Genomic DNA, 57,222 nt, shown 5'->3' on the forward strand with positions numbered 1-57,222 from the left:
GGTGTTCCTGATCGGTCTGGTTACTCAAAAGGAAGGCAATATCGCGGTGCAGTTGACCCGCAGCATCGCCGGCGTGCGCCAGGTCATGACCATGTTTGAATACGTGCAGGCGGCGCCCTGAGGCGTGACACATAATAAAAAACGCAGCCAGATGGCTGCGTTTTTTATTACTTGATGACCTTGAGGTTGGGTCTGCCCTTTTTGGGCTGAGGCGATTCCATCTCGGGTGGCGAGGCCGGCTGATCTTCCTCACTGGCCGCTTCCAGCCAGGCCTCATAGGCCGGCTCCGGCGGAAAGAAGGTGCCGGCACCGTTTTCACGGGCCTGAATGGCCACCACTGCCGCCATGGGAATATAGACCTGCAGCGGCTGACCGCCAAAACGGGCATTAAAGCTGACCGCTTCGTTGTCCATGTGCAGGCCCACCACGGCACTGGGTGAGATATTCAGCACAATCTGACCGTCATTCACATACTGGTGTGGCACCTCGGTATGAGGAACCTCGGCGTTTACCAGCAGGTGCGGGGTCAGTTCATTGTCCAGCAGCCAGTCGTAGAAGGCCCGCAGCACATAGGGACGACTGGGGGTCATCTCTTCCATGGTCAAACCTTGCCGCCCATATCGCGCTCGGCTTCGGTGAGCGAGGCCTGGAAGGAATCACGCTCAAACAGGCGAACCATGTAGGCCTTGATCTCCTTGGCACCACGACCGGACAGCTCGATCCCCAGAGAAGGCAGCCGCCACAGCAGCGGAGCCATGTAGCAGTCGACCAGGCTGAATTCTTCACTCATGAAGAAGGGATACTCGGCAAATACCGGCGCAATGGCCAGCAGCGCCTCACGCAGCTCCTTGCGGGCCTCATCGGCCTTGTCACCACGCTGAATGCGGGCCACCAGCGAATACCAGTCCTGATCGATGCGGTGCATCATCAGCCGGCTGTTGCCCCGGGCCACCGGATACACCGGCATCAGCGGCGGATGAGGAAAACGCTCATCCAGGTATTCCATAATGATGCGAGACTCATAAAGCACCAACTCACGGTCAACCAGGGTCGGTACGGTACCGTAGGGGTTCAGCTCCAGCATGTCCTCGGGCAGGCTGTCAGGCTCAACCTGACTGATCTCTACACTGACGCCTTTTTCCGCCAGCACAATACGAGCCTGATGGCTGTAGATGTCATCGGCGCCCGAAAACAGCGTCATAATGGAACGTTTGTTGGCCGCAACTGCCATTGAATCCTCCAGAAATCAAAAATGGGAACGGCAATGGAAGCATTATACCCCCATTGCCGTTCACCTGCTCAGCTCAGACGACGTCTGTTCAGTGAACGTCCCGCCAGTATTCCTTCTTCAGCAAATAGGCAATGACGAAGAAGATGGCCAGGAAGCCCAGTACCCAGTAGCCGAGGCGCTGGCGCTCCAGCTTGACCGGCTCACCTGAATACACCAGGAAGTTGACGATATCCAGTACCGCCTGGTCATATTCGCCGGCGGTCAGTTCGCCGTTGCCATCAGATTTGATGCCTACCGGAGTCACCACTTCCACACCGTCAACGGTACGGGTCTCGGTTTCCAGCCGGGCACTGCCCTGCAGCGGCTCCAGCACGTGAGGCATGCCCACAGACGGGAACACCAGGTTGTTCACACCAAACGGGCGGCTGTCGTCCTTGTAGAAGGAACGCAGGTAGGTGTACAGCCAGTCGGCACCACGAACCCGGGCCACCAGAGTCAGATCCGGCGGCGCGGCGCCAAACCAGTTGGCGGCATCCTTCTCGGGAATGGCATTCTCCATCAGGTCGCCGATGGCCACGCCGGTGAAGTTCAGGTTGGCCTGCATCACGTCTTCCGGAATGCCCAGATCCTCGGCCACGCGGTTGTAGCGCTGATACTGAGTGCTGTGACAGCCTGAACAGTAGTTCATGAACAACTTGGCGCCGTTTTGCAGCGAAGCCTTGTCGGTCAGGTCATAGTCCGCCTCGTCGAGGTGAACATTGCTGCCAGCGGCAAAGGTCAGGGCCGGCAACAGCGCAAATAATGCAACAACTATCCTTTTCATTTGAACGTTACCCTCTCTGGCAGCGGCTTGGTTTTTTCGTTTTTGCTGTAGAAGAACAACAGCACGAAGAAGGCGAAATAGCCGAACGAAGTCACCTGGGCCAGCAGCGTCAGTACCGGCGTGGACGGCAGTGCGCCCAGAATACCCAGAATGATAAAGCAGATCACAAACTGAACGATGTTCAGCAGGTGCAGCTTGCTGCGGTAGCGGAAGGAACGCACCTTGCAGCGATCCAGCCAGGGCAGTACGAACAGCACGGCAATGGACAGGCCCATCAGGATAACACCCATCAGCTTGTCGGGTACCGCACGCAGAATGGCGTAGAACGGAGTGAAGTACCATACCGGCGCAATATGCTCGGGGGTCTTCAGGCCGTTGGCTGCCTCAAAGTTCGGCGCTTCCAGGAAGTAGCCGCCGCCTTCGGGCATAAAGAAGATCACAAAGGCGAAGAAGAACAGGAATCCGGCCACACCCACTATGTCTTTTACGGTGTAGTAGGGATGGAAGGGAATGGCGTCTTTCGGCCAGCCGTTCTCGTCCTTGTTTTTCTTGATGTCGATACCGTCGGGGTTGTTGGAGCCCACTTCGTGCAGCGCGACGATGTGCAGGAACACCAGGATCACCAGCACCAGCGGCAGGGCAATCACGTGCAGCGCGAAGAAGCGGGTCAGGGTGGCACCGGAGATAACATAGTCACCACGGATCCACAGGGTCAGATCGTCTCCGATCACCGGAATGGCGCCGAACAGCGAGATAATGACCTGAGCACCCCAGAACGACATCTGACCCCAGGGCAGCAGGTAGCCCATAAAGGCTTCCGCCATCAGCACCAGGAAGATCAGCATGCCGAACAACCACAGCAGTTCGCGGGGCTTCTGGTAGGAGCCGTAGATAAGACCGCGGAACATGTGCAGGTAGACCACCACGAAGAAGGCGGAGGCACCGGTACTGTGCATGTAGCGCAGCAGCCAGCCGTATTCCACGTCCCGCATGATGTATTCGATAGAGGCAAAGGCGCCCTCACCGGACGGGTTGTAGTTCATGGTCAGCCAGATACCGGTGAGGATCTGGTTCACCAGTACCAGCATGGCCAGGGAGCCAAAAAAGTACCAGAAGTTGAAGTTCTTGGGCGCGGGATACTGACCTACGTGCTTGTTGTAGGTCGCTGTCATCGGAATGCGCTCGTCGATCCAGCTTACGAGTTTACCCAGCATGGTGTTAGGCTCCTTCCTTGTCTTCACCCACCAGAATGGTGGTGTCGTTGACATAGTAATAAGGGGGGATGACCAGGTTCAGCGGAGCGGGAACCCCCTGGAACACGCGGCCGGCCATGTCAAACTTGGAGCCGTGACAGGGGCAGAAAAAGCCGGCGCTTACGCCCTGCACCTGCTCGCCAAAGCTGTCTGGCAGATAGGTGGGCGAACAGCCCAGGTGAGTACACAGACCCACGGCCACAAACACCTCGGGCTTGATGGAACGGTAGGCGTTCTGGGCATAACCCGGCTGTTGCGGCTGCTCGGAGGCAGGATCCCGCAGCTGGTTGTCATGCTTGGGCAGGCCGTCCAGGATCTCCTGACTGCGGCGCACGACCCACACCGGCTTGCCCCGCCACTCTACCCGGATCAACTGACCGGGTTCCATTTTGCTGATATCAACTTCTACCGGGGCGCCGGCGGCTTTCGCCTTGGCGCTGGGGTTCCACGATGCGATAAAGGGCACAGCGGCAAAAGCAGCTCCGACCCCACCCACAACTGTGGTTGACCAGGTCAGAAACCTGCGGCGACCGGTATCAACTGGCGCATTGCTCATCCAAAAACTCTCCCATTTGGTCTCCGCACATTTATTTTTTCATTCCATGCATTGATACTGCGATGTGACAATCGCGGCGGATATTCTGGTTTCAATTGCCACAAAAAACCCGGAAATTCTAATGAAAAGCGCGCTCTTTTACAAGGACGCGCACTGTGTCACAGCTCTCGAATATCGGGCCTAAAGTTGTTTCAAATCAACACATAAACAACAAACTTTCATACTGCCCAAACAACGTCAGACAATAAAAAAGCCCGGATAAACCGGGCTTTGAAATACAAGACTGCTGTCCCAATTAACGCTTGGAGAACTGGGGACGCTTGCGCGCCTTGTGCAGACCAACTTTCTTACGCTCAACGCGACGGGCGTCACGGGTCACGAAGCCGGCCTTGCGCAGGGCACCGCGCAGGGTTTCGTCATACTGCATCAGCGCACGGGTAATGCCGTGGCGGATGGCGCCAGCCTGACCGGAGATACCACCACCGGATACAGTGATGTACAGGTCCAGCTTCTCGCTCAGCTCGGTCAGTTCCAGCGGCTGACGAACCACCATGCGGGCGGTTTCACGACCGAAATACTGATCCAGTGAACGCTGGTTGATAACGATGTTACCGCTGCCCGCTTTTACGAATACGCGCGCAGTGGAGCTTTTGCGACGGCCGGTACCGTAGTATTGAGTTTCTGCCATTTGCCTAATCCCGCCTTAGATGTCCAGTACTTGAGGTTGTTGCGCAGCATGGTTGTGCTGGCTGCCCGCATAGACTTTCATCTTGCGGTACATGGCACGACCCAGGGGGCCGCGGGGCAGCATGCCGCGTACGGCAGACTCGATTACCATCTCGGGCTTGCGGTCGATCAGCTTTTCAAAGCTGATGGACTTGATGCCACCCGGAAAACCGGAGTGGGAGTAGTAAATCTTGTCAGAGGCCTTGTTACCGGTAACCTGTACCTTCTCGGCATTGATTACGATGATGTAGTCACCGCAGTCAACGTGAGGAGTAAATTCCGGCTTGTGCTTACCGCGCAGGCGGCGGGCGATCTCGGTGGCCAGACGACCCAGAGTTTTGCCCTCTGCATCAACAACATACCAGTCACGCTTGACGGTTTCTGGCTTAGCAACAAAAGTTTTCATGGATGAACCCAAATTACTGAAAATGAATCCTACACTTGCGCACATGCGCAAAACACGACCAGACCCCCTACCCCTTCGAGTAGTTGTCTGCTTACTGTGATGCCACCTTATCGGCGGCTGTGTAACGTGGGCCGGGCGATTATAGGTAAAGTTGCCTTAAAAATCACCTGCTAATTTCAATGCCCGTTGAAACCGGCCGGCTCGCCCGCCCTTCCCCCGGTCATGCCTCGGATCGGGGGCGCATATTGTGACTAAGGAAGGTGCTCTCTGGCAAGATATTCGTGGGACTGCATTTCGGTCAGCCGCGACAGGCAGCGCCGGAATTCAAAATTGAGCCGCCCTTCTCCGTACAATTGCTCCATGGGCACCGCCGCCGAGATGATCAGCTTGACGTGGCGCTCATAGAACTCATCCACCATGGCGATAAAGCGCCGGGCGGCATCGTCGGTGTCCAGCCCCATGGGCTGCACGTCCGCCAGTAATACCGTGTGATAGCAGCGGGCCAGCTCGATGTAGTCAAGCTGGGAGCGGGCGGTGCAGCACAGCTCCTCAAACCCGATATAAAGCACGCCGTCCCCCTCGGCAATGGTGGACAACCGGCGGTGATTGACTTCAATGACGCCCCCCCAGCGCCCCGGCTCGTTACTCAGGCGGGCAAAATACTGCTCCAGATTGGCACTGGCCTGAGCGTCGAGGGGGTAATGATAAATTTCCGCCTGTTGCAGGGTGCGCAGCCGGTAATCGGTACCCGAGTCCACGTTGACCACCTCGCAGTTGGCCTTGATCAGGGCAATGGCCGGCAAAAAGCGGGCCCGCTGCAGGCCGTTGCGATACAGCTCGTCCGGGGGAATATTGGAGGTGGCCACCAGGATCACGCCGTGGCCGAACAGATATTCAAACAGAGTGCCGAGGATCATGGCATCGGTGATATCCGACACGAAAAACTCGTCAAAGCAGATCACCCGGGCGTCCCGGGCCAGCCGCTCGGCCACGGTTTTAAGGGGATCCGGCTGTCCCTTCAGGCTTTGCAGCTCGTCATGCACCCGCACCATAAAACGGTGAAAGTGCACCCTGAGCTTGCGATCAAAGGGCAGACAGTCGTAAAAGGTATCCATCAGATAGGTCTTGCCCCGCCCTACGCCGCCCCAGAAATAGAGGCCGCGAATGGACTGGGCCGGCGCTTCGCCGCGGCCGGTGAGCCGCTGCCACAGGCTGGGCCGGGGCATTGCGGCCGGAGGCGCGGTCAGTTCATCATAGAGGCGCTGCAGATGGGACACCGCTTCGGCCTGAGCCGGGTCGTGAACAAAATCGGAGCGGGCCAGATCCGCCTGGTATTTGCTGCTCGGAGTCATGCCTGTCAGTAAAAGGATGCGTGTGGTCACCAGTGTATGGTCAGCTTGATAGCCGGGCAAGAAGTGGGCGGCAGAGGCTTGATCTTCCACACAAAAAGCACAATTAATGAAAACAGCGCCGTTTGACACGCCGGCACGGAACTCTGCTCACGGCGGTGAGTCTGAACACTCAATTTACGGCATTTATCTTTTTGAATATTGAGGAGCATGTGCATGAAAGGTCGACTCCCCCTGGTTTCCGCCCTGGCCCTGAGCATGGGTCTGGCCATCCTTCCCTCGGCTCAGGCCGCCCTGCCCTTTGGCGCCGGCAGCGAGATCAACAGCCTGGCGCCGGTGGTGGAAAAGGTCAGCCCCGGTGTGGTCAATATTTCGGTATCCGGCAGCAAGGTCAGCCGCCAGGTACTGCCCGAGCCGTTCCGCTTTTTCTTTGGCCCCAATGTGCCCGGCGAACAGGTGCGGGAGCGACCCTTTCAGGCTCTGGGCTCGGGGGTGATCATCGATGCCGACAAGGGCTATGTGATCACCAACAATCACGTCATTGAAGACGCCGACAAGATACTCATCACCCTGATCGATGGTCAGGAATACGAAGCCGAACTGATCGGTGCCGACAAGGAATCCGACATCGCCCTGCTCAAAGTGGATGCAAAAGATCTGGTGGAAATCGGCTTTGCCGACTCCGACAAGCTCAGGGTGGGTGATTTCGCCATCGCCATCGGCAATCCCTTTGGTCTGGGCCAGACCGTGACCACGGGCGTCATCAGTGCGCTGGGTCGCACCGGCCTGAACGTGGAAAACCTGGAAAACTTTATTCAGACCGACGCCGCCATCAACTCCGGTAACTCCGGCGGCGCCCTGCTGGATATGGAAGGGAATCTGGTCGGTATCAACACCGCCATTCTCGGTCCGGGCGGCGGCAACATTGGTATCGGCTTTGCCATTCCCGCCAACATGGTAAAAAACCTGGCGGATCAGATCCTGGAATACGGTGAAGTTCGCCGGGGCGTACTGGGTGTGATGGGCGGTGAACTCACTTCCGAGCTGGCCCGCACCTTTGGCTACCGCAGCCAGCACGGTGCCTTTGTCAGCCAGGTGCTGGAAGACTCCGCCGCTGACAAGGCCGGACTCAAGGCCGGTGATATCATCATCAGCCTGGACGGCAAACCAATACGCTCCTTTGGCGAGCTGCGCGCCAAGGTGGCCACCATGGGGGCAGACCGCACCGTCAAGCTGGGCCTGTTCCGGGACGGCAAGGAAAAAACCGTCGAGGTCACCCTGGATCATGCCAGTGAACAGAAAGTCGCGGCCAACACCCTGCACCGGGCACTGGAAGGCGCATCCCTGGCCAACAGTGACAGCAAGGATGGCGTACGTGGCGTCAAGGTCACCGAGGTCACGCCACGCACGCCCGCGGCAATGGCCGGCCTGGAAGAAGGCGACATCATTATCGGCGTTAACCGCCAGCGGGTGAAAGAGCTGGGCGAACTGCGCCAGATCATCGACGCCAAGCCGGAGGTGCTGGCCCTGAATATTCAGCGCGGCAACTCTTCCATCTATCTGGTTCTGAGATAACTTACTGACTGTAAAGGGAGTCTGCCGCCGGCTGACTCCCATCTCCGGCCGGTTATGTTATGCTTGGTGGACCCAGAAACCACCACGTCATGCCATGCGGCCAGCCACCCTTTTCAAATACAGTCTTCAGGGCGTGTTCTACGGCGTGCTGATGGCCGTGCTGCTGTTATTACTGTTTCCCCAGCTGCGTACCCAGTCCCTTGAGCACTGGTTGCGCAACCCCCAGAGCAGTGTCACCAGTTTTGCCTATGCCGCCGCCCGGGCCGGGCCCGCCGTGGTCAATATCTATACCCGCAGCTTTCAGCATCAAGGGTCCAGCCCGGAGCTGAGCGCCACCGGCCTGGGCTCAGGGGTGATCATGTCGCCCAAAGGTTACGTTCTCACCAATTTTCATGTGATCGCCGAGGCCGATCAGGTCATAGTGGCACTGCAGGATGGCCGCATTATCGCCGCCAAGGTGATCGGTTTTGATGTGCCCACGGATCTGGCGGTGCTGAAGATCGATGCCGACCGGCTGCCGGCCATTCCCCAGAGTCAGGATCTCAACCCTCAGGTAGGCGATATTGTGCTGGCCATCGGCAACCCCTATAACGTGGGCCAGACCATTACTCAGGGCATCATCAGCGCCACCGGCCGCACCGGCCTGTCAAGCATGGGCCCCGACAGCAACGGCCGTCAGGATCTGCTGCAGACCGACGCCGCCATCAACGCCGGTAATTCCGGCGGTGCCCTGGTCAATGTGTATGGTGAGCTGGTGGGCATCAATACCGCTTCATTTCAGAGCGTGGCCCATCAGGAAAGCTACGGCATCAGCTTTGCCATTCCCTACGCCCTGGCGACCCGCATTATGGAGGAGCTGATCGCCAACGGCCGGGTCATTCGGGGCTATCTGGGCATCGGTGGCGCCGATATTCCGCCGGTCATGGCCCGGCTGCTGAATCTGGAGCAGCAGGCCGGTATCTATGTCGACAATGTCAGCCCGGATGCGCCGGCAGATCGGGCCGGCATCATCAGCGGCGATGTGCTGCTGGCCATAGACGGCAAGGAGATCGTCAATACCCGGCACGCCATGGACATGGTGGCGGAAACCCGCCCGGGCACGGAAGTCAGTATTACCCTGCTGCGCGAGGGAAAAATGCTGACCCTGCCGGTGCAGATCGAGGAAGATCGCCGCTTTCAGCGCCTGAGGTAAGTGAGATGAGAGGAGTGAGGGGTGAGGCAGAGATGGTTTGGCACCTGTCTCCTTACGCCTCACTCCTCACGATAGATTACGCCTTGATACGCTCGATTTGTCCGCCCAGGGCGGACAGCTTGTCTTCGATAACCTCGTAACCGCGGTCGATATGGTAGATGCGATCCACGATAGTGGTGCCTTCCGCCACAAAACCGGCCAGCACCAGGCTGGCAGAGGCGCGCAGATCCGTGGCCATCACGGTGGCGCCGGTGAGTTGCTCGGTATCGCCGCAAATGGCCAGGTTGCCATTCAGCTCAATGTTGGCGCCCATGCGGTTAAGTTCGGGCACGTGCATAAAGCGGTTTTCAAAAATGGTCTCGGTGACCCGGCCCACCCCCTTGGCCACGGCATTGAGCACGGTGAACTGGGCCTGCATGTCGGTAGGAAAGGCCGGATAGGGCGCGGTCTTGATGTCCACCGGCTTGAGAGTACGGCCGGTCATATCGAGGCGAATCCAGTCTTCTCCGGTTTCCACCAAGGCACCCGCTTCCCTGAGCTTGACCAGCACGGCTTCCAGCAGGTGCGGATCCGTGTTGCGGCAGGTGATGTCACCGCCGGTGACCGCAGCCCCCACCAGAAAGGTGCCGGTTTCAATGCGATCCGGCTGCACGCTGTAACTGCCGCCGTGCAAGGCCTCGACGCCGTCGATAATCAGGGTGTCCTGACCAATGCCCTGAATGTTGGCGCCCAAGGCATTGAGGAAGTGAGCCAGATCCACCACTTCCGGCTCCCGGGCCGCGTTTTCGATAATGGTCCGGCCTTCCGCCAGCACCGCCGCCATCATCAGGTTTTCGGTGCCGGTCACGCTGACCATATCCATCAGAATGTGAGCGCCTTTCAGCCGGCCATCAACCCGGGCCTTGATATAACCGTCTTCAACACGGATCTTCGCGCCCATTTGCTCCAGGCCGTGAATATGCAGGTTGACCGGGCGGGCGCCGATGGCGCAACCGCCGGGCAGGGACACATCGGCCTTGCCGAATTTGGCCACCAGCGGCCCCAGCGCCAGAATGGAGGCGCGCATGGTGCGCACCAGCTCATAAGGGGCAATGTGGCTGTTGACCGCGCCGGCAAGCACGGTGACATCACCATTGACCTTCACGTCCACGCCCATGGAGGCCAGCAGCTGAAGCGTGGTGTCCACGTCTTTCAGCCGGGGCACGTTGGCGAGATGTACCGCCTCATCACACAGCAGGGTGCCGAACAATATGGGCAGGGCGGCGTTCTTGGCGCCGGAGATGGTCACTTCACCGGCGAGCCGGCAGGGGCCCTGAATTCTGAACTTGTCCATTCGCGCTCCTGTCAGGACGGCATGATAAATTTACGCTCCCGGGCCCACCGCTCGGGAGTAAAGGTCTTGATGCTGAGGGCATGAATGGCGTTCTGGGCAATCAGATCCGCCAGCGGGCCATTGATGGCCTGCTGACACTTGACCCGGCTCATGTCGGCGAATATTTCGGACACGGCAATCACCTGAAAGTGGTCACCTTCGCTTTTGACATACAGCTCGTCCAGCTCCAGGGCTTCGCGCAGCCGGCGTTCTACTTCGTTATTCAGATCCATGTTGGCTCCGGGAATCGTTCTTGGGCAGGTCAAACAAGGAGCCTACCCCATACAAATCGGCAAGGGGATAAAAACTGTCGGGAGGTGAGCTCAGCGCCAGCCGCTTGTCGCGGCTTGCCAGCGCCTGGCTCCACTGTACCAGCAACGCCAGCCCGACCGAGTCGATGCGTTCGACGCCACTCAGATCGGCCGTGGTGTCGGCAAACAGGGTATCACGCTCCGCCCACCAGGCGGGCAATTGCTCACGGGTCAGGGATCGGGTGAGTTTCATTGCACTGTTTCCAGCGGGGTCACCGGCTTGCTGGTCAGCTCACGCAGCTGACCACTGACCGCATCAATGCCCTTCTGGCGGATAAGACCACTGAGCTCCGACTGCTTGGCGGAGAGCAGGCTGATGCCTTCGGCGATCATGTCGAACACCTTCCATTCGCCGGTGCGCTTGTTCTTGCGCAACTTGAACTCCAGCTTGATCTCGGGCTTGTTCGGTTCCAGCACAGTAACCGGTACCGTGGCCTGCTCATCCTTGGGACCAACCTGCCCCTTGCCGATGCTCACTGTCTGCTGCTTGTAGGCAGCCAGGGCATCGGCGTAGGTCACCACCAGATAGTCGCTGAAAGCCTCGACAAAACGCTCACGCTGTTCGGAAGTGGTCTGTTTCAGCTGGCTGCCAATCACACGAAAGGCGGAATAGCGCACGTCCACCGCCGGCAGCATTTCTTCCCGCACTATGGTGCGCAGGTGCTCGGGATTGGCCGAAATCTCACTCTGTTCCTGCTCGAGCCGGTCAAAGGTACGCTGGGCCACCTGATCCACCAGCACATAGGGATCGCTGCCGGCCATGGCCGGCAGCGCAAACAGGCCGGTCAGCACCAGCAGCCAGGACATCAGTTGTCTTTTCATGATTCCTCCTCGGGAATACGCCGGTTCAGTCTTTACCGATGGAATAAATAAACTTGCCGATCAACTCTTCCAGCACCAGAGCGGACTGGGTATCGGCGATCATGTCACCATCCTTGAGCATGCCGATGCCCATGTCCTCATCGGCAAAGCCGGGGGTAATACCCAGATACTGCTCGCCCAGCAGGCCGGAAGTCAGAATGGCGGCGGTACTGCTCTCGGCAAACTCGCCGGCGTCCCTGTTCACCGCCAGGGTCACCACCGGCACCTGGCTTTCTGCATCCAGGCTGATGCCGGCCACCCGGCCCACCACCACACCGCCCACCTTGACGGGAGAGCGTACCTTGAGGCCACCGATATTGTCGAAACGGGCATACAGGGTATAGGTTTCGCCCTGGCCGTTGACACTGACACCGGCCACCTTGAACGCCAGCAGCAGCAGAGCCCCGATGCCGGCCAGCATAAAGCAGCCGACGCTGAATTCCAGTTTGCTGTATTTCATTATCCCTTACCCGAACATGATGGCGGTGAGCACGAAGTCGAGCCCCAGCACCGCCAGAGAAGAATGAACCACGGTGCGCGTGGTCGCCTGACTGATGCCCGCCGCCGTGGGTCTGGCATCAAAGCCATTGAACAGGGCAATCCAGGTCACCACCAGGGCAAACACCAGGCTCTTGATAAAGCCCTGCATAATGTCTTCCTGCCAGTCCACCGCCGCCTGCATGGCAGACCAGAAACCGCCCTCGTCCACCCCCAGCCAGTCTACCCCCACCAGCTTGGCACCCCAGATACCAATCATATTAAAGAGAAAGGCCAGCAGGGGCATACTGATAAAACCGGCCCAGAACCGGGGGGCCACCACCCGCCGCAGTGGATCCACTCCCATCATTTCCAGACTGGAGAGCTGCTCGGTGGCCTTCATCAGACCCAGTTCGGCAGTCAGTGCCGAACCGGCCCGGCCGGCAAACAGCAGGGCGGTAACCACAGGTCCCAGCTCCCGCAGCAACGACAGCGAGACCAGCGGCCCCAGACTGCCTTCGGCACCGAAGTCCACCAGTACGTTGTAGCCCTGCAGGGCCAGCACCATGCCGATAAACATGCCCGATACCAGAATGATCAGCACCGATTGTACGCCGACCACATGCAACTGCTGCACCAGCAGCGGAAAGTGCTTTTTCGGCTCGGGCCGCCCTACCAGAGCATGCATCAGCATGATGGCGGCCCGTCCCAGCGCGGTGAGGCCGGACACCCCCTGCCGGCCCAGCCGGCCAATTCCGTCAATCAGCATATGCCAGTGACTCCCTGTAGTCCGGTGCGGGATAATGAAAGGCCACGGGGCCATCGGCGTTTCCACGCAGAAACTGGATCACCTGAGGGTCCTGATGGGCTTTCAGCTCTTCAGGGGTGCCGGCCGCAATCACCTTTTTATTGGCGATGATGTAGGCATAGTCGGCGATGGTCATTACCTCGTCCACATCGTGGGTCACCACGATGGAGGTCAGCTGCTGGGCCCGGTTGAGTTCGGAAATCAGCTTCACCAGCACCCCCATGCTGATGGGATCCTGACCGGCAAAGGGCTCGTCATACATGATCAGCTCCGGATCCAGCGCGATGCTGCGGGCCAGGGCCGCACGCCGGGCCATGCCGCCGGACAGTTCGGACGGGAACAGCTGCGCCGCGCCCCGCAGCCCTACCGCTTCCAGCTTCATCATCACCAGGGTGTGAATGATGGCTTCCGGCAGGCCGCTGTGCTCACGCAACGGAAAGGCCACATTGTCGAACACCGACAGGCCGGTAAAGAGGGCACCGCTCTGAAACAGCATGCCCATGCGCCGGCGCACTTCATAGAGCCGGTTGCGCCCCAGAGAAGGGATGGACTCGCCGTCAAACAGCACCTCGCCGCTGTCGGGCTTTATCTGGCCACCGATCAGGCGCAGCAGCGTGGTTTTGCCGATGCCACTGGGCCCCATAATGGCGGTGATCTTTCCGCGCGGAATGGCCATGCTGATGCCCTCATAAAGAGTGCGATCACCATGGCTGAAGCAAAGATCCCTTATCTCGACAAGGCTTTGGCTCACATTGTGTCCCCGCAAAAAAGAAAAGATTGTATGGGTTCGGCCGAATATCGGCAACCGCATGATACCGAATTTGCGCCACCCGCTGACCCGCCGCGACAGTCGCGGTCTCAGGGCATTGTGCCGGTCGCTTCTCGGCCCGGGCTTTTCTATAATGGCGCGGCCTTAGTGTGGAGAAAGCCATGTCAGCAGAATTTGATTATCGTACCACCGCCCAACGCGTCCTCGATATTGAAAAGGCGGCCCTGGACGGCCTTTATCAATATTTGGATGAGTCTTTTAACCGTGCCTGCCGGTTGATGTTTGAATGTCACGGCAAGGTGATAGTGACCGGCATGGGCAAGTCAGGCCACATCGCCAACAAGATCGCCGCCACTCTGGCCAGCACCGGTACGCCGGCCTTTTATGTGCACCCGGGGGAAGCCAGCCACGGTGATCTGGGCATGATCGACAGCAAGGACGTGGTGCTGGCCCTGTCCAATTCGGGCGAAAGTGAAGAGATCATCGCCCTACTGCCGGTGCTCAAGCGCCGTGGCCTTCGGCTGATTTGCATGACCGGCAAGCCCGAGTCCACCATGGCCCGGGAAGCGGACGTGCACCTGTGCACCCGGGTCGAGCAGGAAGCATGCCCGCTGGGGCTGGCGCCCACCGCCAGCACCACCGCCACCCTGGCCATGGGCGACGCCCTGGCGGTGGCGCTGCTGGAAGCCCGCGGCTTTACCGCCGATGACTTTGCCCTCAGCCATCCCGGTGGCGCCCTGGGCAAACGGCTGCTGCTGCGGGTGGCAGATATCATGCACAAGGAAGAGCGGGTTCCCAGAGTGGGCCTGGACACCCTGATCATAGAGGCACTGCTGGAAATCGGTCGCAGCGGCATGGGCTTTACCGCCGTGGTCGACGCCGAAGGCCGGCTGGCCGGCATCTATACTGACGGTGATCTGCGCCGCACTCTGGATCACAAGATAGATGTGCACAACACTCGCATCGCTCAGGTAATGACCCGCAGCTGCACCACAGTGCCTGCCGGCATGCTGGCGGCAGAGGCGGTCAAACTGATGGAAGAGAAAAAAATCAGCGGCCTGCTGGTGCTGGATGACGAACAGCGCCCGATCGGCGCCTTTAACATGCACGATTTGCTGCGCGCGGGAGTAATCTGATGACAGTACAAACCCTGTACGGTGCCGTGACCAGGGAGGTCTGGCGGCAACTGAAAGACATTCGCCTGCTGATCTGCGATGTGGACGGCGTGCTCTCCGACGGCATGATCTACCTGGGCAACGAAGGCGAGGAATACAAGAGCTTTTGCACCCGGGACGGCTTTGGCATCAAGGCCATTCTTAACGCCGGCATCGAGGTGGCGGTGATCACCGGGCGCAGTTCACGCATCGTCAATGACCGTATGACCGCCCTGGGCGTGCACCATATTTATCAGGGTCAGAGTGACAAGATGCAAAGCTATGGTGAACTGCTCGCACAGCTCGATCTCGTGCCTGCTCAGGTAGCCTATATCGGTGATGACGTGGTGGACCTGCCGGTGATGCAGGACTGCGGCCTGGGGGTGGCGGTGGCCGATGCGCACCCGCTGGTACTGCAACGGGCCGGCTACACCACCCGCACCATTGGTGGCCGGGGTGCAGTGCGCGAATTTTGTGATCTGTTACTGGACGCCAGGGGACTGCTGGAGCGAGCCGAGGGCATGAGCGTATGAACCGCCAGACCTGGCTGTTTGGCGCCCTGTTTGTGGCGGCCCTGGCCACCTGGCAATGGTTTCGCGACAGCAGTGATACGCCGGCCAGAGAACAGGACTTTCAGCCCGATTTTGTGGCCACCAACCTGACCAGCGTACAGTACAACCGGCTGGGACTGCCCTACAGAGGCATGCAGGCGGCGCATGCCGAGTACTACGAGCCCCTGTCCATGACCCTGATGAAAAAACCTGTTATCTTGCTTTATTCCCCCGACGGCCAGCCCCAGTGGCGGCTGAGCGGGGACGACGGCACCATCAATACCGGCGATAATGCCGTGCTCACCGGCAATGTGGTGGGCAAGGGGCTGCAACCGGATGCCCTGGTGGAAACCCTGACCACCGAATATCTGGAAATGGACTTTATCAACAATCGGCTGCGCTCCAACCAGAGAGTGCGGCTGGAAAGCCCGCAATACCAGGCGGAAGGCATGGGCCTGCGGGGCAGGCTTGATCAACAAACGGTGGAATTACTGAATGAAACCCGGGCAACTTATTTCAATCCTTAGCCTTGGCGGCCTGCTCGGCCTGGGTCAGGTGCAGGCCAAAGACAGCGATTTTCGTCAGCCGGTGACCATAGATGCCGGACGTCAACTGGTGGAGCTGGCCGACAACAAGGTGACCTTCAGTGAACGGGTGGTGGTCAAGCAGGGCAGCATAGACGTGCGCGCCGACGAACTGGTGGTGATCCGCAATGAGCAGGGGCTGCAGTCGATGACTGCCAAAGGCAATCCGGCCACCTACCGGCAGATCCTGAACAACGGCAAGCCGGTGCAGGCCGAAGCGCGGGAAATTCACTACGATATGCGCGCCCGCACCATTACCCTGATTCGGGACGCCGAGCTCAAACAAAACGACAATATCGTGACCGGCTACCGCATTCGCTACTTTATCGACAAGGAGCAGATGGAAGCCGAAAGCCAGGGCGGCAAGGACAGGGTCACCACCATATTCCTGCCCGAACAGGTGCAGGACTTCGACAAGCAGGACAACAACTGAGCATGGCGATACTGAAAGCACGCGGGCTGCAGAAAAGCTACAAGGGCCGCAAGGTGGTGGCCGATGTCAGCCTGACCGTGAACACCGGCCAGATCGTGGGGCTGCTTGGTCCGAACGGCGCCGGCAAGACCACGTCCTTTTACATGATTGTAGGCCTGGTGCAGCGGGATGCCGGCAGCATTACCATAGATGACAAGGACATCAGCCATGAGCCCATGCATGTGCGCGCCCGGGCCGGCATCGGTTATCTGCCTCAGGAGGCGTCCATTTTCCGCCGTCTGAGTGTGGCCGACAACCTGATGGCGGTATTGCAGACCCGCAAGGATCTGAATGCCGACGGCCGTAACGAGAAGATGGAACAGCTGCTGGAAGAGTTCAATATCACCCATATTCGCGACAGCCTGGGCATGAGCCTGTCCGGCGGGGAACGGCGACGGGTGGAGATCGCCCGGGCACTGGCGGCGGATCCGCGTTTTATTCTGCTGGATGAACCCTTTGCCGGTGTGGATCCCATCTCGGTGATCGACATCAAAAAAATTATTCTGCACCTGAAAGATCGGGGACTGGGCGTGCTGATCACCGATCACAATGTGCGCGAAACCCTGGACGTGTGCGAAAAGGCCTATATTGTCAGTCATGGCCATCGCATTGCCGCCGGCACCCCGGCAGAGATACTGGCCAACGAGCAGGTCAAAAAGGTCTATCTCGGCGAACAATTCAGCCTTTGACGGCACCGCTGCGTGCGGTTGATATGGAAGGACGTTTGCACACATGAAGCCTACTCTTCAGTTACGCCTTGGCCAGCAGCTGACCATGACCCCCCAGCTGCAGCAGGCCATTCGTCTGCTGCAGCTGTCCGGCATGGAACTGCAGCAGGAAATCCAGCAGGCGCTGGACAGCAACCCTCTGCTGGAGCAGGAAGAAACCGGCAGCATCAAGGTCGACGACAACCGCAATCAGGAGCAGATGGCCTCGGATACCGCCATGGAGCGCAACCAGCTGTCGGAAGAGCTGCCCATGGACACCAGCTGGGAAGAGGTATACACCGCCTCGCCCGTCAATGGTGGCGCCGGTCTGCCGGAAGGAGTGGAAGATACCGTCTATCAGGGCGAGACCACCGAGAGCCTGCAGGACTATCTGACCTGGCAGATGCACCTGACTCCTTTCAGCGACACCGACCAGGCCATCGCCATGGCCATTATCGATGCCGTGGACGATGCCGGTTACCTCACCGCCGGTATCGATGACCTGCTGTTGGCGGTGTCGGCGGAAGAGCTGGGCATTGATGCCGACGAAGTGGAGGCGGTGCTCAAGCGCATTCAGCATTTCGATCCCATCGGCGTGGCCGCCCGCAGCGTGCAGGAGTGCCTGTGCATTCAGCTGGATCAATTCCCGCCCGAGACTCCCTGGCTGAGTGAGGCCCGTATGGTACTGGGGCAGCATATGGATCTGCTCGGTAACCGGGATTATCGCAGCCTGCAGCGCAAAACCAGACTGAAGGAAGACGAACTCAGGGAAGTGCTGGCGCTGATCCAGCAGCTGGAACCCCGCCCCGGCAGCAGCATCATTCAGGGCAACTCCGAATACGTGATCCCCGATGTGGTGGTCAGCAAGCGTCAGGGGGTCTGGGTGGTAGAGCTCAACCCCGAAGCCATGCCCAGGGTACGGCTCAACCAGACCTATGCCGCACTGGCCAGCAAGCCGAGAAACAGCGAGGACGGCCAGTTTATCCGTAACCATCTGCAGGATGCCAAGTGGTTCCTCAAGAGCCTCGAAAGTCGAAATGAGACCCTGCTCAAGGTTGCCAATTGTATTGTTGAACAACAACAGGCATTCTTTGAGTATGGAGAAGAGGCCATGAAGCCCATGGTGCTGAACCATGTGGCCGAAGCGGTGGAAATGCACGAGTCCACCATTTCGCGGGTGACCACCCAGAAGTTCATGCACACTCCCAGAGGCGTGTTTGAACTCAAGTATTTCTTCTCCAGCCATGTGGGCACCGACGATGGCGGTGAGTGTTCTTCCACGGCAATTCGTGCCCTGATCAAGAAACTGGTCGGGGCGGAAAACCCGGCCAAGCCGCTGAGCGACAGCAAAATCGCCCAGTTGCTGGCCGACCAGGGGATAAAGGTGGCCAGGCGAACCATCGCCAAGTACAGGGAGTCACTGGCCATTCCCCCCTCCAATCAGCGCAAACGCCTGGTTTAAAGGCAACGACAGAAGGAAGACGTTTATGCAAATCAACCTGACCGGACATCATGTCGAAATCACCGATGCACTCCGTGATTATGTAAACAGCAAGTTTTCCCGGCTGGAACGCCACTTTGATCACATCACCAATGCGCACGTCATCCTGAATGTGGAAAAAATGCAGCAGATTGCCGAAGCCAAGCTGCATGTCAGCGGCGGCGAGCTGTTTGCCAACTCCCAGCATGAAAACATGTATGCGGCCATCGACAGCCTCATCGACAAGCTGGATCGTCAGATCATCAAACACAAAGAAAAGCTCAAGCAAAAATAACCATGGAAGTCGCCGACATACTCAGCAGGGACTGCACCCGCAGTGCAGTTCCCTGCACGAGCAAGAAACGTGCTCTGGAAATTATCAGCGAGCTGGCTGCCGAACACCTCGATATCGGCAGCCAGCCGCTTTTTGACTGCCTGCTGGCCCGGGAAAAAATGGGAACGACCGGCATAGGCAACGGCATTGCCATTCCCCATGGCCGCATCGGCAATGACAACAAGGCGACGGCCGTATTGCTGACTTTTGCCGAACCGGTGGAGTTCGACGCCATCGACAACCAGCCGGTCGGCCTGGTGTTTGCCCTGCTGGTGCCGGAGCAGGAGTGCAAACAACACCTTAAAACCCTGTCGCTGATCGCCGAAAAGCTGAGTAATAAACAGGTATGCCGGCAATTGCGCCAGGCGGGCAGCGACGACGAACTCTATCAAATCATGATTTCAGCCTGAGGAAACCAAAATGCAGCTGGTAATCGTCAGTGGTCGTTCCGGATCGGGCAAGACAGTGGCGTTGCGGGTGCTGGAAGATCTCGGCCACTACTGTGTCGACAACCTGCCGGTAGAACTGCTGCCGGAGCTGGTGCGCCTGCGCCGGCACAAGCCCGGTGCCGTGGCGGTGAGCATAGATGTGCGCAACCTGCCCGACAGTCCCGACAAACTGGAAGCCTTTCTGGCCGAGGTCCGGGCCATGGACGACGTTCAGGTTTCCAGCATTTTTATCGATGCCGACAATGCTGTACTCATTCGCCGCTTTGGCGATACCCGCCGGCTGCATCCCCTGTCCCGCCACAGCCTGACCCTGGACGAAGCCATTCGCGAAGAAACCCATCTGCTGGCACCGCTGTCGTCCGATGCGGATCTGCGTATCGACACCTCAAGCTTGAGCATTCACGATCTCAGCGAGATCATTCGCGAGCGCATTCTCGGCAAAAAGGAAAAAGAGCTGAACTGGGTGTTTGAGTCCTTTGGCTACAAGTACGGTGTATCCAAGGACGCCGATTTTGTGTTTGACGCCCGCTTTCTGCCCAACCCTCACTGGGTTGCCGAGCTGCGGCCCTATACCGGCCAGGATCAGCCGGTGGCCGACTATCTGAGCAGCCAGCCCGAGGTGATGAAATATCTGTGGCAGCTGGAGAACCTGCTGATCACCTGGATGCCTCATCTGGAGCGCAACAACCGCAGCTATGTGACCGTGGCCGTTGGCTGCACCGGCGGCCAGCACAGATCCGTGTTTATCGCCGAACAGCTGGCCCGGGTCTTTGCCCAGATGGGCAAGAGTGTGCAACTGCGTCATCGCACCCTGGAAAAACGCCATGCCCAAAATTGAACGCAACCTGAAAATCGTCAACAAGCTGGGCCTGCATGCCCGGGCTGCCATTCAGCTGGTGCAACTGACCCAGCGCTTTGATGCAGAGCTGACCGTCTGCAACCAGCAAAAGGAAGCGCCCGCCAACAGCGTGATGGGCCTGCTGATGCTGGAAACCGCCCAGGGACAGGCCATTCGCGTGGTGGCGGAAGGGCCGGAGGCGGAAGCCGCCATGAACGCCGTGGCCCGGCTGGTGGCGGATCGCTTCAACGAGTCGGAATAATCTTGCGGTAAACACTGAATGACAGAGCCAGCAGAACACACAGGCACCCCGGATCATCTGGAGACCATTACCCAGGCACTGAACAGCGGCATGTTTGTACATGTACGCCGCATGTTGCAGCAAATGCGCTCGGGGGATGTGGCCTGGCTGCTCGAGTCCTCTCCCGCCCCCAGCCGCAAGGTGCTGTGGCAGCTGATCGATCCCGACGATTACGGCGAGATCCTGGAAGAGCTGTCGGAAGAGGTGCGCGACGGCATCATACGGCTGATGGAGCCGGAAAAGCTGGCCAGTGCCCTGGAAGACATGGAGTCGGACGACCTGGCCTATGTGCTGCGGGATCTGCCGGAGCAGCTGTTCAACCAGGTGCTTACCGAAATGGACGAGCAGGACAGGCACAGGGCCGAGCTGGCCCTGTCCTATCCGGAAGACACCGCCGGCTCTCTGATGAACACCGAGTTCATCTCTCTGCGCCCCGACGTCACCATAGACGTGGTGCTGCGCTATTTGCGCCTGCACAACGAGCTGCCGGAGGGCACCGACACCCTCTATGTGGTGGATCAGCACAATCACCTGCTGGGGGACATTTCCCTCGCCAGTCTGGTGGTGCAGTCCCCCACCACCACGGTAGCGGAGGCCATGGACACCACGGTGGAAGCCATTCCCCTGACCATGGCCGATACCGATGTGGCCAACCTGTTTGAACGCCACGACTGGCTGTCGGCGCCGGTCGTCGACGAAAACAACCAGCTGCTGGGACGCATCACCATCGACGACGTGGTCGACATCATTCGCGAGGAAGGCGAGCACTCCATGATGGGCATGGCCAAGATGGATGACGACGAGGACACCTTTGCCCCCGTGCTCACCAGTGCCCGCCGCCGCTCCTTCTGGCTGACCATCAACCTGGGTTCGGCCCTGGTGGCTGCCAGCGTGTCCAATATGTTTGAGGAAACCCTGTCCCAGCTGGCCACCCTGGCGATTCTGATGACCATAGTGCCCTCCATGGGCGGCATTGCCGGCAACCAGACCCTGGCGCTGGTGATCCGCGGCATGGCGGTGGGCCATATCGGCGACAGCAACGCCCGCTGGCTGCTCACCAAGGAGGCCCTGGTGGGTCTGCTCAACGGCATGCTGTGGGCGGTGGCGATATCCGTGGTGGTGGCGTTATGGAAGGGCAGCTGGGAGATTGGTCTGGTGATCGCCGCCGCCATGTTTATCAACCTGTCGGTGGCGGGCCTGGCCGGCGCCAGCATTCCGCTGATCATGAAACGCTTTAATATCGATCCGGCCCTGGCCGGCTCCATGGCCCTGACCACCATTACCGACACCGTCGGCCTGCTGTCGTTTCTGGGGCTGGCCACGCTGATCCTGCTGCACTAAAGCGGAAAGTAGGTTGGCGATGAGCGCAGCGAATCCCAACATCTTGCGGCCTGCTGAATTGTTGGGATTCGTTCCTCATCCCAACCTACGCACTGAATAAGAAAAAGGGGGGGACTGGGGACTGGTGATTAGGGACTTGCTCCCAAACCTCCATTCCCCAGTCCCTAATCCCAAGTCCCCTGCCGTTATTGTCCTGCAATCTTCATATTGTCGATCAGCACGGAGCCGGTATGCAGGCTGGAGCGGGTTTCCACATCGGTGCCAATGGCCTGAATGCCGGCGAACATGGTTTTCAGATTGCCGGCAATGGTGATCTCTTCCACCGGATAGGCAATTTCGCCGTTTTCCACCCAGAAACCGGCGGCGCCGCGGGAATAGTCGCCGGTGACGATATTCACTCCCTGGCCCATCATTTCGGTCACCAGCAGACCGGTACCCATTTGCTTGAGCAGTTCGTCGTGACTCTGGCCGCTGCTGGACACCGTCCAGTTGTGAATGCCGCCGGCATGGCCGGTCACCGGCAGCCCCAGCTTGCGGGCCGAGTAACTGGTCAGCAGGTAGGTCTGCAGCACACCGTTTTCGATAATATTGCGTTCAAGGGTGCGCACGCCTTCGTTGTCAAAGGGCGCACTGGCCAGCCCCTTGTGAAGATGGGGCTGCTCGTGAATGGTGAGCCAGCCGGGAAAAATCTGCTCGCCGCAGGCATCGAGCAGAAAGGACGACTGGCGATACAGGTTGCCGCCGCTGATGGCCATCACCAGATGGCCGAACAGGCCCGCCGCCACATCCGGGTGAAACAGCACCGGGGCCTGGGTGGTGCCAATTTTGCGCCCGCCCAGCCGCCCCAGCGTGCGGCTGACGGCCTCGTCGGCCACCTTTTCAGGCGTCCACAAGTCGTCAAAGCTGCGGGCCGAGGTATAGCCGTATTCCCGCTGCATGTCGCCGTTTTGCTCACCGATAAGCACACAACTCATGCCGTAGCGAGAGCCGGCAAAGCCCTTGATAAAGCCGTGACTGTTGCCGTAGACCCGAATGCCCACATTGGCAGAAAAGCTGGCGCCGTCGGACTGCTTGATACGCTTGTCCCGGCCCAGCGCCGAGCGCTCGCACTGCAGCGCCAGCTCAATGCCTTCTGCCGGCTCCATGGCCCGGGGAAAACACAGCTCAAGTTCGGGGGATTCCCAGGCCAGCTGGTCGGCGTCGGCCAGGCCGGCGTGAGGATCGGCGGTGGTATAGCGGGAAATATCCAGCGCCGCCGCCACGGTGCGGGCAATGGCATCGGGGCGCAGATCCGAGGTGGAGGCCGAACCCTTGCGGCCGTCCCGGTAGACGGCAATGCCGAGAGCACCGTCCTTGTTGAACTCGATGTTCTCCAGCTCGGCATTGCGGGTGTTGACCGACAGTCCGGTCTGCTTGCTGATGGACACCTCTGCCGCGTCGGCACCCAGGCGCTTGGCGCTTTCCAGCGCCTGCTCTACCGCCAGCTCAAGCTGACGCTGTTCGTTGTGAATCTCTTCGGGAGTCATAGTGAATTCGCTGGTTCCGTTTGCCGTTAGCATAACAGACCCCTGCGCCCCTTGGGAGAAGCTGGTAATATATTCACCATCACCGATTTGCAAGAGAAATACCATGCGCCATCACGACGACCAGCCCGATCACGACGACGACATCGAATGGGTCAGTAAAAGCGAAATGAAACGGGAAAGCCAGGCCCTGCAGCAGCTTGGCATGGATCTGGTCAAGCTGAATCCGAGCGAGCTGGCCAAGGTGCCGCTGGATGAGGAGCTGAAGGACGCCATCGCCCTGGCCCACAAGCTGGCCAACAAGCGGGAAGCCCAGCGCCGCCATCTGCAGTTTATCGGCAAGCTGATGCGCAGCCGGGACGTCACCGCCATTCGCGAGGCCCTCAACGCCTTTGATCAGAAAAGCGCCGTGGCCAATGCCCACTTTCACAAACTGGAGCAGTGGCGGGACCGGCTGATCAAGGAAGGCGACAAGGCGGTCAACGATCTGGTGGCCCAGCACCGCCAGCTCGACCGTCAGAAGCTGCGCCAGCTGGCCCGCACCGGCCGCAAGGAGCTGGCTGCCGGCCTGCCCCCCAAGGCCTACCGGGAACTGTTTCAGTACCTGAAGCAAAACCTGGCACCGTAAGCAGACCCATACTACGAAACTACAGCAGGGTTGCACTCCGCCGACACGCTTCGAGCCCATCCTTGGGACGCTCGTCAAATGCCATCCATGGCATTTGACGGTCGGCTCCGGCAATCCCTGCTGCAGCTTCGTGAAACATCGGCGTTGCCTGCCAGTGACTGTCTGACAACTCTGTATCGAAATACGCAGGACAAAGGGTGTCTGCTTCGCCGCGCCCTTCGCGCCAGGGATGGCGCGACGGAGCCTACAGGGAGGTATTCACGGCGTGCCGGCGAAGTAGTGCCCTTTGGCCGGCGATATGCACAGCTCAGCAGACATTACTGACCAAACAACAACGCCGGCAGCATGCCGGCGTTTTTTGCTTTCAGGGGAGGCTTACTGAGTGCCGCCGACCGTCATGCGGTCCAGCTTGAGGGTAGGCTGGCCCACACCGACCGGCACGCTCTGGCCGTCCTTGCCGCACACGCCCACACCGGCGTCCAGACTCAGATCATTGCCCACCATGGACACCTGACTCATGGCTTCGGGGCCGTTGCCGATCAAAGTTGCGCCCTTGATCGGCGCGGTCAGTTTGCCGTCCTCGATGAAGTAGGCTTCCGAGGCGGAGAACACGAACCGGCCCGAGGTGATGTCCACCTGACCGCCGCCGAAGTTGGGGGCGTAAATACCCTTTTTTACACTCTTGATGATCTCTTCCGGCGGCGTCTCACCGGGCAACATATAGGTGTTGGTCATGCGCGGCATCGGCAGGTGGGCATAGGACTCACGCCGGCCGTTGCCGGTGGGCGCCATGCCCATCAGCCGGGCATTGAGCTTGTCCTGCATATAGCCCTTGAGCACGCCGTTTTCGATCAGCACGTTATAGCCGCTGGGGGTGCCTTCGTCGTCGATGGTCAACGAGCCGCGGCGATCCGCCAGGGTGCCGTCGTCCACTATGGTGCACAGGGAGGAAGCCACCTTTTCACCAATACGGCCGGAGTAGGCGGACGAGCCCTTGCGGTTAAAGTCCCCTTCCAGGCCGTGGCCCACGGCCTCGTGCAACAGCACCCCGGGCCAGCCGGCACCCAGCACCACCGGCATGGTGCCGGCTGGGGCGTCTACCGCTTCCAGGTTGACCAGGGCCTGTCGCACCGCTTCCCTGGCGTAGCCCATGGCTCTGGGCTGACCATCAATCTCTTCCAGAAAATAGTCATAGCCGATGCGGCCGCCACCGCCGCTGCTGCCGCGCTCACGGCGACCGTTGCGCTCGGCCAGCACAGAGCAGTTCAGCCGCACCAGGGGGCGCAGATCCGTGGCCAGGGTGCCGTCGGTGGCCAGCACCAGCACCTCTTCATACACGCCGGAAATGGAGGCGATCACCTGAGTAACAGATGGATCCAGGCTGCGGGCAAAGGCATCCATTTGCTGCAACAGGGCAATTTTCTGCTCACGGCTCAGGCTGTCGAGGGGATTCACGCCCATATAACGGGCGGTTACCGGCTGTTGCTGGCCCACCTTGAAACGGCCGTCACCGCCGTGGGCGGCAATGCCCCGGGCGGCGCTCACCGCCTGGTCCAGGGCGGTGGCGGTGAGCTCGTCGGAATAGGCGAAGCCGGTCTTCTCGCCGCTCACCGCGCGCACGCCCACCCCCTGCTCTATGTTGTAGCTGCCGTCCTTGACGATACCGTCTTCCAGCACCCAGGACTCGTGCACACTGTTCTGAAAATACAGATCGGCAAAGTCGATCTGGTGGCGGCTCAGCCGCGCCAGCTGGGCGTCAAGCAGAGCCATGTCCAGCTCGTTGGGCACCAGCAGGCTCTGGTTGATCTGTTCAATACTCATTTTTTGTCTCTCCATACCGCCCGCAGGCGGGCATGTTGGGCCACTGGCATCTGGCGGCGTATACTGTCGAGGCGTTGCCGGTCGAGGGAAGCGACAATCAGGCCCTCACCATTGGGCAGACAGGCACAAATTTCGCCCCAGGGATCCAGGATCACCGAATGTCCCCAGGTCTGACGTCCGCCGGCATGCTCACCCACCTGGCCGGCGGCCAGTACATAACACTGGTTTTCAATGGCCCGGGCCTGTAACAGGGGCAGCCAGTGGGCCTGTCCCGTTACCCGGGTGAACGCCGCCGGCACCATTAATATGTCGGCCCCCTGCTCGCGCAGAGCGCGATACAGCTCGGGAAAACGCAGATCATAACAGATCGACAGGCCCAGACGACCAAAGGGGCTGTCCACCACACAAAGTTCATTACCCGGGGCAAAGGTATCGGACTCCCGGTAACGGCCATGGCCATCGGCCACGTCCACATCAAACAGGTGCAGCTTGTGATAGCAGGCGATCCGCTCCCCTTGCTCATCATACACCAGGCAGCTGGTGTGCAGTTTGTCACTGCCTTCAATGCGGGTAGGCATGGAGCCAACCACCAGCCAGATCCCCAGGCGTTTCGCCCAGTGGGCAAAACAGTCCTGCACCGGACCTTCCCCCAGCGGTTCGGCCACACTCAGTACCGCCTTGCGACCGCCAAACACCACGGCATTTTCCGGCAGCTGCACCAGCAGGGGGCGGCTGACGGGCAGCCGCTCCAGCAGGGATTCAATCCGCTGCCGGTTAGCATTCCAGTCGGCGCCAGCGTTCAGTTGCAGGGCTACCAGTTCCATTTATTGCTCCTTGTTGGTTTGCAGCAGGCGAATTTGATCCCGCTCCCGGCCCAGCTCGCTGACTTTCGGGTTGGCAAGCGGACCGCTCACGCGATATCGAATACGGGTGAATACATCTACCACAGGCCCCAGCACCTTGGACAGGGCCAGCACATAAAGGCCGGTCACCGGTGTAACGGCAAAGGCGGCCAGCACCGGCAGATTACCGGTGAGGTTGGGAGTGAATTCAAAGCGGTAATCAAGCTGCTCCGTCGCCATATTCACCCGGCCCCGTCCGGTCAGATTGCCGGCCGCCCCTTTCAGCAGAAAATCGTCATTGTGCAACGCGCCATTTTGAAACTCACCGGTGGCACGAATGCTGTCAAAATAGAACCCTTCCTCAAACACATCGCGAAAGTCCAGCCGCAGCCGGCGCAATACCGAATCCATACTCAGCACCGACAGCAATCCCGCTCCCCGATCGCTGAGCTCGGTGAGCACGCCGGCACCGGTTTCCACGCTCACGGTGCCGTTCAGGGTAGCAGGCTCAGGCTGCCAGGGCAGCCCGGGCCAGCTCAGCTCGCCTTCCAATAACGCCTGGGTATCCCGGAACGGCGAGGTTTCCCCCATGGCCTGCCACAATGCCTGCAGGGACTGCGCGCCGCCCTGCCACTGCAGCCGGCTGATATCACCGCTCTCGTGCTGCAGCCAGCGCCCTTGCGCCCGTCCCTGCAGCTGCGGGCCGTCCAGCCAGAGGTCATCCAGCTGCACGCCGTTTTCCGCGGTTAGCGGCGACAGCTGAAAACCGGCCTTGCCCAGAGCCAGATCGCGCCAGCGGCAGTCATCGCAACGAAACACCAGCGCCGGTATGCTGGATGGCTCGATCCGCCCGCTGGCAGCCCCCCCTTCGGCAGGTCCGGGAGCCAACCACAAGCGCTCAAAGCGGGCCGTTACCGGCTCATGGTTACCCCAGGCAAGCTCTCCTTTCACCTGCCGCGCATTGACCGCCAGCCGGTGCCGGCCGGCCTCGGCCGGCGTCAGCGTCAGGCTCAGATCACTGAGCGGCTGACGCCACAGTTCACCGCGATCGGCACGTATGGCCACCCGGTAACGCTCAGGCCAGTGCAGCGCCACTGCCGGCGTCTGATCATGGTGCCCCGGGCGCAGCGCCAGCCAGTCATCCAGTCTGAGCTCGGCCAGATGGGCCGCCACATCCAGGGTTGCCCGGGGAGGTCTGGCTTCGGCACCGCCACTATTCACCCAGAGCCGCTTGATTTGTACACCGCCGGCGTCAAAGCCCAGCCGCAGCTCGGCGTCGATGTCCGGTGCCATATCCAGTCGCGCCTGAGCCTGAGCCGTATCACCGGACAGGGTCAGGCGCAGTGGCCGCTCCCGCTGCGCATCCTTGCCCAGAGGCGGCGGCAGACGGCTGGCCAGCCCGGCCAGCTCCGAGCCCAGCTCGGCGGTGTAATTCACCCGTCCTTCGGCCATGTTCAACTGCACTCGGCCCTGCCAGCCGGCCTCGCCCTGCAGCCCTCCCAGCCAGGGCTGTGCCCGGCCCAGGGCATCGCCCTGCAAGCGCCCGGCCAGGCCGATATCGGCGCGGTAGCCGGCCTCGGTCACCCTGCCCTGATAATCCACCGTCAGCGGCTGGTCCAGCCAGCGGGCCTGCAGCCCCTGCAGGCGGGTGTTTTTTTCATCAAAAACCAGTTTTCCGTTCACTTCGCTCAGCGGCATGGCCAGGGGAGCAACCCATACCTCGTTGCCGGCAAAGTCCACCTCCCCATGCACACCCACGGGACCACCGGTCAGGGGAATATCAAGGGCCAGTTTGCCACTAAGTGGGCCGGAGACCTGCACCTGCTCCAGGGTGGTACCTACCGAGCCGGCCAGAGGTGATTGTTGCAGATAAGTGGTCACCGCTTCTCCGGCCCCCTGAATGCCGGCATTCAGCGCCAGCCGGGCGCTGCGGTCGAGGGGAGCAATGCGGGCATCGATGTCGCTGGCCTGCACCTTGCCCAGCCGGCCGCTCGGTCCGCTCATGTACAGACCGTCATTCTCAAACAACAGGTTCAGGCCGAGATCGGTCAGGGGCTGCCAGTGGGGATCAAAGCGGAACTCGGCGTCACGCAGGGGAACCCGCGCCTGAAAGATGCCGCTGCCGTCGTGATAGGGAAATCGGTTGAGGCGACCGTACCAGAGCACCTCGGCGTGCTCTGCATGACCATCGCGAATGGCCCCCTGCAGATAATCCACCAGCCGGGATCCCATCACCGGCTCGGGCAGATAGCTGCCGGCGCGCCCGGCCCGGTGCAGATCCACCCGGGCAGAAGCGCTGAGCAGGGGCGACTGTTCCGGCGCCAGCTGCAGGCTGAACCAGGCGTCGAGGCTCAGGTCATCCCCTTCCACCTCCAGCCGGTCACTCCACAGCCACCAGCCATGAGCGCGTTTTTGCCATTGCAGGGCAGCGTTGAGCCGCCGTATGGGCCAGGTACCGCGAAAGGCCTGGTCCCATTGCCAGCCAACCGGCTCGGACTGCTGAAATGTCAGCCTTCCATGGTCGGCGGCAAAAGAAAAACGGCCATTGAGCCCCTGTGTTTGCGGCGCCCAGCCAAAGGCCCGGGTACTGACATCATCAAACTCACCATCCAGATGCCAGTCGCTGCCATCGACACCGGCGTCAAAACGCAGCCCCGACAGCCGGCCCCTGGGCGCAATGCCCGCCAGCTGGTGAGCGGCGGCAGGCCAGTAGTATTCTCCCCACTGGGCCAGCAACGCCAGATCGGTAAAGCTGAGCCGGTCCAGATAACCACTGAGCCGATCGTCATGGCGATCAAGCTGTACCCGCCAGCTGGGCCAGGCTTCACCGTCGACGCTGATGTCGATATTGCTGCTGGCCAGCTGCCAGCCCTGAGCGGTGGGTTGCCACTGAATACGACCGCCATTTACCGCTATGGTGTGGCTGTCTCCCCAGCCGGCGCGGTTTGCTCCCAGGGTCAGCAGGGCCGCCTGCGGCTCGCCCTGTTGCCATTCCAGCCAGGCTTCAAAAGAAACCTCAGCAGACACCCGCTCATCCCCGGGGCGGATTCGGGCCAGCGCCGGACCGGCATCGACGCCGTCGGCCTGCAGGTAGATACCCCCACTCAGCTCGTCAATATCCCCCTCTAGACGGCCTTTAAACACAAATTGCTGACCATCACCGGTGCCAAAGCCCAGGCGGCCTTCGCCCTGGTGCAGACCGGGCCGGTTGTGCCAGCTCAGGGCGGGAATATACAGCTCCAGCAGGGGGCTGCCCGGGCTGGCCAGCACCAGCTGCGCGTCCACCAGGGTCAGCCGCTCCACCCCCTGCAGCGCTAGGGTTCTCAGAGTCTCCAGATCGGTGCCACCGCCCTGCGGATTCTCCTTCGGCCTCAGGGGAAGACGCAGTCCGTCGAGGGTGACCTCGTTGAGCACCGGCCGCCACTGGCGCAGGCTCTGCCACAGCTGAACGTCGATCAGTGCCCGCCGCAGGGTCAGATCCGGCTGTGACGGACGCTGCAGGCGCACCTCTTCCAGCACCAGCACGGGGCCATAATCCTGCCAGTCCAGGCCCAGACCGCCGATGTTCAGGGTCAGGCTGTGTTCGCTGAGCAGATGGTCGAGCCACTGCTGTTGCAGGGTAGCGAGCCAGGGAGAGCCAAAGCGCAGCAGGGTGACCAGCAGGGCCACCACCACGGCGGCGCCGGCCAGACCAAACCAGGCCCAGCTCAGGCTGCGTTTTATCACTACATCATTACCACGTCGAATTGCTCCTGATTGTACAGGGGCTCGTTGTTGACCCTGACCTGCTTGCCGATAAAGACTTCCAGCTCGGCCAGCATATGGGATTCGTCTTCCTGCAGCGCGTTGGCCACGGCGGTGGAGGCATAAACCACAAATTTGTCGGCGTCGTAGGCCTTGTTGACCCTGAGTATTTCCCGCAGTATTTCGTAGCTGACGGTTTCCACAGTTTTCACCCGGGCCCGGCCATTGCACTCGGGGCAGGCATCACACAACACATGCTCCAGGCTCTCCCGGGTGCGCTTGCGGGTCATCTCCACCAGTCCCAGCTGGGAAAAACCGTTAACGTTGGTCTTGGCCCTGTCCCGGGACAACGCCAGCTCCAGACTGTGCAGCACCCGGCGCTTGTGATCCTCATCGTACATGTCGATAAAGTCGATAATGATGATGCCCCCCAGGTTGCGCAGCCGCAACTGGCGGGCAATGGCCTGAGTCGCCTCGATATTGGTGTTGAAGATGGTTTCTTCCAGATTGCGGTGGCCGACAAAGGCGCCGGTGTTGATGTCGATGGTGGTCATGGCTTCGGTCTGATCGATGATCAGGTAACCGCCGGACTTGAGCTCGACCTTGCGATCCAGCGCCCGCTGGATCTCGTTTTCCACATCGTAAAGATCGAAAATGGGCGAGTTGCCATGGTAGTACTCGATGCGTCCGGACAGCTCGGGCACGAATTCGTCCACAAAGGTACGCAGGCTGTCGCAGGTTTCCCGGGAGTCGACCCGAATACGATCCAGCTCGGCACCGACAAAATCACGCACGATGCGAAACGCCAGCCGCAGATCCTGATACAGCATGGAGCAGGACGGATACTTGCCCCGGCGCTCCAGGATCTTGCGCCACAGCCGCTTGAGAAAGGCCGCGTCCTGGGCCAGCTCCTGCTCACCGATGCCCTCGGCGGCGGTACGAATGATAAAGCCGCCCAGATCGTCCACATGCTCCGCAGCCAGGGCCTTGAGCCGCTCCCGCTCCTGCTCCGAGTCGATGCGCTGGGAAACGCCCACATAGGCGCTGCCGGGCATAAACACCAGGTAACGGGACGGCAGGGTAATGTCGGTGGTCAGGCGGGCGCCCTTGGTGCCGAGGGGGTCCTTGACCACCTGTACCATGATGTCCTGGCCCTGACGCACCAGCTCGGCAATGTTGCCGGCCTGAAAATGGGCCTGCTCCCGGGTGTCCACACACTCGGTGTGGGGCACTATGTCGGAGGCATGCAGAAAGGCAGCGCGCTCACCGCCAATGTCCACAAAGGCCGCCTGCATGCCGGGCAGCACCCGGCTGACCTTGCCCTTGTAAATATTGCCAACGATACCGCGCCGGGCCTGGCGCTCGATGTGCACTTCCTGCAGGATACCGTTTTCCACCAGGGCCACCCGGGTCTCCGCCGGGGTCATATTGATAATCAGTTCTGCAGACATACAGGCTCCGCCAGTCTGGATAGAGAATGTCTTAAATTAACACAGAATGGCGGCGTTCAAGAGCCGGAATCAGCCCGTTATCACGCCGTTGCGGTGCAGCAAAGCCTCGGTTTCCACCAGCGGCAGACCCACCACGGCGCTGTAGCTGCCATTGATGCGTGACACAAAGCGCCCCCCCAGCCCCTGAATACCGTAGCCACCGGCCTTGTCGGCGGGCTCACCGGTGTGCCAGTAACGGTCGATGTCTCGATCACTCAGGGCGCGAAAAGTCACTTCGGTGGTGACCAGCACCGTCTCACAGCCGCCACCTGTGGCCAGCGCCATGGCGGTCATCACCTGATGAGTGCGTCCCGACAGCCGGCGCAGCATGGCCTTGCCGTGAACCTCGCTTTGAGGCTTTTCCAGCACCTCGCCGTCCACCACCACTATGGTGTCACCGCCCAGCACCGGCAGCGGCTGTGGTGCCAGCGCCACCCCCGCCCGCGCCTTGTCCCGGGCCAGCCGCTGCACATAGTCGGCGGCGGCCTCGCCCGGCTGCCGGCATTCCTCCACCTCGAGGCGAACCAGTGCAAAGTTCACCCCCAGTTGGGCCAGCAGTTCCCGGCGGCGGGGCGAAGCAGAAGCGAGATACAGGGCAAGTGTCATGACACCTCCTCAGGTCAGGGAGAACTGCCGCCGGCATTTGCGTAACAGCAGGAAAATCCAGGGCCAGAACACCATGCTGCTGACAATGGACCAGAAGTAATGGTAATCCACCTGAATATCGCGGTTGAGGTAGGCAGTCCAGAAGATCAGCAGCTTGTTGAGCATCACCAGCGCGCCCACCACAAAGGCCTGCTGCCACACCGAGTAATTGCGCATGCGCTGAAACTGGGATGCCGCCAGGTACACCGGGATCACCAGTGCCAGGGCGCGCACTCCCAGCACCGACCCCAGCAGCAGATCCAGCAGCAGGCCGGCCACAAAGGCGGTGCCCACATTGGCCCTGTGTGGCAGGGCAATGCTCCAGTACAGCAGGGTGATCAGCAGCCAGTCGGGCCGAAAGGGAGCGATCGGATCCGGCAGTGGCAGAATGGACAGCATCAACGCCAGTGCCAGACTGAGTATGATGCCCAGACGGCTGCGCAAGGGAAAGGCGCTCATGGTTTATCCTCGGTGAGCGGTTCGGCCTCGGGTTCTGTTATTCTGGGCTCGGGCCACAGCAACAGCAGGTAGCGCACCCGGTCCAGCGCGGCAAAGGGCGTGACGCGTATATCGGCAAAGGGCTGACCTTCCTCATAACCCACATGAGTCACCCGGCCTACCGGGTAGCCCTCGGGAAAGCGCCCGGCCAGACCGGAGCTGAGCAACACATCGCCTTCCCGAATATCGGTATTGCGGGTAATGTTGTCGAGCACCAGCCGATCCAGCCGGCCGCTGCCACTGGCGATGGCACGAATGTCGTTGCGCGCCACCCGCACCGGAATACCGTGGCTGGCATCGGTGATCAGCAATACCCGGCTGGTGGTTTTGCCCACCGAGATCACCTGGCCGACCACCCCCTGTTCGTTCAGCACCGGCTGACCTTCAAACACGCCCTGCAGGCTGCCCTTGTCGATCACCACCTGATGGGAAAAAGGGTCGGTATCCACCGCCATGATCTCCGCCACCATGCGCCGGGCATCCCGTCGCACCGGCGAGCCCAGCAGCTCACGCAGACGCTGGTTTTCCTGCTCCAGGTGACGCAGCCGCAGCAGATCGTCCTGCAGCAGGAACAGTTCCCGTTTCATGCGCTCGGTCTGATTAAGCAAGGCCTGGCGAGACATCAGCTGGGTAGAGGCGGAGTCCAGCAGCAGTCGCGGACTGTTGGCCATGTACTGCAGCGGACTGACCAGGGAATTGAGGTACAGCTTGATATCGGTAAAGGACTGGTAGCGACTGTCCGCTACCATCAGGGCAAGACTGGCCAGCACCGCCAGAGTCAGGCGAATGGGCAGGGAAGGTCCACGACCGAAAATGAGTTTCATGAAAACGAAGCGAGCCGGTCACCCGGCCCGGTTTATCAGTCGTAGTGAAACAGGTCGCCGCCGTGCATGTCGATCATCTCCAGCGCCTTGCCGCCGCCACGGGCCACACAGGTCATGGGATCATCGGCCACCACCACGGGAATACCGGTTTCTTCCATCAGCAGGCGATCCAGATCCCGCAGCAGGGCGCCACCGCCGGTCAGCACCATGCCCCGTTCGGAGATGTCTGAAGCCAGCTCGGGAGGCGACTGCTCCAGCGCCACCATAACGGCACTGACAATACCCGACAGCGGTTCCTGCAGGGCTTCCAGGATCTCGTTGGAATTGAGGGTAAAGCTGCGCGGTACCCCTTCGGCCAGGTTACGGCCGCGAACTTCAATTTCCAGCACTTCCTCGCCCGGGTAGGCGGAGCCCACTTCGTGCTTGATGCGCTCGGCGGTGGCTTCCCCGATCAGCGACCCGTAGTTGCGGCGTACATAATTGATGATGGCTTCATCAAAGCGGTCGCCCCCCACCCGTACCGACTGGGAGTAGACCACGCCGTTCAGGGAGATAATGGCCACTTCGGTGGTGCCACCGCCTATGTCCACCACCATGGAGCCGGTGGCTTCGGAGACCGGCAGGCCGGCACCGATGGCAGCGGCCATGGGTTCGTCGATCAGGTATACCTCACGGGCACCGGCGCCCAGGGCCGATTCCTTGATGGCCCGGCGCTCCACCTGAGTGGAGCCGCAGGGCACGCACACCAGCACGCGGGGGCTGGGGCGGAAAAAGTTGTTATCGTGCACCTGCTTGATGAAATGCTGCAGCATTTTCTCGGTGACGTAAAAGTCGGCAATGACGCCGTCCTTCATCGGACGAATGGCGGCGATATTGCCGGGCGTGCGCCCCAGCATCTGTTTGGCAGCATGGCCGACGGCGGCAACGCTCTGGGCCGAGCCGGCTCTTTCCTGGCGAATGGCCACGACGGAGGGCTCGTTCAGAACTATGCCCTGATCCTTGACGTAGATAAGGGTATTGGCCGTTCCCAGATCGATCGACAGATCGTTGGAGAACATGCCTCTGAGCTTCTTGAACATATGCTGAAGGGGATCCTGGGTTGAGAAACCGGAAAATTCGGCTAACTTTACCAACGCAACCAGCCCCTAGCAAGGCGCATCCCCGCTCAAGAGTGGTCACAAACGAATACGAGTTTTAATAAATCAATAAGTTCCCTACACTTGCATCAATACAATTCCTTTTCTCTGTTTAACGTGCCTTCACTGCAACACTGGCAATTGCTCTTTCAGCATCACCTTTCGCCTCTTCAGCCGGTTTGCCACCCTCTGCTGAAACGACACGGGCTGACCCTGCAAATCAAGCGGGATGACCTGTTACATGCTTCCATTTCCGGCAATAAATGGCGAAAGCTGAAATATGTGCTGCGCCAGGCTCTGTCGGACAAGGCCGCCGGGGTGCTCAGCTTTGGCGGCGCCTGGTCCAATCACCTGCATGCCCTGGCCGCCGCCGGTCACCTGCTGGGGCTACCGACGATTGGCATCGTGCGGGGCGAGCCCGAGTATGCCGGCAACCCCACGCTTTCCGATGCGCAAGGCTGGGGCATGAAGCTTGAGTTCATCGACCGGCAAGGCTACCGCCGCCGTCACGATCCCGACTTTCTGGCCGGGCTGGCAAACCGTTACCCCGGCTTTTACTTCATTCCCGAAGGGGGCAGCTGCGCCCTGGCCCTGCCCGGCGTGGCCGAGCTGTGGCAAGAGTTGCCCCCCTGCGATGAACTGATATTGCCGGTGGCCAGCGGCGGCACCCTGGCCGGCTTGCTGTCTGCCCGCCCGGCAGGCACCCGGGTTACCGGGTATGCCGTACTCAAGGGCAAAGGCTGGCTGGCCGATACCGTGTCCGGCCTCCATCCACCTGCAGCCGGTGATCCGGGCTGGCAGCTGCGGCTGGACCATCACGGCGGTGGCTATGCCAGATGCAATAACATGGACAGACAGGCCATCTCGGCCTTGAGCGAGGCGCTGGCGGTGCCGCTGGAGCCGATCTACAGCGGCAAGGCCCTGCTCGGCCTGTTCCGGGATATCGAGGCCGGCCATTACGCTCCCGGCAGCCGGCTGATTTTTCTGCATACCGGCGGCCTGCAGGGCGCCAGAAGCTATACCAGTTCAAAACGTTCGGGGCAGGAGAAGTAATAGCCCTGGCCGGCGTGCACCCCCAGCTGACCGAGGCATTCCCACTCAGCCTCGGTTTCCACTCCCACGGCAATCACGCGGGTACGGTTGCCCAGACAGTTTCCCAGCAGGCTGCGCACCGCCATCTGGTTGACCGGCTTTTTGTCTATTTCCCGCACCAGACTGGGGTGCAGCTTGAGGTAGTCGAGGTCGTAATCCTTGATATATTGAGTACTGACCACATCCTGGCCCGCATGATCCACCGCCAGACGGCACCCCAGCGCCTTGAGCGCGCGCAGCGGCTTGTCCAGCTCCAGAAAATGCCGGCTGACACCGGCTTCCGACAACTCAATCACCAGCTCACCCAGCAGGGCCTTGGGCAATTGGATCAGTTCGAACACCAGCCAGCGATGAAATCCCCGGTTAAGCAGGCTGGCCACCGACAGGTTGACCGCCAGGGTGGCGCGACGATCGCTTTCCTGCAGCAGGGTCAGACAGCGCAACAATATGCAGCGATCCAGGTCCTGCAACAGGCCACATTTCTCCGCCATGGGCAGAAAGTGACCCGCCGCCAGCTCCCGGCCCCGCTCATCGTGAATACGCGCCAGCAGCTCCAGGCTTTCGGGCTCACCGCCGCGCAGGCTGTAAATACCCTGCCGGTCCAGCATGACGGCATCCTGCTCCAGCAAGCGTCCCAGCAGGGTACGCCAGCGCACCGTGCCCTTGCCGCTGCTCTCCTCGGTCAGCCCCTTGTAATACATAAAGTAACCGTCACCACCCTGCAGGGCGGCACTGCGCAGGGCCAGCTCGGCCTCTTCTTCCACCTGATGCAGTTGTTCGCCAAAACGGAAACAGACACCGCCGATAAACAGGGAGGGATCACGCACCTCGTCGGGCCAGTGCAGCCGGCGCAGCAGCTTCATGACCTGGCGGGCGGCATCGAGGGCTTCACTTTCCACCTGGTTGGGAAACAGCAGGGCAAAGGTGTTGCCGGTATAGCGGGCCTGCAGGGCACCCGGATAACGGCGGATCAGATGGCCCAGATAGACAGAGGCCGACTTGAGCAGCTCGTCGCCCCGCTCAAACCCCAGCTTCTGGTTGATATGCTCCAGATCCTGCAGCTCTACCAGCAGCAGGGCGCCGGAATGGCTGGCGGAATCGTTGAGGGCCGCTTCCAGACGATTGTCAAAAAACACCCGGTTGCCGATACCAATCTTGCGGTCAACAAACACATTGGCGCGAATAAAGGTATCGAACCGGCTGCGCTCCTTGCGTGCCTCACGCAGATCCGCCATCAGCTTGTCCAGAGCCTGGCTGGCGCTCTGGGGCCATTCTTCACGGGGCTGGTGCTGCAACATGCTGAGCCGGCCAGACAGGATCAGACGACCGCGCTGATCGAGCAGTTCGGCCCCGCGCAACTGGCGGCGAACCCAGCGCAGGCTGAACAGCAGGCCGGCAAACACCAGCATAATGGCACCGGTCAGCCCGGAGACCGCCGCCAGGGAATGATCGATATCGTAAAAAGGCGGCCGCAGCACCAGCTGCACCGAGAGCTGCTCGTCACTGCTCAGGCTGCGATGGTATTCCCGGTAAATATCGCTCTCGGAAAGAGACTGGGTGGCCTGATAGCGATAATACTCCCGCTCTCCCTTGCGCACCGTAAACTCGATAATGTCATTCACATCGAGCAATGCCGGCAGCCAGCGGTCGATGGCCGGCTGCGCTGCCGCATCCGGTTGCCATGCCTCATCGACCATGCGCACCACAGAATCGACCTGGCGCTGCTGGTAGGCTATTCCCATCTGGTAAAAACTGATTCCGGCGCCAACCAGCACCATCAGCACGGCCGCCAGCACGCACAGGGTGATGGTGGTAATAAACTGATTGGTGAATTTCATTTGCTGTCCCTGCCGCCACCGGCATGGTGCCGGCGGCTCCTGTCTTCCCTACATTCAGGTGAAGCCTTCACCTTTATATTATTTCCGTGTCACTCAGTGTTATCGCGCGGCCAAAACAACAAAAGGCCCCGCCGAACGGGGCCTTTAACTTCCAACTTAGAACGGAATATCGTCATCAAAGTCCATCGGCGGCTCGTTGTACACCGGCTGACTCTGGGGCTTTTGCTGCGGCTGACTCTGGGAAGGCTGCTGTGGCTTGTTGCCGCCATACTGGGACTGACCGCCCTGCTGACCATACTGGCCGCCGCCCTGCTGCTGACCCCAGTTGCCCTGTTGCTGACCACCACCCTGCTGGCCCTGACTCCAGCCGCCCTGAGCCTGCTGGCCACCACCCTGAGGCCGGCCGCCCAGCATCTGCATGGTGCCGCCCATGTCCACCACTACCTCTGTGGTATAGCGATCCTGACCGCCCTGGTCCTGCCACTTGCGGGTCTGAAGACGGCCTTCCACATACACCTGAGAGCCCTTGCGCAGGTACTCACCGGCGATCTCGGCCAGCTTGCCGAAAAACACCACCCGGTGCCACTCGGTACGCTCACGCTGCTCGCCGCTCTGCTTGTCGCGCCAGGTTTCGCTGGTGGCCAGGGTAATGTTGGCGACGGCATTGCCGTTAGGCATATAGCGCACTTCGGGATCCTGACCCAGGTGCCCGATCAGGATGACTTTGTTGATGCCTCTATTGGCCATAACTTGCTCCGTACTCACAGGTTGATCAGGCGTTTGGCCTGATCCAGTTCAAAAATATTGCCATCTACCTTGAGGTAGGCAGCGCCTTCATCGGGAATGATCAGCGCCTCATGCACACCCGGCAGCGCCATCAGCCGCTGCAGCAGCTGACTGCGGGCAGACTCTGACTCTATCTTAACACCGATGGGCAGAATATGAGACCGCACCCTGCTGACATTGGCCATGCCGGTCGACAGCCAGAACCAGAACACCATGGTCAGGGCGACCAGGATAAAGACACCGGCCCCCCCCAGCAGCTGGAACAGGCCGCCGCCCAGCACGCCGCCGAGAAAGGCACCGAAAAACTGACTGGTGGAATAAATGCCCATGGCAGTGCCCTTGCCGCCGGCCGGCGCCAGCATCGACAGGAACGCCGGCAACGAGGCTTCCATAAAGTTAAAGGCGGTAAAATACAGCACCATGGCCACCGCCAGCAGCCACAGCTGGCCCTGGCCCAGCGCCATCAGCACCAGCGCCACCATCATCACCAGAATGGAGGCCTGAAACAGCACCTTGTTCATATTGCGCCGGGCGCCGAGGATCAGAAAGGGAATGATCAACACGAACGACAGTATCAGCGCCGGCAGATACAACCACCAGTGGTGCTCCGCTACCAGGCCGGCCTCTTTCAGCGACAACGGAAAGGCTACAAACACGGCCGTCAGGGTCATATGCAGCAGCATGATGCCAAAGTCGAGGCGCAGCAGCTGCTTGTCCCTGAGCAGGCGGCCAAACAGCTCGGGGGCGGCGGTCACGTCCCGGATCTGGCCCTTGCTCACCGAGTCCGGCAGCATAAAACGCACCATGACGATACCCACCAACGCCAGCAGCGCCGTGGCCCAGAACACCCCGGACAACCCGAACAGCGCCGCCAGCACCGGACCGGCAACCATGGCGGCGGCAAAGGAAATGCCGATGCACACGCCGATAATGGCCATGGCCTTGGTACGGTTCTCTTCCCGGGTGATGTCGGCGGCCAGCGCCAGTATGGCCCCGGCAATGGCGCCGCTGCCCTGCAGCACCCGGCCAATCACCACGCCGTACACCGACTCGGACAGGGCCGCCACCACAGAGCCGGCGGCAAACAGCGCCAGGCCGGCGTAAATCACCGGTTTGCGGCCAATGCGATCCGACAGCCAGCCGGCGGGGATCTGCAATATCGCCTGGGTCAGGCCATAGGCGCCGATGGCAATGCCCACCCACAGGGGTGAGAAGCCTTCCAGGCTGCTACCGTACAGGGCGAAGACCGGCATGATCATGAACAGGCCCAGCATGCGCATGCCAAAGATACTGGCCAGAGTAAAGGACGCCCGCCGCTCCTGCGGGCTGAAGCCTTGCTGATCGCTCATGAGAGATGGTTCCGCTGTTATTGTTCACAAAAGAGCGGCAGTTTAACACGGAGCGCCGGTCAAGATTAATCCCCTTAATGCGCCCTTGGATGGCCATGCATCCGGTGCCATACTAGCCGGTCTGGTTAAAGACTTGGTCAAGCTGCAGATGGATAAAATCGACGTTCGCGGAGCACGCACCCACAACCTGAAAAACATCAGCCTGGAACTGCCCCGGGACAAACTGATCGTGATCACCGGCCTGTCCGGCTCGGGCAAGTCGTCCCTGGCCTTTGACACCCTCTATGCCGAAGGTCAGCGCCGCTATGTGGAGTCGCTGTCTGCCTACGCCCGTCAGTTTCTTTCCCTGATGGAAAAGCCCGATGTCGATCATATTGAAGGGCTGTCACCGGCCATCTCCATCGAGCAGAAATCCACTTCACACAACCCGCGCTCCACCGTGGGCACCATTACCGAAATTCACGACTATCTGCGTCTGCTGTTTGCCCGGGTGGGCGAGCCCCGCTGCCCCACTCATGGTCTGCCACTGGCGGCCCAGACCATCAGCCAGATGGTGGACAAGGTGCTGGAACAGCCCGAAGGCAAACGGCTGATGCTGCTGGCCCCTGTGATCCGCAACCGCAAGGGCGAACACAGCAAGCTGCTCGACAACCTGTCGGCCCAGGGCTTTATTCGCGCCCGCATCGACGGCGAAGTGTGTGATCTGTCGGATCCGCCGGCGCTGGAGCTGCAGAAAAAGCACACCATCGAGGTGGTGGTGGACAGGTTCAAGGTGCGCGCCGATCTGCAGTTGCGGCTGGCCGAGTCCTTTGAGGCGGCGCTGGAGCTGTCCGGCGGCATCGCGTCCGTGGTGAGCATGGACGACGAGCAGGACGAGCCGCTGGTGTTTTCCGCCAATTTCGCCTGCCCCGAATGCGGCCATTCCATTGCCGAGCTGGAGCCGCGCATCTTCTCCTTCAACAACCCGGCAGGCGCCTGCGAGCAGTGCGATGGCCTGGGGGCCCAGCAGATCGTCGATCCCGACAAGGTGGTGTCCAACCCGGAACTGAGCCTGGCCGGTGGCGCCATTCGCGGCTGGGACAAGCGCAGCTATTACTACTATCAGATGCTCAAGTCCCTGGCGGACCACTACGACTTCGATCTGGAAGCCCCCTTTGAAAGCCTGTCGACCCCCGTTCAGAAAGCGGTGCTGTACGGCTCGGGCCGCACCAGCATTGAATTCCGCTATATGAACGACCGCGGCGATGTGCTGGTGCGCAAGCATCCCTTTGAGGGCATAGTGCACAATATGGAGCGCCGCTACCGGGAAACCGAGTCCAACTCAGTACGGGAAGAGCTGGCCAAGTACCAGAGCAACCGGGCCTGCCCCGGCTGCGGCGGCACCCGGCTGAAGGAAGCCGCCCGCCATGTGTTTGTGGCGGATCACAACCTGCCCAGAGTGTCGGACATGGCCATCGGCGAGGCTCACGCCTTTTTTACCGGGCTCAGCCTGCCCGGGCAGAAGGCGCAGATCGCCGACAAGATCCTCAAGGAGATCACCGAACGGCTGGGCTTTCTGGTTAACGTGGGGCTTAACTACCTGACCCTGTCCCGCAGCGCCGAAACCCTGTCCGGGGGCGAGGCCCAGCGCATTCGCCTGGCCAGCCAGATCGGCGCCGGCCTGGTGGGGGTCATGTATGTGCTCGATGAGCCCAGCATCGGCCTGCACCAGCGCGACAACGAACGGCTGCTGAGCACCCTCACCCACCTGCGGGATCTGGGCAATACGGTAATCGTGGTGGAGCACGACGAAGACGCCATTCGCGCCGCCGATCATGTGCTCGACATCGGCCCCGGCGCCGGCGTGCACGGCGGCCAGATTGTGGCGCAAGGCACGCCGGAAGAAGTCATGGCTAACCCGGATTCGCTTACCGGTGCCTATCTGTCGGGCCGTGAAGCCATTGCCATACCCGCACAGCGCACGCCGGTGGGCGAGCACTGGCTGACACTGGAAGGAGCCAGCGGCAACAACCTCAAACAGGTGGATCTGGCACTGCCCCTGGGGCTGATGACCTGTGTTACCGGCGTGTCCGGCTCGGGCAAGTCGACCCTGATCAACGACACCCTGTTTCCCCTGGCGCACCGGGAGCTGAACAAGGCCACGGTCAGCCAGCCGGCGCCCTACACCGCCATTCACGGCCTCGACAGGCTGGACAAGGTAGTGGACATCGATCAGAGCCCCATCGGCCGCACCCCCCGCTCCAATCCGGCCACCTATACCGGCATTTTCACCCCCATTCGCGAGCTGTTTTCCGGCACTCAGGAGGCCCGCTCCCGGGGCTACAAGCCCGGCCGCTTCTCCTTTAACGTCAAGGGCGGCCGCTGCGAGGCCTGCCAGGGCGACGGCGTGATCAAGGTGGAAATGCACTTTCTGCCCGACGTCTATGTGCCCTGCGACGTGTGCAAGGGCAAGCGCTACAACCGGGAAACCCTGGAGATTCAGTACAAGGGCAAAAGCATTCACCAGGTGCTGGAAATGACGGTGGAAGAAGCCTGTGACTTCTTCGCCCCGGTGCCGGCCATCGCCCGCAAGCTGCAGACTCTGATGGATGTGGGCCTGTCCTATATTCGTCTGGGCCAGTCCGCCACCACCCTGTCCGGCGGCGAGGCCCAACGGGTCAAGCTGGCCCGGGAGCTGTCGAAGCGGGACACCGGCCAGACCCTGTATATTCTCGACGAACCCACCACCGGCCTGCATTTTCATGATATTCAGCTGCTGCTGACGGTGCTGCACCGGCTGCGGGATCACGGTAATACGGTGGTGATCATCGAGCACAACCTGGACGTGATCAAAACCGCCGACTGGATCGTGGATCTGGGCCCGGAAGGGGGCAGCGGCGGCGGCCAAATCCTGGTCACCGGCACCCCCGAAACAGTGGCCGAGCACCAAGCCTCTCACACCGCCCGTTTTTTACGGCCCATGCTCAATGGGCGCTGATAACAACCAATAAAGGAGTCAGGGAATGACCCGAGTTACACTGCCTTACCTGTGGTTCTGGTGTTTTGCCGCCTGGGCCCTGGGGGGCATGCATTTTTTTATGCACAACCCCGGCGGCTCCGGCCTGTATCTGCCCTTCAACATGACCGGCTGGATCCTGGTGTCACTGATGATCGGCCTGGGGTTGTGGCAGCTGACTCTTAACCGGGCCGTGGTATACAGTCGCTTTCACCTGGGGTGCTGGCTGGCCTTTGCCCTGCTGATGGTACCCCTGCTCTACCCCGGCGCAGAATTTGCGGATCGGGCCCTGCCCCGGCTGGCCGGACTGGCTGGTGGCCTGCTGTTCTGGTTTGCCCTGCTGCAGTGCCGCTTTGACGAGCACGGCCGCTGGCGTCTGCTCTACCTGCTGCTGGCGGCGGTCAGCCTTGAAGCCTTGCTGGGGCTGGTGCAGTACTACCTGCTGGAGCCCGGCAATCCCATTGGTTACAACACCAAAACCAACCGGCCCTACGGTATTTTTCAGCAGCCCAATGTGATGGCCAGTTTTATGGCCACCGGACTGATGCTGGCCTGGTATTTGTGGCTGGAAGACAAACGCCCTGTACCCGTTATTCGCCGGGTCTGGCTGGGAGCCGTGCTGGTGGCCACACCGCTGTTGCTGGTGGTGCTGCAATCCCGGGTGGGGCAGCTGGGCGGCCTGGTGGGCGTGCTGTTGTTGCTGCCGCTGAGCTGGCAGCACAGCCGGCGTCATACCTTTGTCTTGCTTGGACTGGTGACGCTGGGCATGACGCTGGCGCTGGTATCCATGGCGTGGGTGGAAGGCGTGCAGCGGGGCGCTGAAGTCTATAACGATGCGGGTATGCGCAAATACTACTGGCAGCAAAGCCTGGCGCTTATCGGCCAGCATCCCTGGACCGGCACCGGCTACGGCGACTTTGAACGGCAGTTTATGGAATTTTACGCCAGCCAGAGAGAGACCCAGGCCGGCCTGCCGCCCATGGAGCCCAATCTGGATCATCCCCATAACGAGCTGCTGTTCTGGGGGGTGGAAGGGGGCCTGCTGCCGGTATTGGCCATAGCAGGCATCGCGCTGGCCTTTGTGAGGCTGCTGTGCCGGGTCCCCTGGCGCCAGGCGCTGGCGCTGGCGGCGCTGGTGTGGCCCATCGCCCTGCACAGCCAGACCGAATATCCCTTCTATCATTCCCTGGCCCACTGGGTGACGCTGCTGGTGCTGCTGTACTGGATCGATCAGCGACTGCAATCCCCCCGGGAAGCGGCCTATGGCCACCGGCTGCTGGCCCGCTTTACCGCCCTGCTGATCCCGGCACTGGTGGTGCCCTTTATGGCCACCGGTTTGCAGACGGCAAAGGTGATCACCCAGTATGAACGAAGTGGCGGCAAGGATCCGGCCCTGCTGCTGGAGGCCAGCAACCCCATGGCCTGGCTGACCCGGCTGGAATTCAACTCCATGTCGCTGCAGCTGGCCATCGCTACGGCGCAGCAGGACAGCGACGCGTTGCAGACCTATCTGGACTGGGGCCGGGAGTTCGTGCGCCATACTCCCCGCATCAGTATCTACCACAATATGGTGCTGGCACTGCAGCAGCTGGACCGGCCCGAAGAAGCGCAACGTTTACTGCAACAGGCCCGCACCTACTATCCCGGTGCGGAACAACTGAGCGAAGATACCATGAGCCAGGCCATGCTCTCGGTCGACAGCAGGCGCTCGGCCGGTGCTCAGCCGGGCGCCTGAACAAAGCGCACCCGGAACAGCCGGGGCCACCATTTGCCGGTGAGGTAAAACTCACCGGTGTTCTCATTGTGAGCAATGCCGTTAAGTACCGCTTCCCGGTGCCGGACCCGGCCACTCAGCGGCAACAGCGGCGAGGCGTCGATGACCCCGTCCACTTCTCCGCTGTGTTTGTTGATACGCAATATATGCGCTTCTTTCCAGACATTGGCGTAGATATGTTCACCCACACAGGCCAGATCGTTTAGTCTGCCCTGAGGATAACCGCCGAGGTGAACTTCCAGCCGCTGTTGCAAGGCGAAGTCTTTCGGGCTGCGCTGCTGCAGGGCCGTGCTGCCATCACTCATCCACAGACTGTCACCGTCAAAACACAGGCCCCAGCCTTCCCCCTGATAGGAAAACGCCCTGCTCAGTTGCAACTCCGGCAACCGCCATACCAGCGCCACACCTTCCCGCCAGGTCAGCTGTACCAGCCGCTTCCCCACCCTCGCCAGCCCTTCGCCAAACAGGCTGTCTGACAATGTGATCATACGTTCCGGCGCAGCGGTGTCGTGACCGAGCCGGCGCAGACTGGACTGGCCATAAAGACCGGTACTCTCGAACAGCCGGCCATCGTGCCACTCCAGACCCTGAGTAAAGGCGTTAATGTCATGGGGCAAGGCCTCCAGCACCTGTACCGTCATCCGCTCTACCGCCAGAGCCTGGGCACTCAGCCAGAGCAACCCCCACAAGCACCCGCTTTTCAGATTCACTTTACCTCACCCCTGCCCGAGTCCAGCAACCACTGACTCAGCGCCAGCACCAGCCGGTCGGCAGCCCGGCCCATCGCCATCACCACGGTATCGGCATTCAGGTTTTCAACAGGCTCACGCTGCTCAAAGCGCCGGCTGGCCACCAGATGACGGTCACTGGTGCGCAACAGCTGGGCATCAAAGCGGATCACCGCCTGCTGCCGGCCTGCACCAAGGTCCACTTCAAAGGCCCGCAGGGTGCCGCTCAGCTCCCACTCAGCCGCAATCCCTTCCTCTTCACGGCTCAGGCCACCCTGGTGCCCGTTCTGCCACAGGGCGTCCAGCAGCCAGTCCTGCCACAGCACCGGCAACGGCGCAGCCCAGCGAACACCGCCATAGGCCTGATAGGACTGTTGCCCGGTCAACACCAGCAAGCGGTTGCCGTTCAGCACACCGGTCGCCTGAGGGCGGGCCAGACGCAGCCCGTTGAGCAGAACCTCATTGTCACCGCCTGCCAGGGTCGCCGGGGGCAGGCGATAGAGGCTAACCGGCTCGGCCGGCGGCAGTACCGAGCAGCCCGCCCCCCCCAGTAACCACATCAACACCAACAGACCTCTGTTCACGGCTTGAATTCCTCCATCGCATCACGCTCCAGCAAGGTGCCGGCGGGATCCTGCTCCAGTTGCCGGGCAATATCACCCAGGGATCTCAGGGTACGGCGCAACTCCCGCAGCGCCGGCTCCAGACCGGCCAGCCCCTGAACGCCGGCCTCCAGTGCCGGCTGCTGTTGCACCAGCAGACGATCCAAGCGCCGGGTTAGCTGCCGCAGGCTGGCAGCGGTGGCGGCGGCATCGGCCAGCAGTGGCTCGCCATGCCTTGCCAGCTGCCGATCCAGCCGGACCAGCATGGCATCGAGCCGGGCGGCGGCCGTATTCAGTGACGCCACACCGTCACTCAGGTTTCCCTGCTGCTGAGCCAGCGCGGCAGTGACCGTATCGAGACTGGCCAGAATATGGCCCACATGAGCCGCATTTTGCGGGGTCAGTACACGGTTGGCATTGTCGAGCAGGGAATTCAGGCTCACCATCAGCTCCTCACTGCTGCCCCGCAGCCGGCTGAGCGGCGAGGGCTCGGCCCGAATCACCGGAATGTTATCGCTGCCGTCAGCCAGCAGCGCACTGCCGGGAGAACCGTGGCTGAGGGCAATATTGGCGGCCCCGGTAATGTTGGCCAGCGCCAGCCGGGCCTGAGTGTCGGCTTTGACCGGAGCATCGGCGGCAATGCGTACCCGAGCCCGTACCTGGCGAGGATCCTGCGGATTCAGGGTCAGGCTTTCCACCTCGCCCACCCGAATGCCGCTGTATTGCACCGCGCTGCCCACCGACAGTCCGGATACCGGCTCGCTGAACACAATATCGTAGCGGCGCAGCTCGCGGTCGTCGCCGGCCTTCGCCAGCCAGAGCGCAAAACCCAGGGCGGCGGCCGCCACCAGCAGGGTAAAGAAGCCAATCAGCACATGATGAGCCCGGGTTTCCATGTCTTACTCCTTGTTGCCTTGCGCAGCGTGCCGGGCCGCCCTGCCCCGCGGACCGTGAAAATAATCCCGAACCCAGGCATCGTCGGTAGCCGCCACTTCATCGAGTGTGCCCACTGCCTGTACCCGCTTTTGCCCCAGCACCGCCACTCTGTCACAGCAGGCATACAGGGTATCCAGATCGTGAGTGACCAGCACCACCGTCAGCCCAAGAGCCTTGCGCAGGGTCAGCAGCAGGCGATCAAAGGCCGATGCCGACACCGGATCCAGCCCGGCGGTGGGCTCGTCCAGAAACAGGATCTGCGGATCCAGCGCCAATGCCCGGGCCAGGGCTGCCCGTTTGACCATGCCACCGGAAAGGTTCGACGGGTAACGTTCACCCGCCACCGCCGGCAGCCCCGCCAGCGCCAGCTTGATCTCGGCCAGCTCAGCGGCCTGCGTTCCGTTCAGGCCGGCATGCTCCTTCAGCGGCAGGGCAATGTTTTCCAGCACCGTCAGGGAGGAAAACAGGGCCCCGCTCTGAAACAGCACCCCCATACGCCGCTCAAGCCGGCTGCGTTGTGCCGCCGGCAGGGTCAGCAGATCCTGCTGCCACAGCCGCACCTCGCCGGCATCAGGCCGGTGCAGGCCGATGATGGAGCGCAGCAGCACCGACTTGCCACTGCCGGATCCTCCCACCACCCCAAGAATCTCCCCCTCGAATACATCGAGATCCAGATCCTGATGCACCACCTGGGTACCAAAGCAATTAAGCAGGCCCCGCACTCGAATAATGGCCCCGCTCACCAGCCCATCTCCATCAGAAACAGGGCGGCAATGGCATCAAGCAGGATCACCACAAAGATCGACTGCACCACGCTGGAAGTGGTGTGCTCTCCCACCGACCGGGCGCTGCCCGAGACCTTGAAGCCTTCCAGACAGCCGATCAGTGCAATCAGCAGCGCAAACAGCGGCGCCTTGCCCAGCCCTATCAAGAGGTGGCGCACCGGTACCTCCTGCACAATGGCCAGATATTGCGCCGGCGATATGTCCAGCGACAGCAGGCCCACCACGGCCCCGCCCAGCAGGCCGCTGAGCATGGCGATAAAGGTCAGCAGCGGCAGGGTCAGCAACAGCGCCAGTACGCGGGGCAGTACCAGCAGGGCAATGGGATCCAGCCCCTGGGCGCGTAGGGCATCCAGCTCCTGATTGACTTTCATCGAGCCCAGCTGGGCGGTAAAGGCGCTGGCGGTGCGCCCGGCCAGCAGAATGGCGGTCAGCAGCACCCCGAATTCGCGTAGAAAGCTGTAGGCCACCAGATCCACCGTATAAATGGTGGCGCCGAAATTGGCCAGCACGGTAGCACCGAGAAAGGCCACCACAGCGCCCACCAGAAAGGTGAGCAGGGCCACAATGGGCACGGCATTCAGGCCACACTGGTGCATTTGCACCACCAGAGCGGTAATACGCCATTGCCGGGGATGAAACAACAGGCTCAGGCCGGTGCTCAGGGTCAGGCCGGTAAAGCCGAGCAGCATGCGGCCCTGCAGCCAGGCCGAGAGCACGTATTCACCCAGCCGGGCCAGGCCGTCACTCCAGTGTGCCTTGAGGCTGGAGGAAGATTCTCGTCCATTCATGCCTTCGGCCACCGCCAGCAACAACGCCAGCTGGCCGTCACCCAGTCCGGAGGCGTTATTCAGCAGCACCAGCAATTGCTCACCCAGGCGCTGCCACAGCAGGCCGGCACCGGCAGTGTCGAGCCGGTTGAGCTGACTGCCATCCAGCGAACGGATCTCTGGCACCATCAGGGACGCGATGCCGGCATGCAAGCGCGCGTAATGAGCCAGGGTCCAGTCGCCATAAAGAAGCAGCCGGCCTTCATGCAGACGCCAGCCAGGTTCATTATCACTCAATACAGGCCTCCTTCTTCGGTGAGCATGCGCACCAGCCGGCCCCGGGTCACCAGCCCACGCCCCCGGCGCACCGGCACCAAAAAGCCGGCTCCGGCCTCACCCTGCAGGGTACGCAGCGCCTGCAGCAGCGACATGTCCCGTTCCAGCAGCTGCAGGCGGCGGGCGGGCGTCAGCAAGGCTTCGAGTGCTTCCGGGGCCACTTCATCCTCAAGCTGGGCCGGTTTGAGCAGGTAATATTCCTTATCTCGTCTCACTATCAGCGCAGAGGCGTCGGTGCGCGGCAAGGCTCCCTCGCCATTCCACTCCACCAGACTCATATCAGCCAGCTCCGACAAATAACGCTGAGCCAGAGCTGTCTGCAATGGATGGGTCTGCAACTCCTGACCACGCACGCGCAGCTGAGTAATCACCAGTGAAGGCAGATGAAAACCGTGCTGACACAAGAGGTTGGCCCCCAGCACCACCACCATGGCCGGCAGCATGGCCTCGGCGCTGAGGGACAGTTCCAGCACGGTGGCAATGGCCGCCAGCGGCGCATGCAGCACGGCGCTCATCATGGCCGCCATGCCCAGCAGGGCATACAGGGCCGGATCGGACGTGCCGGGAATGAGCGCACCGGCCACACCACCGGCACACACCCCCAGCATCAGGGTCGGCGCAATCTGGCCACCGGGCACACCCAGACCAATGGCCGCTGCCGTGGCCAGCAGTTTGGCCCCCAGTATGCCCAGCAGCAGCAGCCAGGGCAGTTCCTCTCGCAGGGTCATGTTGATGGTGTCGTAACCGGAACCAAGGATCTGCGGCACCCCCAGCGCCAGCACGCCGGTAAGCGCCCCGGCCAGCAGCAGCCGCAGGGCACGGTCTCTGACCGGCAACCGCACAAATACCAGCACCAGCCGCTGAAACAGCGCCGCCAGCAGGCCTATGGCCAGGCCGGTCAGCAACAGGCCGGGAATGTCCTGATAGGACGCCAGCGACAGACTGACCGGTGCCAGCACCGCATGCTCACCCAGCAGGGCAGCGCTGAGGGCCGAAGCGGTAATGGCGGCGGCGATAATGGGGGCAAAGCCCAGCAGGCTGTACTCCATCAGCACCACTTCCATGGCGAACAGCACCCCCGCCAGGGGCGTGTTAAAGGCCGCCGAAATCGCCGCCGCCGTGCCGCAGCCCAGCAACAGCCGCAGCTGGCTGGGCGGTCGCCCGCTGAGCTGGCCAATCTGGCTGGCAATGCCCGCCCCCAGATGCACAGTGGGCCCTTCACGCCCCACACTGTGCCCCGAGCCCAGGGCGATCAGCGCCGCCACAAACTGAAAGCCGATGGTGGCTGCCGGTATCCTGCCCTGGCCAAACTGAAGCCGCTCCAGCACATAGGCCAGCCCCACCGACTGGCTCGCCGGCGGCGTCAGCCGGTAAAGCAGGATCAGCAGCAGACTGCCGGCCAGGGGCAATCCCAGCTGCCAGTACCAGGCCAGCGATTCAAAGTCTTCGAGGTTTTTTCCGTTCAATCCGCCCAGCATGGCGTTAAGCAAAAACAGAAAACTCGTCATCACCAGGCTGGCGGCAACGCCTGTCAGCACGCCCAGCAGCACCAGTGGCAGCAGGCTGCCGGGGCGGCGTGAAAACAGGCGCTGGAGCAGGTTGTCCGTCTGCTTCATAGACAGGCTCCGAACACATCAGTGATTTTTCATTATCCCCTTCAGCTGCGGTACAAACCACTTTTACAGCAAGTATTTATGTTATATTTCACAGACTTTTAGCGGGAGGTATTATGTACAAGCTGGTATTTTTTGTGCCCGAGACCCATGCCGAAACCGTAAAGCAAGCGGTGTTCTCCACCGGCGCCGGAAAAATCGGCGACTATGAGCAATGCTGCTTTGAAACTCAGGGCCGGGGACAATTCAGGCCGCTGGCCGGCGCCAGTCCCTTTATCGGTGACGCCGGCGTGCTGGAGCGGGTGGATGAACTGCGTATCGAGCTGGTGTGCGAGGATCACCTGATCCGTGAAGCCGTTGCTGCCCTGCGAGATGCCCACCCCTACGAAGAGCCTGCCTACGACGTCTGGCCTCTGGCCGGGATCTGAATCAGCGGGTCAAGTCCACTCTGGGCGGCTGCGGCACACAGCGAATACAGGCTGGCGGCAGGCAGGCCAGTATCTCCTGAGCCAGGCCATAATTCCGCCGCCGCCCTTTCAGCTCAAGCCAGGGGGAATAAAAGGAGTCTATCTCCAGCCGTTCCCGGCCGTGGCAGCATTCCACCCAAATCCAGTCATCTCCCTGACGGCCGTACTGCAAGTGATCAAAACGCCGCTGCAGCGCCGTCACTATGTGTTCAAAGCAGTGTGCATCCAGCTCGGCAAAAATCACATATTCTTTCTGATCCATTCCCTCGGCCACCATATACTAACCACCATAGCCCATTACCCCCGACCGCCCCATGCATTGTATTCAGCCCAGCCCCTGCGGCCCCCTGCGCCTTGAGGCAACCGACAACACCATCACCGGCCTGGGTTTTGCGCCCGATACCACGCCAGCCCTGGCGCCGGCCTCGCCCCTGCTGCGGGAGGCCTGCCGTCAGCTCGATGCCTATTTCGCAGGCAGACTGCACGGCTTCAGTCTCCCCCTGGCCCCACGGGGAACCCCCTTTCAGCTACAAGTATGGCAGGCCCTGCAACAGATTCCCTGGGGCGAACGATGCAATTATGGCGATATCGCCACCGCCATCGGCAATCCGAATGCGGTGCGTGCAGTGGGCGCCGCCAACGGCCGTAATCCCATCGCCATCATCATTCCCTGCCACCGGGTGATTGGTGCCGATGGCCGCCTGACCGGCTACGCCGGCGGGCTGGAGCGCAAGCGGTGGTTGCTGGCCCATGAGGCCTCTGGCCGACATTAACCCCGGCACCCTGTGCGAGATCTCTCAAGCTGAACGCAGACAATGCGTTCTCATACATGGGGCTTTATCGCTCAGCATGATTATTTTAGATTTAAAATCATAAACTTGCTGTTTTTTGTTCCATTCTGACACGCAGGACAGCTTAAAAACCCGCCTTGAGAGAGTATGGTCCCGGGTTATTATCTTTCCCGCTAGGACGCAGTAAGGCCGGTCAGGAAGGCAGGCCTGCCAGGAATGGCAAACGGACACCGCGGGGAAGGCGGCAAGGACACCTTCAGGACTGAAGATGTGAAGCGGATCAGGATGATGCGCGGTCAGGAACGACCAGGACACCCCGATGGATCGGGAAGAGGAACATTTCACGGAGTGAAATACAGTCAGGGATATGGCAGGGAGCCATGAGGTTCACGGAATCGAGCCGTCAGGACGACCGAAAAAGGGGCAACAGCAATGTTGCCCCTTTTTCGTATTGGCCTATTTCCGTTACAGCCGGACCACCAGACAGTCCATTCCCTGACGGGACAGGTGCTGACAGGCATTTTGGGCCTGTTGCTTTTCAAACCCAATCAGCCGCGCACGAAACAGCTTGCGATTGCTGATTTCCACCTCGGTTACCGCCGCTCTGGCCTGCGCCAGATTTCCCAGCCGGCGAGCGGCATCAGACGCTCTGCTCTGGGCCTGCTCCGGCATTCGGAATGAGCCAATCTGCACCGCCCAGCCCAGGCTGTCATCTGTCATGGTCTGTGCCGTGGGCAAGGTTCTGGCCACCGGCGACAGCCGGACCGGCGCTTGCGCCTGGGAGCTCTGTTTTATCGCCTGCCGAACAGCAAGCGTGCTGACTTCGGTGGGAGTCGCAGTGGCCGTCATGCCGGCAGAAGCCCGGGCAACCTGAGTTGCCCGGCCTATGCTGCGGTCAATCAGCGAGGCCATTTGCTGATCCCGGGACTGAGCGGTCTTGCCCCCCATCACCACCGCTACCACCCGGCGATCATCCCGCAGGGCCGAGGTGGCCACGTTAAAGCCCGAAGCGCGAATATAGCCGGTTTTCATGCCATCCACCCCCGGCAGGTTCTGCACCATGCGGTTATGGCTGTGATAGGTTCGCCCCTTGTAGGTAAATGACGGCGTGGAGAAATAATGATAGTAGGCCGGGTAGTCCTTCATCAGCCGTAACGACAGGGTGGCCAGATCCCGGGCGGTGGCAATCTGCTGACTGTCGGGCAGGCCGGAGGCGTTGCGAAAGGTAGTGTTGTACATTTTCAGCTCCCGGGCCTTGGCGGTCATGCGTCGGGCAAAGCCACTTTCGCTGCCGGCCAGGGCCTCGGCCACCACCACCGCCACATCGTTGGCGGAACGCACAATCAGTGCCGGTATGGCGTCCCGCACCCGCAAGGTGTCTCCCTTTTTCAACGAGATATTGGTCTGGGGCATGGAGGCGGCGTGGGCCGACACCGGCATGGCGGTATTCAGGTTCATGCGTCCCTGCTCCATGGCCTCAAACAGCAGATAGAGGGTCATCATCTTGGTCAGGGACGCCGGATACCGGCTGGCATCGGCATTGGCCGCATGGAGCACGGTGCCGTTTTCCGCATCGATCACAATGGCCGCATAACGTGGATTGGCCTGCGCCTGTCCGGCCAGCGTAACCAACAACAGCAACCCAAACAGGTGAGCAATGGCTTTCCCCGGGCGGAATACAGCAAACATGGGATCCTCCTCCCACTGTTGAACGAAAACCGGCAGAAGCTACGCCAAGGCGCGAAGCCTGTCCAGTCCCACCTTGACGCTCAGGCGACAGGACGACACGCGGAGGAGCCAAGCTGGCTGCGATAACATTAAATCCTTTTATATAATCAAGCATATATGCCTTGAGCCCGAGGCAGAACAAAAGGACAAAAATTTTTATGAAAAAGGCGCCGAAGGCGCCTTTTAATCAGTCACTCAGGTTGGGGGCCAGCCATTTTTCGGCCTCGTCGCGGGTCATGCCTTTACGCCCGGCGTAGTCCAGCAGCTGATCTTCCTGAATGCGAGCCACCGCAAAGTAGCGGGTATCCGGGTAGGAGAAATAAAAGCCCGACACCGCCGCCCCCGGCCACATGGCGTAGGATTCGGTCAGCTTCATGCCGATACGCTTTTCCACGTCCAGCCACTGCCACAGGGTGCCCTTTTCGGTGTGCTCGGGGCAGGCAGGGTAGCCCGGCGCCGGACGAATGCCCTGATATTTCTCGCGAATAAGGGATTCGTTGTCGAGGTCTTCGTCCGGAGCATAACCCCAGTATTCCCGGCGCACTTTCAGATGCATGTATTCGGCAAAGGCTTCGGCCAGGCGGTCGGCCACGGCGCTGGCCATAATGGCGTTGTAGTCGTCGTGGGCATCCTTGTAGCGCTTGACGATGTCGTCTTCGCCAATGCCGCCGGTCACCGCAAAGCCACCGATATAGTCCGGCTTGCTGCCTTTGGGGGCCACATAGTCGGCCAGACAGTAGTTGGGGAAACCATCCTTTTTCTCGGTCTGCTGACGCAGAAAACGCAGGGTGTGCAGCACTTGCGAGCGGCTTTCGTCGGCGTAAATTTCCACGTCGTCACCTACGCTGTTGGCCGGGAACAGGCCGATCACCCCGGCACAGCTCAGCTCACCCTCGGCTTCCAGCTTATCGAGCATGGCATTGGCATCATGGAACAGGCGCTTGGCTTCCTCGCCCACCACCTCGTCTTCCAGAATGCGCGGGTACTTGCCCGCCAGCGACCAGGTCAGGAAAAACGGCGTCCAGTCGATATATTCCCGCAGCACCGAGATGGGCACATCGTGAAACTCGTGAATACCGGGCTTGGCCGGCACCGGCGGCGTGTAGGCGTTCCAGTCGATATTTACCTTGTTGGCTCTGGCTTCGGCCAGGGTCACAGGCCTGGTGCGGGGCTTCTTGCGGGCATGCTGATCCCGCACCACCTCGTATTCCTTGTTGAGCCGCTCCACAAAGGCCGGCTTGTTGGTTTCGCTCAGCAGGCTCTGCACCACGCCCACGGCACGGGATGCGTTGGACACATAGACCACTGGCTCGTCGTAGTTCTGCTCGATCTTGACCGCGGTGTGCGCCTTGGAGGTGGTGGCGCCACCGATCAGCAGCGGGATCTTGAAGCCCTGACGCTGCATTTCCTTGGCCACATGCACCATTTCATCCAGCGACGGGGTGATCAGGCCTGACAGGCCAATCATGTCGGCGTTGGTTTCCCGGGCGGTCTTGAGAATGGTTTCGCAGGGCACCATCACGCCCAGATCCACCACCTCGAAGTTATTGCACTGAAGCACCACGCCGACGATGTTCTTGCCGATGTCGTGCACATCACCCTTGACCGTGGCCATGACGATCTTGCCATTGCTCTGGCCCACCGCCTTGGTCGCCTCAATGTAGGGGTTGAGGTAGGCCACCGCCCGCTTCATTACCCGGGCCGATTTCACCACTTGGGGCAGGAACATCTTGCCTTCTCCGAACAGATCGCCGACCACGTTCATGCCATCCATCAACGGGCCTTCGATCACATCCAGCGGACGCGCCGCCTGCTGCCGGGCTTCTTCGGTATCTTCCTCGATAAAATCGGTCAGCCCCTTGACCAGAGCGTGCCCAAGGCGCTTGTTCACCGGCCAGCTGCGCCATTCCAGATCCCGGGCATCGTTGGCCTGGCCACCGCTGTCGCGGTAGCGTTCGGCCAGCGCCAGCAGGGTTTCGGTGGCGTCGTCGTTCTGGTTGAGCACCACGGCTTCCACACTGGCCTTGAGCTCGGGATCGATGTCTTCATAGATGGCAAGCTGACCGGCGTTGACAATGCCCATGTCCATGCCGTTGCGAATGGCGTGATAGAGGAACACGGCGTGAATGGCTTCCCGCACCGGCTCGTTGCCCCGGAACGAGAAGGACACGTTGGACACGCCGCCGGAGATCATGGCGTGGGGCAGGTTGTCCTTGATGTCCTTGACCGCCTCGATAAAGTCGACGGCGTAGTTGTTATGCTCGTCGATGCCGGTGGCCACCGCAAAGATATTGGGGTCAAAGATAATGTCTTCCGGCGGAAAACCCACCTTGTCCACCAGCACCCGGTAGGCGCGCTCACAGATTTCGAACTTGCGCTCCCGAGTATCGGCCTGACCCACTTCGTCAAAGGCCATCACGATCACGGCGGCCCCGTAACGGCGCACCAGTCTGGCCTGCTCGATAAACTTGTCTTCCCCTTCCTTGAGGGAGATGGAGTTGACGATGCCCTTGCCCTGTATGCACTTGAGGCCGGCCTCGATCACTTCCCACTTGGAGGAGTCAATCATGATGGGCACCCGGGAGATATCGGGCTCACCGGCAATCAGGTTGAGGAAGCGGGTCATGCAGGCCTCGGCATCGAGCATGCCCTCATCCATATTGATGTCGATGATCTGGGCGCCGTTTTCCACCTGCTGCAGCGCCACTTCCAGCGCCTCGTCGTATTTTTCTTCCTTGATCAGCCGCTTGAACTTGGCCGAGCCGGTCACGTTGGTGCGCTCACCCACGTTGACGAACATGCTCTCGGCGGTGATCAGCACCGGCTCCAGGCCAGACAGCCGGCAGGCCACCGGCAGCTCGGGCAGTTTGCGCGGGGCAATGCCGTCCACCGCCTCGGCCATGGCGCGAATGTGCTCCGGGGTGGAGCCGCAGCACCCCCCCACCAGGTTGAGAAAGCCGCTTTCGGCCCACTCGCGAATATGGCCGGCCATTTCATCGGCTTCCAGATCGTACTCGCCAAAGGCGTTGGGCAGGCCGGCGTTGGGATGGGCGGACACATAGGTCTCGCTGATGCGCGACAGCTCGGCCACGTACTGGCGCAGCTCGTCCGGCCCCAGGGCGCAGTTCAGGCCAAAGGAGATGGGCTGGGCGTGGCGCAGGGAATGATAGAAGGCTTCCGTGGTCTGGCCGGTCAGGGTACGGCCCGAGGCGTCGGTAATGGTGCCGGAGATCATCACCGGCAGACGCACGCCGCGCTGGTCAAACACGCTCTCAATGGCAAACACCGCCGCCTTGGCGTTGAGGGTGTCGAAAATGGTTTCGATCATCAGCAGATCGGCGCCGCCGTCGATCAGCGCCCCGGTGGCCTCGGTGTAGGCTTCCACCAGCTGATCAAAGCTGACGTTGCGGTAACCGGGATCATTCACGTCCGGCGAGATGGAGGCGGTGCGGTTGGTCGGGCCCAGCACTCCGGCCACAAAACGCGGCTTGTGAGGCTCCTTTGCGGTCCATTCATCGGCCACCCGGCGGGCCAGACGGGCCGCTTCCAGGTTGATCTCCGCCG

56 protein-coding genes (2 of these 56 running past the window's edge) are annotated in these 57,222 nt (G+C 61.0%); 20 read left to right on the plus strand and 36 right to left on the minus strand.

The annotated features are described in order from the left end of the window. Nucleotides 1–121, plus strand: the final stretch of a protein-coding gene (gene dolP, locus DA373_RS03265; RefSeq protein ID WP_107850921.1) for a division/outer membrane stress-associated lipid-binding lipoprotein. 458 nt of this gene lie to the left of the window's left edge; 121 of the gene's 579 nt are visible here — the last part of the coding sequence; the start codon falls outside the window, past its left edge; it ends in the stop codon at nt 119–121. Nucleotides 122–167: 46 nt separating this feature from the next. Here the strand turns inward: dolP and DA373_RS03270 are convergent, their stop codons facing one another. The 8 genes from DA373_RS03270 to zapE form a co-directional block, all read right to left on the minus strand. After that, nucleotides 168–590, minus strand: a complete 423-nt coding sequence (locus tag DA373_RS03270) for a ClpXP protease specificity-enhancing factor (RefSeq protein WP_198650224.1) — start codon at nt 588–590, stop codon at nt 168–170. A gap of 11 nt (nt 591–601) precedes the next feature. Then, nucleotides 602–1,231, minus strand: a complete 630-nt coding sequence (sspA, locus tag DA373_RS03275; protein WP_107850923.1) for a stringent starvation protein SspA — start codon at nt 1,229–1,231, stop codon at nt 602–604. Nucleotides 1,232–1,319: 88 nt separating this feature from the next. After that, nucleotides 1,320–2,054: a cytochrome c1 gene (locus DA373_RS03280; protein WP_107850924.1), complete on the minus strand. Its 735-nt coding sequence runs from the start codon at nt 2,052–2,054 to the stop codon at nt 1,320–1,322. Further along, nucleotides 2,051–3,268, minus strand: coding sequence for a cytochrome b (locus tag DA373_RS03285; RefSeq protein ID WP_107850925.1), 1,218 nt, complete (start codon nt 3,266–3,268; stop codon nt 2,051–2,053). The genes DA373_RS03280 and DA373_RS03285 overlap by 4 nt, the downstream gene beginning before the upstream one ends. A gap of 4 nt (nt 3,269–3,272) precedes the next feature. Next, nucleotides 3,273–3,863, minus strand: a complete 591-nt coding sequence (gene petA, locus DA373_RS03290; protein WP_107850926.1) for a ubiquinol-cytochrome c reductase iron-sulfur subunit — start codon at nt 3,861–3,863, stop codon at nt 3,273–3,275. A 295-nt stretch (nt 3,864–4,158) separates the two neighbouring features. Next, nucleotides 4,159–4,551, minus strand: a complete 393-nt coding sequence (rpsI, locus tag DA373_RS03295) for a 30S ribosomal protein S9 (protein WP_094278007.1) — start codon at nt 4,549–4,551, stop codon at nt 4,159–4,161. 15 nt (nt 4,552–4,566) lie between these two features. Next, on the minus strand, nt 4,567–4,995 hold the full coding sequence (gene rplM, locus DA373_RS03300) for a 50S ribosomal protein L13 (RefSeq protein ID WP_107850927.1): 429 nt from the start codon (nt 4,993–4,995) through the stop codon (nt 4,567–4,569). Nucleotides 4,996–5,246: 251 nt separating this feature from the next. After that, nucleotides 5,247–6,347 (minus strand): cell division protein ZapE, encoded by a 1,101-nt coding sequence (gene zapE, locus DA373_RS03305; RefSeq protein WP_107850928.1) that lies wholly within the window; start codon nt 6,345–6,347, stop codon nt 5,247–5,249. 213 nt (nt 6,348–6,560) lie between these two features. Here zapE and DA373_RS03310 point away from each other — a divergent pair, with 213 nt between their 5' ends. Then, nucleotides 6,561–7,919, plus strand: coding sequence for a Do family serine endopeptidase (locus DA373_RS03310; protein WP_107850929.1), 1,359 nt, complete (start codon nt 6,561–6,563; stop codon nt 7,917–7,919). 94 nt (nt 7,920–8,013) lie between these two features. Continuing rightward, nucleotides 8,014–9,111 (plus strand): outer membrane-stress sensor serine endopeptidase DegS, encoded by a 1,098-nt coding sequence (degS, locus tag DA373_RS03315; RefSeq protein WP_107850930.1) that lies wholly within the window; start codon nt 8,014–8,016, stop codon nt 9,109–9,111. A gap of 76 nt (nt 9,112–9,187) precedes the next feature. On the opposite strand, the gene murA is transcribed toward degS, so the two are convergent. Genes murA through mlaF form a run of 7 tightly spaced genes read right to left on the minus strand, consistent with a single transcriptional unit; the run spans nt 9,188 to nt 13,691 of the window. Then, complete coding sequence (gene murA / locus DA373_RS03320; protein ID WP_107850931.1) at nt 9,188–10,444, minus strand: UDP-N-acetylglucosamine 1-carboxyvinyltransferase; 1,257 nt, start codon at nt 10,442–10,444, stop codon at nt 9,188–9,190. 11 nt (nt 10,445–10,455) lie between these two features. Further along, nucleotides 10,456–10,716, minus strand: coding sequence for a BolA family protein (locus DA373_RS03325; RefSeq protein WP_107850932.1), 261 nt, complete (start codon nt 10,714–10,716; stop codon nt 10,456–10,458). Further along, nucleotides 10,703–10,987 (minus strand): STAS domain-containing protein, encoded by a 285-nt coding sequence (locus tag DA373_RS03330; protein ID WP_107850933.1) that lies wholly within the window; start codon nt 10,985–10,987, stop codon nt 10,703–10,705. The genes DA373_RS03325 and DA373_RS03330 overlap by 14 nt, the downstream gene beginning before the upstream one ends. Next, nucleotides 10,984–11,619, minus strand: coding sequence for a phospholipid-binding protein MlaC (gene mlaC, locus DA373_RS03335; protein ID WP_408635745.1), 636 nt, complete (start codon nt 11,617–11,619; stop codon nt 10,984–10,986). Before mlaC ends, DA373_RS03330 begins: the two co-directional genes overlap by 4 nt. Nucleotides 11,620–11,641: 22 nt before the next feature. Then, a complete protein-coding gene (mlaD, locus tag DA373_RS03340) occupies nt 11,642–12,115 on the minus strand; it encodes an outer membrane lipid asymmetry maintenance protein MlaD (protein ID WP_107850934.1) in 474 nt (157 codons plus the stop codon). Nucleotides 12,116–12,121: 6 nt separating this feature from the next. Next, nucleotides 12,122–12,901: a lipid asymmetry maintenance ABC transporter permease subunit MlaE gene (gene mlaE, locus DA373_RS03345; protein ID WP_107850935.1), complete on the minus strand. Its 780-nt coding sequence runs from the start codon at nt 12,899–12,901 to the stop codon at nt 12,122–12,124. Continuing rightward, nucleotides 12,891–13,691, minus strand: a complete 801-nt coding sequence (gene mlaF, locus DA373_RS03350) for a phospholipid ABC transporter ATP-binding protein MlaF (RefSeq protein WP_107850936.1) — start codon at nt 13,689–13,691, stop codon at nt 12,891–12,893. Before mlaF ends, mlaE begins: the two co-directional genes overlap by 11 nt. Nucleotides 13,692–13,870: 179 nt before the next feature. Here mlaF and DA373_RS03355 point away from each other — a divergent pair, with 179 nt between their 5' ends. Genes DA373_RS03355 through mgtE form a run of 11 tightly spaced genes read left to right on the plus strand, consistent with a single transcriptional unit; the run spans nt 13,871 to nt 21,920 of the window. Beyond that, nucleotides 13,871–14,845 carry a KpsF/GutQ family sugar-phosphate isomerase gene (locus DA373_RS03355; RefSeq protein WP_107850937.1) on the plus strand — a complete coding sequence of 325 codons (975 nt, stop codon included), beginning with the start codon at nt 13,871–13,873 and terminating at the stop codon, nt 14,843–14,845. Then, nucleotides 14,842–15,396, plus strand: coding sequence for a 3-deoxy-manno-octulosonate-8-phosphatase KdsC (kdsC, locus tag DA373_RS03360; protein WP_198650225.1), 555 nt, complete (start codon nt 14,842–14,844; stop codon nt 15,394–15,396). The genes DA373_RS03355 and kdsC overlap by 4 nt, the downstream gene beginning before the upstream one ends. Further along, nucleotides 15,393–15,941, plus strand: coding sequence for an LPS export ABC transporter periplasmic protein LptC (lptC, locus tag DA373_RS03365; RefSeq protein ID WP_107850939.1), 549 nt, complete (start codon nt 15,393–15,395; stop codon nt 15,939–15,941). Before kdsC ends, lptC begins: the two co-directional genes overlap by 4 nt. Further along, nucleotides 15,910–16,431, plus strand: coding sequence for a lipopolysaccharide transport periplasmic protein LptA (lptA, locus tag DA373_RS03370; protein WP_107850940.1), 522 nt, complete (start codon nt 15,910–15,912; stop codon nt 16,429–16,431). Before lptC ends, lptA begins: the two co-directional genes overlap by 32 nt. A 2-nt stretch (nt 16,432–16,433) precedes the next feature. After that, nucleotides 16,434–17,159 (plus strand): LPS export ABC transporter ATP-binding protein, encoded by a 726-nt coding sequence (gene lptB, locus DA373_RS03375; protein WP_107850941.1) that lies wholly within the window; start codon nt 16,434–16,436, stop codon nt 17,157–17,159. Between the two features lie 43 nt (nt 17,160–17,202). Next, nucleotides 17,203–18,639, plus strand: a complete 1,437-nt coding sequence (locus DA373_RS03380) for an RNA polymerase factor sigma-54 (protein WP_107850942.1) — start codon at nt 17,203–17,205, stop codon at nt 18,637–18,639. Between the two features lie 25 nt (nt 18,640–18,664). Then, nucleotides 18,665–18,952 carry a ribosome hibernation promoting factor gene (gene hpf, locus DA373_RS03385; RefSeq protein WP_107850943.1) on the plus strand — a complete coding sequence of 96 codons (288 nt, stop codon included), beginning with the start codon at nt 18,665–18,667 and terminating at the stop codon, nt 18,950–18,952. Nucleotides 18,953–18,954: 2 nt separating this feature from the next. Continuing rightward, the gene (gene ptsN, locus DA373_RS03390; RefSeq protein WP_107850944.1) at nt 18,955–19,401 is read left to right on the plus strand and encodes a PTS IIA-like nitrogen regulatory protein PtsN; all 447 of its coding nucleotides are present in this window, start codon (nt 18,955–18,957) and stop codon (nt 19,399–19,401) included. Nucleotides 19,402–19,411: 10 nt separating this feature from the next. Beyond that, nucleotides 19,412–20,278, plus strand: coding sequence for an RNase adapter RapZ (rapZ, locus tag DA373_RS03395; protein ID WP_107850945.1), 867 nt, complete (start codon nt 19,412–19,414; stop codon nt 20,276–20,278). Then, a complete protein-coding gene (locus tag DA373_RS03400; RefSeq protein ID WP_107850946.1) occupies nt 20,265–20,540 on the plus strand; it encodes an HPr family phosphocarrier protein in 276 nt (91 codons plus the stop codon). Before rapZ ends, DA373_RS03400 begins: the two co-directional genes overlap by 14 nt. 18 nt (nt 20,541–20,558) lie before the next feature. Continuing rightward, entirely contained in the window at nt 20,559–21,920 is a 1,362-nt protein-coding gene (mgtE, locus tag DA373_RS03405; protein WP_107850947.1) for a magnesium transporter, read from the plus strand. Nucleotides 21,921–22,105: 185 nt separating this feature from the next. Here the strand turns inward: mgtE and pmbA are convergent, their stop codons facing one another. After that, nucleotides 22,106–23,446: a metalloprotease PmbA gene (gene pmbA / locus DA373_RS03410; RefSeq protein ID WP_107850948.1), complete on the minus strand. Its 1,341-nt coding sequence runs from the start codon at nt 23,444–23,446 to the stop codon at nt 22,106–22,108. Between the two features lie 103 nt (nt 23,447–23,549). Between pmbA and yjgA the strand changes: the two genes are divergently transcribed. Next, the gene (yjgA, locus tag DA373_RS03415; protein ID WP_107850949.1) at nt 23,550–24,071 is read left to right on the plus strand and encodes a ribosome biogenesis factor YjgA; all 522 of its coding nucleotides are present in this window, start codon (nt 23,550–23,552) and stop codon (nt 24,069–24,071) included. Nucleotides 24,072–24,446: 375 nt separating this feature from the next. Here yjgA and tldD read toward each other — a convergent pair whose 3' ends face one another. From tldD to DA373_RS03455, 8 genes are all read right to left on the minus strand, one after another. Continuing rightward, nucleotides 24,447–25,892, minus strand: coding sequence for a metalloprotease TldD (tldD, locus tag DA373_RS03420; protein ID WP_107850950.1), 1,446 nt, complete (start codon nt 25,890–25,892; stop codon nt 24,447–24,449). Further along, entirely contained in the window at nt 25,889–26,716 is an 828-nt protein-coding gene (locus DA373_RS03425; RefSeq protein WP_107850951.1) for a carbon-nitrogen hydrolase family protein, read from the minus strand. Before DA373_RS03425 ends, tldD begins: the two co-directional genes overlap by 4 nt. Then, entirely contained in the window at nt 26,717–30,460 is a 3,744-nt protein-coding gene (locus DA373_RS03430) for a YhdP family protein (protein ID WP_107850952.1), read from the minus strand. It abuts the gene before it with no gap. Then, nucleotides 30,460–31,929: a ribonuclease G gene (rng, locus tag DA373_RS03435; RefSeq protein WP_107850953.1), complete on the minus strand. Its 1,470-nt coding sequence runs from the start codon at nt 31,927–31,929 to the stop codon at nt 30,460–30,462. Before rng ends, DA373_RS03430 begins: the two co-directional genes overlap by 1 nt. A gap of 69 nt (nt 31,930–31,998) precedes the next feature. Beyond that, entirely contained in the window at nt 31,999–32,574 is a 576-nt protein-coding gene (locus DA373_RS03440; RefSeq protein ID WP_107850954.1) for a Maf family protein, read from the minus strand. Nucleotides 32,575–32,583: 9 nt separating this feature from the next. Further along, nucleotides 32,584–33,072, minus strand: coding sequence for a rod shape-determining protein MreD (mreD, locus tag DA373_RS03445; RefSeq protein WP_107850955.1), 489 nt, complete (start codon nt 33,070–33,072; stop codon nt 32,584–32,586). After that, nucleotides 33,069–33,935 carry a rod shape-determining protein MreC gene (mreC, locus tag DA373_RS03450; protein ID WP_107850956.1) on the minus strand — a complete coding sequence of 289 codons (867 nt, stop codon included), beginning with the start codon at nt 33,933–33,935 and terminating at the stop codon, nt 33,069–33,071. Before mreC ends, mreD begins: the two co-directional genes overlap by 4 nt. A gap of 35 nt (nt 33,936–33,970) precedes the next feature. Beyond that, complete coding sequence (locus DA373_RS03455; RefSeq protein ID WP_107850957.1) at nt 33,971–35,014, minus strand: rod shape-determining protein; 1,044 nt, start codon at nt 35,012–35,014, stop codon at nt 33,971–33,973. A gap of 198 nt (nt 35,015–35,212) precedes the next feature. On the opposite strand from DA373_RS03455, the gene DA373_RS03460 reads away from it, so the two are divergent. Then, on the plus strand, nt 35,213–36,124 hold the full coding sequence (locus DA373_RS03460) for a pyridoxal-phosphate dependent enzyme (RefSeq protein ID WP_198650226.1): 912 nt from the start codon (nt 35,213–35,215) through the stop codon (nt 36,122–36,124). Here the strand turns inward: DA373_RS03460 and DA373_RS03465 are convergent. The 3 genes from DA373_RS03465 to DA373_RS03475 form a co-directional block, all read right to left on the minus strand. After that, on the minus strand, nt 36,088–38,001 hold the full coding sequence (locus DA373_RS03465) for an EAL domain-containing protein (protein WP_107850958.1): 1,914 nt from the start codon (nt 37,999–38,001) through the stop codon (nt 36,088–36,090). The two genes, DA373_RS03460 and DA373_RS03465, sit on opposite strands and share 37 nt — an antisense overlap. Before the next feature lie 156 nt (nt 38,002–38,157). Beyond that, the gene (locus DA373_RS03470; RefSeq protein WP_107850959.1) at nt 38,158–38,748 is read right to left on the minus strand and encodes a single-stranded DNA-binding protein; all 591 of its coding nucleotides are present in this window, start codon (nt 38,746–38,748) and stop codon (nt 38,158–38,160) included. A gap of 14 nt (nt 38,749–38,762) precedes the next feature. Further along, nucleotides 38,763–40,136 carry an MFS transporter gene (locus DA373_RS03475; RefSeq protein WP_107850960.1) on the minus strand — a complete coding sequence of 458 codons (1,374 nt, stop codon included), beginning with the start codon at nt 40,134–40,136 and terminating at the stop codon, nt 38,763–38,765. Between the two features lie 148 nt (nt 40,137–40,284). On the opposite strand from DA373_RS03475, the gene uvrA reads away from it, so the two are divergent. Continuing rightward, complete coding sequence (uvrA, locus tag DA373_RS03480; protein ID WP_107850984.1) at nt 40,285–43,113, plus strand: excinuclease ABC subunit UvrA; 2,829 nt, start codon at nt 40,285–40,287, stop codon at nt 43,111–43,113. A gap of 25 nt (nt 43,114–43,138) precedes the next feature. Beyond that, nucleotides 43,139–44,866 carry a PglL family O-oligosaccharyltransferase gene (locus tag DA373_RS03485; RefSeq protein ID WP_107850961.1) on the plus strand — a complete coding sequence of 576 codons (1,728 nt, stop codon included), beginning with the start codon at nt 43,139–43,141 and terminating at the stop codon, nt 44,864–44,866. On the opposite strand, the gene DA373_RS03490 is transcribed toward DA373_RS03485, so the two are convergent. Genes DA373_RS03490 through DA373_RS03515 form a run of 6 tightly spaced genes read right to left on the minus strand, consistent with a single transcriptional unit; the run spans nt 44,851 to nt 50,675 of the window. After that, nucleotides 44,851–45,615 (minus strand): glutaminyl-peptide cyclotransferase, encoded by a 765-nt coding sequence (locus DA373_RS03490; protein ID WP_232821178.1) that lies wholly within the window; start codon nt 45,613–45,615, stop codon nt 44,851–44,853. The genes DA373_RS03485 and DA373_RS03490 overlap by 16 nt on opposite strands. After that, nucleotides 45,612–46,217: an ABC-type transport auxiliary lipoprotein family protein gene (locus DA373_RS03495; protein WP_107850962.1), complete on the minus strand. Its 606-nt coding sequence runs from the start codon at nt 46,215–46,217 to the stop codon at nt 45,612–45,614. The genes DA373_RS03490 and DA373_RS03495 overlap by 4 nt, the downstream gene beginning before the upstream one ends. Next, on the minus strand, nt 46,214–47,131 hold the full coding sequence (locus tag DA373_RS03500; RefSeq protein ID WP_107850963.1) for an MlaD family protein: 918 nt from the start codon (nt 47,129–47,131) through the stop codon (nt 46,214–46,216). The genes DA373_RS03495 and DA373_RS03500 overlap by 4 nt, the downstream gene beginning before the upstream one ends. 3 nt (nt 47,132–47,134) lie before the next feature. Next, nucleotides 47,135–47,914 carry an ABC transporter ATP-binding protein gene (locus DA373_RS03505; RefSeq protein ID WP_107850964.1) on the minus strand — a complete coding sequence of 260 codons (780 nt, stop codon included), beginning with the start codon at nt 47,912–47,914 and terminating at the stop codon, nt 47,135–47,137. Continuing rightward, entirely contained in the window at nt 47,911–49,020 is a 1,110-nt protein-coding gene (locus DA373_RS03510) for an MlaE family ABC transporter permease (RefSeq protein ID WP_107850965.1), read from the minus strand. Before DA373_RS03510 ends, DA373_RS03505 begins: the two co-directional genes overlap by 4 nt. Further along, complete coding sequence (locus DA373_RS03515) at nt 49,017–50,675, minus strand: chloride channel protein (protein ID WP_107850966.1); 1,659 nt, start codon at nt 50,673–50,675, stop codon at nt 49,017–49,019. The genes DA373_RS03510 and DA373_RS03515 overlap by 4 nt, the downstream gene beginning before the upstream one ends. A 113-nt stretch (nt 50,676–50,788) precedes the next feature. Here DA373_RS03515 and DA373_RS03520 point away from each other — a divergent pair, with 113 nt between their 5' ends. Continuing rightward, entirely contained in the window at nt 50,789–51,100 is a 312-nt protein-coding gene (locus DA373_RS03520) for a Nif3-like dinuclear metal center hexameric protein (RefSeq protein ID WP_107850967.1), read from the plus strand. Nucleotide 51,101: 1 nt separating this feature from the next. Here DA373_RS03520 and DA373_RS03525 read toward each other — a convergent pair whose 3' ends face one another. Next, on the minus strand, nt 51,102–51,401 hold the full coding sequence (locus DA373_RS03525) for a hypothetical protein (protein WP_107850986.1): 300 nt from the start codon (nt 51,399–51,401) through the stop codon (nt 51,102–51,104). Nucleotides 51,402–51,453: 52 nt separating this feature from the next. Between DA373_RS03525 and DA373_RS03530 the strand changes: the two genes are divergently transcribed. After that, the gene (locus DA373_RS03530; RefSeq protein ID WP_107850968.1) at nt 51,454–51,912 is read left to right on the plus strand and encodes a methylated-DNA--[protein]-cysteine S-methyltransferase; all 459 of its coding nucleotides are present in this window, start codon (nt 51,454–51,456) and stop codon (nt 51,910–51,912) included. Between the two features lie 483 nt (nt 51,913–52,395). Here DA373_RS03530 and DA373_RS03535 read toward each other — a convergent pair whose 3' ends face one another. Together DA373_RS03535 and metH are read right to left on the minus strand one after the other, a co-directional pair. Then, nucleotides 52,396–53,619 carry a D-alanyl-D-alanine carboxypeptidase gene (locus tag DA373_RS03535; protein ID WP_107850969.1) on the minus strand — a complete coding sequence of 408 codons (1,224 nt, stop codon included), beginning with the start codon at nt 53,617–53,619 and terminating at the stop codon, nt 52,396–52,398. A gap of 226 nt (nt 53,620–53,845) precedes the next feature. Then, a protein-coding gene (metH, locus tag DA373_RS03540) for a methionine synthase (RefSeq protein ID WP_107850970.1) crosses the window boundary here: on the minus strand, nt 53,846–57,222 show its 3' portion. It continues 304 nt past the right edge of the window; the window shows 3,377 of its 3,681 coding nt (coding positions 305–3,681); its start codon lies off the right edge, out of view; it ends in the stop codon at nt 53,846–53,848.

Origin of the sequence: Oceanimonas marisflavi, assembly GCF_003049725.1 — a bacterium.
Classification (GTDB): Bacteria; Pseudomonadota; Gammaproteobacteria; order Enterobacterales; family Aeromonadaceae; genus Oceanimonas; species Oceanimonas marisflavi.

Bases quoted from the DNA above. Each gene is read 5' to 3' on its own strand.
- DA373_RS03270 (WP_198650224.1), bottom strand. From the start codon at position 590: ATGACCCCCAGTCGTCCCTATGTGCTGCGGGCCTTCTACGACTGGCTG.
- sspA (WP_107850923.1), bottom strand. From the start codon at position 1,231: ATGGCAGTTGCGGCCAACAAACGTTCCATTATGACGCTGTTTTCGGGC.
- DA373_RS03280 (WP_107850924.1), bottom strand. From the start codon at position 2,054: ATGAAAAGGATAGTTGTTGCATTATTTGCGCTGTTGCCGGCCCTGACC.
- DA373_RS03285 (WP_107850925.1), bottom strand. From the start codon at position 3,268: ATGCTGGGTAAACTCGTAAGCTGGATCGACGAGCGCATTCCGATGACA.
- petA (WP_107850926.1), bottom strand. From the start codon at position 3,863: ATGAGCAATGCGCCAGTTGATACCGGTCGCCGCAGGTTTCTGACCTGG.
- rpsI (WP_094278007.1), bottom strand. From the start codon at position 4,551: ATGGCAGAAACTCAATACTACGGTACCGGCCGTCGCAAAAGCTCCACT.
- rplM (WP_107850927.1), bottom strand. From the start codon at position 4,995: ATGAAAACTTTTGTTGCTAAGCCAGAAACCGTCAAGCGTGACTGGTAT.
- zapE (WP_107850928.1), bottom strand. From the start codon at position 6,347: ATGACTCCGAGCAGCAAATACCAGGCGGATCTGGCCCGCTCCGATTTT.
- DA373_RS03310 (WP_107850929.1), top strand. From the start codon at position 6,561: ATGAAAGGTCGACTCCCCCTGGTTTCCGCCCTGGCCCTGAGCATGGGT.
- degS (WP_107850930.1), top strand. From the start codon at position 8,014: ATGCGGCCAGCCACCCTTTTCAAATACAGTCTTCAGGGCGTGTTCTAC.
- murA (WP_107850931.1), bottom strand. From the start codon at position 10,444: ATGGACAAGTTCAGAATTCAGGGCCCCTGCCGGCTCGCCGGTGAAGTG.
- DA373_RS03325 (WP_107850932.1), bottom strand. From the start codon at position 10,716: ATGGATCTGAATAACGAAGTAGAACGCCGGCTGCGCGAAGCCCTGGAG.
- DA373_RS03330 (WP_107850933.1), bottom strand. From the start codon at position 10,987: ATGAAACTCACCCGATCCCTGACCCGTGAGCAATTGCCCGCCTGGTGG.
- mlaD (WP_107850934.1), bottom strand. From the start codon at position 12,115: ATGAAATACAGCAAACTGGAATTCAGCGTCGGCTGCTTTATGCTGGCC.
- mlaE (WP_107850935.1), bottom strand. From the start codon at position 12,901: ATGCTGATTGACGGAATTGGCCGGCTGGGCCGGCAGGGGGTGTCCGGC.
- DA373_RS03355 (WP_107850937.1), top strand. From the start codon at position 13,871: ATGTCAGCAGAATTTGATTATCGTACCACCGCCCAACGCGTCCTCGAT.
- lptC (WP_107850939.1), top strand. From the start codon at position 15,393: ATGAACCGCCAGACCTGGCTGTTTGGCGCCCTGTTTGTGGCGGCCCTG.
- lptA (WP_107850940.1), top strand. From the start codon at position 15,910: ATGAAACCCGGGCAACTTATTTCAATCCTTAGCCTTGGCGGCCTGCTC.
- lptB (WP_107850941.1), top strand. From the start codon at position 16,434: ATGGCGATACTGAAAGCACGCGGGCTGCAGAAAAGCTACAAGGGCCGC.
- DA373_RS03380 (WP_107850942.1), top strand. From the start codon at position 17,203: ATGAAGCCTACTCTTCAGTTACGCCTTGGCCAGCAGCTGACCATGACC.
- hpf (WP_107850943.1), top strand. From the start codon at position 18,665: ATGCAAATCAACCTGACCGGACATCATGTCGAAATCACCGATGCACTC.
- ptsN (WP_107850944.1), top strand. From the start codon at position 18,955: ATGGAAGTCGCCGACATACTCAGCAGGGACTGCACCCGCAGTGCAGTT.
- rapZ (WP_107850945.1), top strand. From the start codon at position 19,412: ATGCAGCTGGTAATCGTCAGTGGTCGTTCCGGATCGGGCAAGACAGTG.
- DA373_RS03400 (WP_107850946.1), top strand. From the start codon at position 20,265: ATGCCCAAAATTGAACGCAACCTGAAAATCGTCAACAAGCTGGGCCTG.
- mgtE (WP_107850947.1), top strand. From the start codon at position 20,559: ATGACAGAGCCAGCAGAACACACAGGCACCCCGGATCATCTGGAGACC.
- pmbA (WP_107850948.1), bottom strand. From the start codon at position 23,446: ATGACTCCCGAAGAGATTCACAACGAACAGCGTCAGCTTGAGCTGGCG.
- yjgA (WP_107850949.1), top strand. From the start codon at position 23,550: ATGCGCCATCACGACGACCAGCCCGATCACGACGACGACATCGAATGG.
- tldD (WP_107850950.1), bottom strand. From the start codon at position 25,892: ATGAGTATTGAACAGATCAACCAGAGCCTGCTGGTGCCCAACGAGCTG.
- DA373_RS03425 (WP_107850951.1), bottom strand. From the start codon at position 26,716: ATGGAACTGGTAGCCCTGCAACTGAACGCTGGCGCCGACTGGAATGCT.
- rng (WP_107850953.1), bottom strand. From the start codon at position 31,929: ATGTCTGCAGAACTGATTATCAATATGACCCCGGCGGAGACCCGGGTG.
- DA373_RS03440 (WP_107850954.1), bottom strand. From the start codon at position 32,574: ATGACACTTGCCCTGTATCTCGCTTCTGCTTCGCCCCGCCGCCGGGAA.
- mreD (WP_107850955.1), bottom strand. From the start codon at position 33,072: ATGAGCGCCTTTCCCTTGCGCAGCCGTCTGGGCATCATACTCAGTCTG.
- mreC (WP_107850956.1), bottom strand. From the start codon at position 33,935: ATGAAACTCATTTTCGGTCGTGGACCTTCCCTGCCCATTCGCCTGACT.
- DA373_RS03455 (WP_107850957.1), bottom strand. From the start codon at position 35,014: ATGTTCAAGAAGCTCAGAGGCATGTTCTCCAACGATCTGTCGATCGAT.
- DA373_RS03465 (WP_107850958.1), bottom strand. From the start codon at position 38,001: ATGAAATTCACCAATCAGTTTATTACCACCATCACCCTGTGCGTGCTG.
- DA373_RS03470 (WP_107850959.1), bottom strand. From the start codon at position 38,748: ATGGCCAATAGAGGCATCAACAAAGTCATCCTGATCGGGCACCTGGGT.
- DA373_RS03475 (WP_107850960.1), bottom strand. From the start codon at position 40,136: ATGAGCGATCAGCAAGGCTTCAGCCCGCAGGAGCGGCGGGCGTCCTTT.
- uvrA (WP_107850984.1), top strand. From the start codon at position 40,285: ATGGATAAAATCGACGTTCGCGGAGCACGCACCCACAACCTGAAAAAC.
- DA373_RS03485 (WP_107850961.1), top strand. From the start codon at position 43,139: ATGACCCGAGTTACACTGCCTTACCTGTGGTTCTGGTGTTTTGCCGCC.
- DA373_RS03500 (WP_107850963.1), bottom strand. From the start codon at position 47,131: ATGGAAACCCGGGCTCATCATGTGCTGATTGGCTTCTTTACCCTGCTG.
- DA373_RS03515 (WP_107850966.1), bottom strand. From the start codon at position 50,675: ATGAAGCAGACGGACAACCTGCTCCAGCGCCTGTTTTCACGCCGCCCC.
- DA373_RS03520 (WP_107850967.1), top strand. From the start codon at position 50,789: ATGTACAAGCTGGTATTTTTTGTGCCCGAGACCCATGCCGAAACCGTA.
- DA373_RS03525 (WP_107850986.1), bottom strand. From the start codon at position 51,401: ATGGATCAGAAAGAATATGTGATTTTTGCCGAGCTGGATGCACACTGC.
- DA373_RS03530 (WP_107850968.1), top strand. From the start codon at position 51,454: ATGCATTGTATTCAGCCCAGCCCCTGCGGCCCCCTGCGCCTTGAGGCA.
- DA373_RS03535 (WP_107850969.1), bottom strand. From the start codon at position 53,619: ATGTTTGCTGTATTCCGCCCGGGGAAAGCCATTGCTCACCTGTTTGGG.